Source organism: Tangfeifania sp. (assembly GCF_055108615.1).
The window spans coordinates 1-57671 of sequence record NZ_JBSQIC010000008.1 but is presented as its reverse complement, the minus strand read 5'-3'; the positions used below and the strand labels follow the sequence as shown (position 1 = coordinate 57671).

Here is a 57671-nt window from a genome sequence, read left to right as displayed (position 1 = left end):
CAATTCTTCAGTTTTTTCAATATAAAAATCCGGTTTATTGGGTAGAAAGTTTAAGTAAGTAAATGTACCATCCGTTGAAGTCATTGGTATTGACGGTTCAATCTGCGTTCCTTCATGCCATTCATTGTATGAAGTAATTCCAATAAATGGAGTACGAGAGCGTATAGCTGTTTTAAACATTCTTTCGTAATAGGTTCCATTTTCCCGATCTCTGGTATTTACTGCATTCCATGGCCTTATTCGGGTATCAATATATCCGGGGCCAACGCATGGAATAAATATCATATCATTAGTATTCGACCAGTCTTGTAAAGATTCCCAATTTGCAGGCGATGACCCTTCAGTAAATCCAACTGAAGCAAAATATGTGTAGAATCCGTCAAAACCAGCATCCTTTATGGTTTCTTTATCATTTACATTTACAAGAAGACCAATCATAATTGCATCGCTTTCAGTTTTCCTAATAGTATTCTTTCCTTTTGCAGTCAAAACTTCAGCCCAATCCTCTTTGTTGATTAAATATGAATCATATACGAAAAAGACAGGTTTATTCTTAAACCGATAAAAAGCTTTATGATTTCCATAACTATTCAGCAGACTCTTTATATCCTCTTTTACAGAAATGGCAGTCCGCCCAGGGTAGGGTTCAATATGAAAGCAAACTTTAATTCCAATACGAGATGCTTCATCTAATAGTATTGGGATACTTTTTGCTCCTGAATCATGATTTTTCCACCATGTTACAACTACAACACCAACACGAGCATTCGCAATCTCTTCCATATGCCTGCGTATTGTAACAGGATCATTGCTACTATATGTGCCTTCTTCAGGAAAAAAATTTGCTGCAATATTATTATTTGTGCCGGGAATGATTTCATTATTTGATTGCCCTAAAACCTGATGTTTCCAATGATGGATTTCACCATCAAACTCGAGATTTCCATACCAATTATAATAAAAACAGAATGTATTCATATCAGGATATGCTGCTTCTGTCTTTTCTTCTAAGGCCTTGTGATTGCAACCATTTAATAATAAAACGGTTAAAAACAAATAGTAAAAAATGGTACTTACCATTGAGTTTGATTTATTTAACAACTTCTTATTGAGCCTGAATTCTTCTTATAATACAATGTCAGGTATATTTTAACAGCCTGATTTAAAACCAATAAAAAAAATTGGTGAGTTTTTTAATCAATACTCTACATTGAAAAAGAAAGAAAAAAATCATCCCGACTAAACGCCGGGATGATAATCATAAAAAAATTCAAATTATTATCTAGGCATATCAACCCTGATTTCCTGATTATAATTGTGACGTTTTATGCCCTGTGTTGCATAATTTATACGTGCTGCAGCACGAATAAAAACAGTTTTACCAGGATCAATTACCCCATTTGTGGTAATTGTAATCGTTTGCCCCAACAAGTCATCAAAGTCATTACCATTATAATTTATTGTCTGTGAATATCTATTATCCCATTCGCGATATCCAACAAAAGGCATTTGGCTAACAAATAAACGAACGTCAGTTACATTAAGAAAATCATCATTGTAACCTCCCATTGGTTCAACTTTTGCCCTAAAATCTGCAGGGCTAACAGCTCTTGTCACTTTTACTTTAGCAGTTATCTGTCCATTGGATACAGTTGGATCTCCTACCCATTCCAATTTTAAGAAAGGTTGTACCTCAAACTCAACTTCTGTTACACCATTAATATCAATATTTATTGATTTATTTTCTATTGTATCTCCAGCTGCTGTTCTTCTAACTAAAGGAATAAAAGGACCATCAACCCTCACATTGTAGCGACCTCGAAAAATTTTTGTATTTTGAAATACACCTTCCTTCATACAATAAAAATCAAAATTACTTGCCACATCAGTTTCTGTCCAACTTAACTCATTCATTCTAATACGAATGCCTTCGCTACCTTGGTCAGTTAAAACTGGTTCTCCCGTGGCAATATCTATTACGCTTCCTTTCAATGTTTCTTGAGGAGGATCGTAGTTATCAATCTCACAAGAATTAAATGAGACAATAACGAGACTAATAAGTATGCTATAAAATATTTTTTTCATTTTGTTATAATTTTAGATTTAATTTGATTAACGGCCTGGCTGCTGATCTATAACCGGACTCTTTGAAACTTCACCTCCTGGTATTAAAAAGTAATACTCATTTTCTGTCAATCGAAAAACCCTTCTAAATTCAGCTATCCCGGCATCGAAAAAGTATTTATCTGCTTCAGTTGAATAAAACGGGTATAAACCTTTATAGTATGCACCATCAGATTGAGTTCTTCCATTTATATCCATAGAATGTTGGATTCTCCAACGCCTAATATCCCAAAGCGTTTTGTGTGCAAAAGCAAGCTCTTTCATACGCTCTTTACGGATAAGCTCAAGACCAGCCTGCCCGGTAATATCAGAAGTACCATCCATAGGATCAGCACCTGCTCTTTCTCGAATATCTTTGATTGCATCATATGCAATTTGCATATAATTATCACCTGATGGTGCATCATCTCCTGCAAGCATCAATTCAGATGCAGCCTCTGCAGCATTTAATAAAACTTCGGCATAACGCATCAAAATAAAACTTTGTTCGGATCTACCTTCAAGAACCAAAGATGTAGGCAAGTCCGGGACCAGCCATTTACGAACAGTGAATCCTGTCATAGCGCCTGTATTGTCAGCAGTAAAAGGGCCACTTTTGCCAGCTGCATTCATTACAGTTCCATCAGATAATGTAACTGTTTCATGATTGTTGCCATTTGGAGATAAAAAGAGTACTTTTTCTGTAAATGCACCTGTACCTTTGTAAGCATCTACCTGGTTATAATTACTTGGCCCTGAAACTCCATTATCAGGCGCACCACCATTGACAACTCTCAACGGATCAATCCCATTCGAAACATCACCTGTAAAAATACCTCTTCGAATTTCAATCTCTTCGCCTTTCATTACATCTCCCGGAAAAATTACATAAGCGCGTAAACGTGGTTCTGCATTTGCAAATATATCAGTCACATTATCAAACAAAAGGTATTTATTGTTCTCGTCAAGTACTTTAATTGTGCCATCATCATTTTTAGCAAAACCATCAAATAACTCAACAAAGTCAAGTGTAGGGCAGTTTCCTGCAGAATACCCATTACCCCCCATTAATTGGCGAGGAACATTATAGGAATCATATCCATGGGCCAAATCCGGCCAACTGTAATCTTTACTAACTATATTTTCGGGACTTGATTTATCGAAGAACATATCCACCATATTTTGGAATTGAGCTTCTTTATCGTTAGGTGCCCATGCTTTCTTATATAATGAATATCTACCTGATTTCATTACTTCTCTTGCGGCATTATATGCTTCTTTAAAGTATTTTTTTGAAGCTGCTTCTTTTGTGCCTGAATCAAAACCTATAACCCGCACACCTGTTTTCTGACCTAATCCAGTAATCGTATTATACTTGGCTACAGAACCTGCATAAAGCATAGCTTCAGATTTAAAAGCATAGGCGATATACTTATTTGCATAACCTCGCTTTAAACTTGTGGTAGAAAGATTGGCAATTGCTAAATCAAAATCAGCCAATACTTGATTCCAGGTTTCTTCTTCAGAAGATCTGGCTATCTCAAGTTCTTCAACAGGAGTTTCAGGATATTTCAATAGAGATGTGACCAAAGGTATTCCACCATAACGTTTTGCCAAAGCATAAAAAACCATAGCACGCGTATAATAACCTTCACCTAAAAAATGATTGTATTCATCTTCACTAAAATTCGCTTTGTATTCTGGTAAGACTTCTAACAAACGGTTTGCATCACGAAGTAACTCATATGCACGTGTCCAATATGCACCATTACGTGCCCAACCTTCACTAGTCATTGCTCCACCAGCATCACGTCCTAAAGATGCTCCATCATTAGCTCCCGGAGTTACCAGCCAGTCATCAAAAAATTGACGGGCAGGAGAATATTTAAAATCTTCATACGGCATTTGACTATACATTCGTGACAAATAAATAGCAACCGAATTTGCGTCTGAAAAAAGATCTTTGTCTTGCACAACGTTCTTGGGAGGTATATCCAAATAGTCTTTACAGGAAAATACCACGCTACCAAATACTATTATAGTAAGTAAAATATATTTTAATTTCATAATCTTATTATTATTAAAATTTAACATTCAATCCGACAGAAACCGTCTTATTCAGTGGATACAGGTAACCGTATGTAGAATCTGGGTGTTCCGGGTCAACATAGTCGACTTTTGTTATTGTAAATAAATTGTATGCATTCGTATAAATGCGAAAGTTTTTAATACCAATTTTATTAACCCATTTCGAAGATAATGTGTACCCAAGCTCTACACTCTTAAGGCGTAAATAAGCACTATTTTCAGTATTAAAAGTAGAAGTTGCAGGAGGCAAAGTTCCGGTGTAAGCGAAACGGCCTTCAACCCATTCAATTGAAGGATCATAAGGATCCACTTTGGGATCTACTGGATGCCATCTATCCATAAATTGTACCATTGCTCCTGATTCACCACTTCCCCATAGTGGTATCCGAAGCTGTTCTCCATATATTAACGAGCTCATAGCTGAACCTTGTAACAAAAAGTTTATATCGAAACTTTTATATGTGGCATTAAAAATGTAACTAAAGTTCATCCAGGGATATTGATTGTAGCGAGTTGGATGGTCATCATTACCATTAATTTCTCCATCACCATTCCAGTCTTCATATTTGTAGTCTCCAATGATAGTACCTCGGCCTATATAGTATGGAGATGAATAGATTTCTTCCCATGACTGAAACTGACCATCGCCTTGAAGTCCCCAATGCGCTCCTTGTAAACGATCATTCTGATTACTTTTCCAGTTATCCCAGGAGCTACCGAGTGGCGCCCGCTCTACATACAAGCGTTTAACTCGGGCAATGGAAAACAGACCTTTCATATTATAATAAAAATCTCTATTTATCCTGTTTCTATGATTCAGTTCAAGGTCGAAGCCGTAAGTTCGATCACTATTTAAGTTTTCCTGAGGAAGGCTTGCCCCAACCACAGTAGGAATACCTCCGGTTCGTCTATCTAAAAGTCCTTCACGTTTTCGGCTAAAATAATCACCAGAAAATCCCAGAAGACCATTCCATCCCTCAAAATCAACTCCAATATCAAATGTGGTAGATGTATACCATGTAATATTTGGATTGGGAATACCTTTATTATCAGCACTTGCAACAAAACTTCCATCAAATACATATCCCCCTACAAAATTTCGTCCGCGTGCATTTGTTGGATAGTTATAACCCGAAATAAACTGATAGCTTGAAGCCCTATCGTCTCCTGTTTTACCGTAAGAAGCACGAATTTTTAATTGTTCAACAAATGATAAAGCTGTTATACTTTCAAAGAAATTTTCTTCAGAAACCCTCCATCCTAACGATGCTGCAGGGAAGAAGCCCCATTGTGATCCCGTTCCAAATCTCGATGATCCGTCGTAGCGAAATAAAAATTCAGCTAAATATTTTTCGTCAAATGCATAATTAAATCTACCTGCCAATCCCATATTTGAATCTTCATAAAGGGCGTTAGGATCCATTGTTCCAATCTGCCCATCAGCACTACCTGCGAATAAATAGGGCAACTGCAGTACAAGGTCTCTTCGGGCAGCAAAGTTATCTCCTTGTCTTTTTTGCGCTTCCCAAATTACAGTACCTGCAACTTTATGCATGTCAAATGTTTCGTCGTAATTTAGCGACGCTTGTGCCAAAATTTGTTCATCAAAAACAACACTTCTGTTAATTCTGTTCGGACTCTGACGAGTGAATGTTGAAAAAGTTTCTGAAGCTTCATCATATCTATATTGGTTGTATTTTCTTTGATATTCATTATTATTTTCTACATAATAATCATAACTAAATAATCCTTTCAGAGATAATCCCTCAACACCGGGAATATCATATTCTAAGCTACCTGATGGTTGAATCCACTTCTTATTATACTTTCTTGAACCAGAAATATCTGCATCCATAAATGAGATTGGATTATCACCTTCGATCAAGCCATGAAATGGCTTAGTTTTGTCTCCGTTAGCATAGGCAGGAATTTGAGGACCTTGCCTCCAGAAACTTCGAATAATCCACCAAGAATCTACATAAGGCCGATTTTGCTCATCATTTATAAAACTCAAATTCAATTTTAGAGTAAGTCTGTCTGAAAGCTTACTGGTAACATTTGATCGTACATTGTATTTTGTATAACTCAAATCGCTTGAATTGAAAAAACCTTCCTGATATTGGTAACCAATACTAGCATAATAAGTAGTTTTCTCATTTCCTCCGGTTGCATTTAGGTTATGAACAGTTTGTGGAGCATAGTCACTAAATACTAAAGGATACCAATCTGTACTTTGTTTCTCACCAGTTCGGTATGCTTCAAATTGGTCATCGCCAAAAACACGAGAACCACCATTAACGTTGTGCATTGCTTGCTCATTCCTTAGAGTCATATATTGAATTGCGTCAACAGTAGATGGCAACCCTGAAGGAATTTGCCATGTAAAAGAACCGGAATAATTCATTTCAGTTTTATTTGCAGAACCTCTCTTAGTTGTAACTAAAACAACACCATTCGCAGAACGTACTCCATATATTGCCGCAGATGCATCTTTTAGTACAGACATATTGTCAATATCATTAGGATCCAATCGTTGGAAATCGCTAATAGAACGAGGAATACCATCAATAATAACCAAAGGAGTTCCCATTCCTCTGATATCAAAACGACTATCAAAAGAGCCGGGTTCTGAAGTTGTTTGAGTTACACGTACACCTGCAATTTTACCAGTAAGCATATTTTGTACATTCTCATTTTTAGTTGTTACAATATCCTCACCTTTTACCGCAGCAACGGAACCTGTCAATGTTGCTTTCTTCTGAATTCCATATCCAACTGCAACAACCTCCTCAAGCCCAATCGCATCTACCTCCATGGTAACATCAATTGTTGTTTGATTATTCACTTCCATTTCCTGTGTCCTCATCCCCACAAACGAAAATTGCAAGGTAGCATCTTCAGGAATGTTAGTTATAGTGTAATCCCCATCTGCATTGGTAACGGTTCCCCGGGTAGTACCTTTTACTACCACGGTTACGCCGGGCAGCGGTTGGCCAGATTCATCGGTAACGGTTCCGGAAACGGCGGGTTGTTGCTGCACCGTTATATTTTCCTGGCCGGTAATGCCGGTTTCCCCGTATTGATTGGAGAGGACAATTTGCCGGTCGATCAGGAAATACCGGATTTCTTTTCCTTCGAAAAGCTGGTCCAGGATTTCATTGATTTTTTTGTTTCGCATCTCCACATCCACTTTTTGCTCCACATCAATCAGGTCTTTGTTGTACAGAAAAAAGAACTCCGATTGATTTTCGATTTCTGCCAGAACCTCCTCGAGGTTGGCATTTTTAAAGTTCAGGTTTAAAGTGGTCGATTGCGCATAGGAACCGAGCGCGAAGGCCTGCCCCATTCCCAGTAAAATCAGTAAAGTAGTTAGTCGTGTCATTTTCCACAATTTTTTTAGGGCACGGCTCCGTATAACAAAACCGCGATCCCGTCTTAATTCTCGAAACTTTTTCATAAATTTACATTTTTGTAGAGTTCATAATTAAAAATTTAAAATTTGATTGCTCTGCAATTTCATGCAGGGAAGTGGTACCAGCACTTTCCTGCTTTGCATTTATTTCTTTTGTTCTATTATCACTTTCTTTTTCCTGTAAACATTCTCATCTCCTGTTTCTCTTTTTTCAATGGTATATTCCATTGGAGTAGTCATTGCCAAAAGTCGTAATACTTCTTCTAACGGTTCATCCTGAAAAGTGGCTTTAAACCGGTAATTCTTTAATTTTTCATCTTTAATTTCGATGTCCACGTTATACCAGCGTTCGATGCGTGCCGCGGCTGTTTCCAATGGCTCATCATCGAGCAGCAGGAACCCTTCTTTCCAAGCCGTGTAGGGTTTGGTATCCACTTGTTGTACCCTGAATCTATTCTCTTCCAATGAGTATTTCAGTTTTTCACCTGGAACCAGTATTTTCTCAAAATAGGCATCAGTTCCCTGCACTTCAACTTTTCCTTCCTCTAATACCACTTCTGCAAAATTTATATCTGGATAAGTCATCACATTGAATTGGGTGCCCATCACCCGGACATCCATATAGTCGGTGTTTACTGTAAAAATGGTTTCGTCGTGTTGTACATCGAACCAGGCTTCTCCCTGCAATTCTACATTTCTTGCTGCAAACTCAGGATTGTATTTTAGTTTTGAGCCGCTGTTGAGCCAGCCTGTTGAGCCATCGGGAAGTGAAAATTGGGTGCGGGTTCCTTCCGGCGCATTGATTTCCACCCATGCCTGGTTGTTATCGGTTGGTGGCGGTCCACTAAAATAATACCAGGCAGAAAACGCGAGGAGCGGAATTAAGAGGATGGCTGCCGTTTTTTGATAAAAACTGAGCCAACGTTTTTTTCTTGCTTTTTTGCGCTCTTCGGTGAAAATCTGGTGCTCAATTTCGTAATAAATGTGTTTCAGGGAATGCTCGTCGGGTTGTTCCTGTTCATTTATTTCGTTCCACTGTTCCGATAAATATTGTTTTGCTTCCTGGTAATCGTGAATACGGTTGAACCAGTTTTTTACTTTTTTATAATCGTTCCAGGAATATTTTCCTTCCGAAAATTTTTTAAGGGTTTTGTATGTCACGTCGTTCTTCATTTTTTGATTTAAAAGAAGGAGCGTTTTTTCACCACTCCTTCTAATTGCCTAACTAAACTAACCTAAACCTATGAAATATTATTTTTTTTTGTTTTATTCAATTGTTATATCCCGGATTTGTGAAAATCCCCAGTGAGAAAATGAATTATTTTCGTATTAGGCGTTCTATAAATATCATGCACCTTTTGTTTTATAATAGGCCTGATGCCAGAGGCATCAAATGTTTATAGAAAAAAATGGATGAATTGCAGTTCGACCCTGGCCAGGGTCGTATTATTTAATTGTCCTGAATGTTCTATAAACATTTAAATCCGCTGGATTTAAAACATAAATTTCAAATTATAATTCAATGGGTTTCTTATCCGTCAAGCGATTTTGATCCGCTGGGCGGGTAGGTGCATTGATAATTGATTCATTAATTATCAATAATTCAACCCACTCCGGGGTTGTTGTTTCCATCTTATCCTAGCCCCCGAGTTTCGCACGGGGCTATTATTATTAATGTCCTTTGGACATTTCTTTATCCGCCAAATGGTGGATTAAACAATAATAGCCACGGGTAAAACCCGTGGAGATAATGCAGATACAAAGAAGAACCCCGAAGTGGGTTCAACCCTTGATTCGCATTATTTATTTTTCAAAAACAGAAAAAAGAATATCATGCCTTTCATGCGGAGTTTGTCGAATTCCTTTTTTAGAAATTTCATGGATTCGGTGATGTGGTACTCCACTGTTTTGGTAGTGATGTTAAAAGTGTCGGCAATCTCTTTTTGCGATTTACCTTCCAGTTTTTTCATCCTGAAAATTTTACGGCGTCTTTTGGGCATTTGCTGAATTAATTCCTCCAGCTTATCAACCATATCCTGAAAATCATCCTTTTCATCGAAGGTTTCCTTGTTTTCAGCAAACGAAATCAGCAAATCGTGTTTCAGTTGGTTTGATTCGGTGAGTTTATTGAAGTGTTTACGAATGACATTCAGGGCGATGGTAAATAAATAGGATTGAAAGGATTTAGTGGTATCTATCTCTTTTCGTTTTCGCCAGATTTTCAGAAACACTTCCTGAACCACGTCTTCGGCAGCTTCGGTCGATTTCAGGTAGCTCAATGAAAACCGGTACAGCGGCTGACTGTATTTTGCAAAAAGATTTTGAAAACACTCGTGGTCGCCTCTTTTCAACCCTTTAAGCAAAGCTGTTTCAATATTTAGTTTTTTTCCGGTCAAAGTTTGATTGCTCGTTTAATTTCATTCAAAGTAAGTAAAATAATCTCAAAAAGGATAATCTTTGAAAAACACTATTTTAATTTGAACTATAAGATTATGAAACTTTTAATAATTTATTCTATTTTGTCAAATTAAATTCATGGGCTAAAGCCCCGGTATCCGGGGGAGATGACTAACCCCCGCATTAATGCGGGGGTTAGTGAAAAGCCAGCTATGATGGGGGCTTTAGCCCATCACCAAAAATTTTTACCGGACAATAGTGAAATTAAATGAAAAAACGAATCAAATGAGCGATAAAACACTAATTAAGAAAGCCTCCGGCGAAACGGAGCCATTTTCGGAAGAGAAGTTACAGGCTTCATTGCGGCGAACGGGTGCCGGCGACGAAACAATTGCATCGGTTGTAAACGATGTAAAATCGTGGTTGCAGGATGGTACAACAACCCGAAAAATTTATGCACGTTCTTTTTCGCTTCTCCGCAAAAAAAGAGGCGGGATGGCCGCCCGGTACAAGCTTAAAAAGGCAATTATCGAGCTTGGCCCATCGGGATTTCCGTTTGAGCATTTCGTGGGGCAAATTTTTAAGGAGCTGGGATTTGAGGTTGAAACCGGCCAGGTTATTCAGGGAAGTTGTGTGCAGCACGAAGTTGACGTGGTAGCCACCGGCAATGGCGAACAACACCTTATGGAATGCAAATTCCACAACAGCCAGGGAAAATTTTCGAGTGTACAGGTCCCGCTATATATCCGCTCACGAATGGACGACATCATCCAAAAACGAAAATCCATGCAGGAGTTCAGCGGCCTCTGTTTCGAGGGTTGGGTAGTTACCAATACCCGTTTTACGTCAGATGCCCTGCAATATGGGAAATGCAGCGGGCTAAACCTCTTGAGTTGGGATTACCCCAAAAACAACAGCCTGAAAGATTTAATTGAAAGGGAACGCATTTTCCCGGTAACAACACTTGCAAACCTAACCCGGAAGCAAAAAATTGTGCTTTCTCAAAAAGGAATTGTGCTTTGCCGCCAACTTTTGCAGCATCCTGAGGAGCTCGACCAACTTGGTCTTACTCACTCAAAACGAAAAAAGCTAATGGAAGAACTTGAAGCGCTAAACGGAAACCAATAAACCGGTGCTTGTTTTCGTATGTTATGATTAAAAAACAAGTGGACAAAAAAAAACCGGTCAGTTGCTGGCCGGTTTTTTTGAACTATCAAAATTCGATTATTCTTCTTTCTTTTTGTCTTCTTTTGAATCATCAGCTTTCTTCTCTTCATCAGAGTTTTCAGCTTTGGGTTCATCAGTGGAAGTATCTTCAGCTTTTTCTTCAGCTTTTGGCTTCTCGACCACCTCAGTTTTTTCTTCGGTTTCTTCAACCGGCTGAACATCTTCAACTACTTTAACTTCCTCGTCAGCTTCTTCGGCTGGCTTATCGGTTTTTTCGGCTGCCGGCTTTTGGGCTTCCGATTTTTTACCGCTTCCGCCACGACGTGAACGACGACGTTTTGGTTTTGCTGCTTCTTCTTTTGCTTCAAGCATGGCTTCGTTGTAGTCAACCAGCTCGATAATACACATTTCAGCATTGTCGCCCAATCGGCTTCCGGTTCTAAGGATACGTGTATATCCTCCCGGCCTATCGGCAACCTTTGCTGCTACTTCCCTGAACAGTTCAGAAACTGCTTCTTTGTTTTGCAGTTGGCTGAATACAATTCTCCTGGAGTGTGTAGTATCGTTTTTTGCCCTGGTAATAAGGGGTTCAACGTACATGCGCAGGGCTTTTGCTTTTGCAACAGTAGTTGAAATCCGCTTACTTTCAATCAGCGAGCTGGCCATGTTCGACAACATTGCCTTACGGTGCGCACTTGTGCGGCTTAAATGATTAAATTTCTTATTGTGTCTCATTGCCTTTTAATCCTTGTCAAGTTTATACTTACTAATATCCATCCCAAAACTCAATCCCATATTCTCGAGAAGGTCGTCAAGCTCGGTAAGCGATTTTTTCCCGAAATTTCTGAATTTCAACAGATCGTTCCGGTTGTAAGTTACCAGGTCGCCAAGAGTATCTACATCTGCTGCTTTCAGGCAATTCAATGCCCTTACTGAAAGGTCGAGATCAACCAGTTTTGTTTTCAGCAACTGGCGCATGTGCAGTACCTCTTCATCGAATTCTTCATTTGCAAATTTTTCGTCTGAATCGATTGTAATCTTCTCGTCAGAGAACAGCATGAAATGATAAATGAGGATTTTAGCCGCCTCTTTCAGTGCATCTTTAGGAAGCACAGAACCATCGGTCTGGATATCCAGAATTAACTTTTCGTAGTCGGTTTTTTGTTCCACACGGAAGTTTTCAACCGAAAACTTTACTTTTTTGATGGGGGTGTAAATTGAATCCACGGGAATTACTCCAAATTCCTCTTCCACCGGTTTATTTTCGGTAGCCGGAACGTATCCACGCCCTTTGCCAATAGTAAGTTCCACCTGGAGTTTCACATCAGGTTCCATCCTGCAAACGACCAGGTCGGGGTTCAACACCCTGAACCCGGTCATAAACTTGTTGATATCGCCGGCTGTAAATTCTTCCTGACCTGAAATTGTAACAGTAACTTTTTCACTGTCGAAATCTTCCACTTCATTTTTGAAGCGAATCTGTTTCAGATTAAGTATAATATCTGTAACATCTTCAATAACTCCTTTAATCGTAGAAAATTCATGATCGACACCCTCTATTTTAACCGTGGTAATTGCATACCCCTCGAGCGATGATAATAAGATGCGACGCAGGGCATTGCCAATGGTAATCCCGTAACCGGGCTCCAGCGGGCGGAACTCAAATTTTCCGAATCTGTCGTCAGATTCTAACATTATCACCTTATCGGGCTTCTGGAATGCTAATATTGCCATAATAACCTTAAGTAATTTATTATTTTGAATACAACTCTACGATAAGTTGTTCTTTGATGTTTTCAGGTATTTCTTCACGCTCGGGCATGTTAAGGAATTTACCGGCCAACTGGTCGTTATCCCATTCCAGCCATTCGTAGTTCGAACTGCGGCGCGAATGCAATGAGTCTGTAATTTCTTCCATCGATTTTGATTTTTCCCTGACACCAACTATGTCGCCGGGTTTTACCAAATACGACGGAATATTAACTACTTTTCCGTTTACTACAATATGTTTGTGTGTAACAAACTGACGGGCAGCGGCCCGTGTTTTTGCAATACCAAGGCGGAAAACAATATTATCGAGCCTCGATTCGAGCAGCTGCAACAATACTTCACCGGTTACCCCTTTAGCCGAAGTTGCTTTTTCGAAGAAGTTACGGAATTGTTTTTCTAAAATGCCGTAGGTATATTTTGCTTTTTGTTTTTCTTTTAACTGAAGCCCGTATTCCGAAACTTTTCTTCTCCGGGATGACATACCGTGCATTCCCGGTGGATAATTTTTATGCTCAAAAACTTTATCCGGCCCGAATATGGGCTCTCCGAATTTACGGGCAATTTTAGATTTTGGTCCTCTGTATCTAGCCATTTCCTTTTCGTTTTAAAATTATACACGACGTCTTTTAGCAGGCCTGCATCCATTATGGGGTAATGGGGTAACATCAATAATTTCGGTTACCTGCAAACCTACAGATGAAAGGGCCCTGATTGCTGATTCGCGCCCGTTCCCTGGTCCTTTAACATATACTTTTACTTTGCGTAGTCCAAGGTCGTATGCGGTTTTGCCACACTCTTCTGATGCCACCTGGGCAGCATAAGGAGTGTTCTTTTTTGAACCGCGGAACCCTTTTTTGCCTGCTGACGACCACGATATAACTTCACCGTTCGTATTTGTCAGCGTAACAATGATGTTATTGAAGGAAGAGTGAACATGGGCCATTCCGTTGGCTTCCACATTAACCACTCTTTTCTTGCTTGCTCCTGTTTTTTTTGCCATAACTTAAAATCCTTATTTAGTGGCCATTTTTTTGTTCGCAACAGTTTTCCGTTTTCCTTTACGGGTACGGGCATTGTTTTTGGTGCTTTGTCCTCGCGTGGGCAAACCAATACGATGACGAATTCCCCTGTAAGAACCAATGTCCATTAATCGTTTAATGTTCATTTGTACTTCAGATCTAAGTTGCCCTTCAACCTTGTAATTGTCGCCAATTACACGGCGAATAGCTCCAAACTGGTCATCGTTCCAATCCTGTACTTTGACGTTTGGATCAACGCCTGCTTCCTCAAGGATCATTTTAGCCCTGCTGCGGCCAATACCAAAAATATAGGTAAGAGCTACCTCACCTCTTTTATTATTAGGAATATCAACACCTACAATACGTGCCATATAAGTTACTTTTTTTCAAATTAAAATTACCCCTGCCGTTGTTTAAACTTCGGGTTCTTTTTATTAATCACATATAAGCGCCCTTTACGGCGAACGATTTTACATTCGGCACTGCGCTTTTTTACTGAAACTCGGGTTTTCATTCTAACTATTCTTTAGTTTTTATACCTAAATGTAATTCTTCCTTTGGTTAAATCATAAGGAGACATTTCGACTTTTACTTTATCTCCGGGCAAAATTTTAATATAATGCATTCTCATTTTACCTGAAATATGGGCCGTAATTACATGCCCGTTTTCCAACTCTACGCGAAACATCGCGTTTGATAATGCTTCGATAATTGTTCCATCTTGTTCTATGGAAGGCTGTTTTGCCATATTAAAATCTGTTTTTTTTAAAATTCGTCAATAAAATAGATTAGTAATTATAAACCACTGTTTGTTATCCAATTTTCTGCAAAGATAACAGAAGGTTTTTATATTACATAACAGAACTAAAATCTCCTTCCGGCTGATTATAACCAGATTAAAAACTCATTAAATTCCGCCACCGGCACGTCCTTTAATCCGGCCCGATTTTGTCAGGCCATCGTAATGGCGCATCAACAGGTGACTCTCAATTTGCTGCAGTGTATCTAACACAACCCCAACAAGAATAAGCAGTGATGTCCCGCCAAAAAACAGGGCAAACGACTGGTTAACTCCCATTAACATTGCAAAAGCAGGAAGAATTGTAATTAAACCGAGGAAAATGGAACCGGGAAGTGTAATTCTCGACATAATAGTATCGAGAAATTCAACCGTTCGTTTTCCGGGTTTAACGCCGGGAATAAACCCACCGTTTTTCTTCATGTCTTCTGCCATTTGGGTTGGGTTAATGGTAATTGCAGTATAAAAATAAGTAAATGCAACTACCAGCGTAAACTGCAAAAAGTTATACCAAAAACCAGTCATGTTTGATAATGCAGCCGCAACACCACTGAGGTTTTCAGAATTAGCAACTCCTACAATTGTAATAGGTACCATCATAATTGCCTGGGCAAAAATGATAGGCATTACACCTGCAGCATTAACTTTAAGCGGGATGTACTGACGTACCCCGCCATATTGTTTGTTACCCACAATACGTTTGGCATATTGCACCGGAATACGGCGCGTCCCCTGAACGAGCAGGATTGCTGCCATAAACACGACGAACAGGATAACAAACTCAACCAGGAACATTACCAGTCCTCCACCTTGCTGGTTGATCCGGGAAGCAAATTCCTGGGCAACTGCGCGAGGTAAACGGGAAATAATTCCAATCATAATGATTAGCGAAATACCGTTACCGATTCCTTTATCGGTAATGCGTTCGCCTAACCACATAACAAACATAGAACCTGCCGTAAGAATAACTACTGAAGAAACCGTAAACAAGGCTCCTTTCATTGCAAATGCCGATGCGGGCAATTGCATATGCAGGTTGGTTAAATATGCCGGCGACTGGAATATCAGAATAACAACGGTTAGATACCGTGTAATCTGATTAATTTTCCTTCTTCCTGACTCTCCCTCTTTCTGCAACCTCTGGAAATAGGGTACTGCAATTCCGAGTAACTGAATTACAATTGAGGCAGAAATGTACGGCATAATTCCTAAAGCGAAAATTGAAGCCTGCGAGAATGCACCTCCTGAAAACATGTCAATCAGCCCAAGCAACCCATCTGATGTTTGACTTTTTAAATTTTGCAATTGGGCCGGGTCAATGCCGGGAAGCGCTACAAACGATCCTAATCGGTAGATTAAGATAAAGAACAGTGTTGTTCCGATTCGCAACCTTAAGTCTTCAATTTTGTAAATATTCTTTAGGGTCTCTATAAATCGTTTCATACCAGTTTACAGTATTTCAGTGGTTCCGTCTAATTTTTCAATTGCTTCTTTGGCACTTTTGGAAAATGCATGGGCTTTAACATCGAGTTTGAGATTTAATGAGCCTCCACCCAAAATCTTAACTTTTTCGTTTTTTGAAGCCACGCCTGCATTTACCAGAGTATCCATGTCAATTGAGTTCTGATTTCTGCTTTCAGCGAGTTGTTGCAATACATCGAGGTTTATTGCTTTATATTCAACCCTGTTGAAATTTTTAAAACCTGATTTTGGGACAACGCGTTGCAACGGCATTTGACCACCTTCAAAACCTACTTTCCTGGAATAACCTGATCTCGATTTCTGACCTTTGTGGCCGCGGGTGGATGTTCCTCCCCTTCCTGAGCCCTGTCCTCTTCCTATACGTTTGTCTTTTCTGGTAGAACCCGAAGCAGGTTTTAACTTACTTAAATCCATAATTTTAAGCTATTTGAAATATTTTATACTTCTTCAACACTAATTAAATGCCCCAGTTTATTGGCCATGCCAATAATTTGGGGAGTAGCTTCATGTTCAATAGTCTGGTTTAACTTGCGTAACCCCAGCGCTTCAAGCGTTGCTTTCTGGCGTTTGGTTGAACCAATGCTACTTTTTACCTGTGTAATTTTTATTTTAGCCATAACTGTGTTATCCTTTAAAAACTTTTTCCAATGATACACCTCTTTGCTGGGCTACGGTATAAGCATCTCTCAGTTCGAGCAGCGCTTCCATAGTAGCTTTAACCATATTGTGCGGGTTGGAAGAGCCTTTGGATTTTGCCAGGATATCTGTAATTCCAACACTTTCGAGAACAGCACGCATTGCACCTCCGGCTACAACACCTGTACCAGGGGTGGCGGGCTTAATCAATACATCAGCTCCACCATAACGAGCAGCCTGTTCGTGTGGAATAGTACCGTTAATAACCGGCACTTTTACCAGGTTCTTTTTAGCGGCTTCAACGCCTTTGGCAATAGCGGTAGTAACTTCGCTTGCTTTACCAAGGCCCCAGCCTACAATTCCGTCTTCGTTACCTACAACTACAATGGCCGAGAAACTAAAAGTACGTCCACCTTTTGTAACTTTGGTAACACGGTTAATGGCTACTAACCTGTCTTTTAAATCAAGGTCGCTTGTTTTAACTCTTTTACTAATTTTCGCCATAATCTTATTAGAATTTAAGGCCGCCTTCACGGGCCGCGTCAGCTAATTGTTTAACTCTGCCGTGGTATAAATAACCACTCCTGTCGAATACAACTTTTTCGAAGCCGGCATCTTTTGCTTTTTTAGCAATGAGTTTACCAACCATTGCTGCTTTTTCGGATTTGTTGCCTTCTGCCGAAACAATTTCTTTTTCGGTAGAACCAGCAGCCACTAAAGTTGTTGCGTTAACATCGTCGACTAATTGAGCATATATTTGTTTATTGCTCCTGAATACACTTAAACGCGGACGTTCAGCTGTGCCGGATATTACTTTTTTCACCCGGCTTTTTATCCTGTTTCGCCTTTCTGTTTTTGTTAATGCCATAATAACTAATTTTTCAAAAAATTATTTAGATGCGGCTTTACCAGCTTTACGCCTTAACACTTCACCTACAAACTTAATCCCTTTTCCTTTGTATGGTTCTGGTTTACGGAACGATCTGATTTTAGCAGCTACCTGTCCAATCAATTGTTTATCAGCGCTCTTGAGCGTGACAATGGGGTTACTGCGTTTATCAGATTTTGCTTCAACCTGTACTTCGGGCGGGAGTTGCAGGTAGGTATGGTGTGCAAAACCCAGAACAAGGTCAAGGACATTATTCGGTAACAATTCGGCACGGTATCCTACGCCTACAAGTTCTAATTTTATTTCGTAACCTTTTGTAACGCCAACAACCATGTTGTTAACCAATGCACGATTTAAGCCGTGCAACGATTTGAGGCGTTTTGTTTCACCCGAACGGGTAAAATTGATGGTATTATTTTCAATTTCAACCTCAATTTCGGGATTTAGCTTTTGGTGCAACTCACCAAGAGGTCCTTTCACTGTAACGGAATGATCATCGTTCAGCTTTACTTCAACTCCTGACGGTATTTCAATGGGCCATTTACCTATTCTTGACATGATCTTTTCCTTTTTTTAATACACGTAACATAAAACTTCACCACCAACTTTCTGCTCACGAGCTTCTTTGTCGGTAATTACTCCTTTCGAGGTTGAAATAACAGCAATTCCTAAACCATTGAGTACACGCGGTACATTTTTACTGTGACAGTACTGGCGCAAACCTGGTTTACTAATTCTTTCTAAACCTTTTATTGCAGATATATTCGTTTCGGGGTGGTATTTCAGTGCAATTTTAATATTGCCCTGGTAGCCTTTATCGTCTTCAAACTTATAGTTTAAAATATACCCCTTTTCTTTCAGAATTTTGGTAATTTCTCTTTTTAAATTTGAAGCTGGGATATCTACTACGCGGTGTTTTGCAAGAATTGCATTACGCACCCTTGTAAGATAATCTGCTATCGGATCTGATACTTTACTCATTATTCAAGTCTTTAACAATTACCAACTAGCCTTTTTAACTCCCGGAATTAAACCTTCTGAAGCCATTTCGCGGAAATTGATTCTGCTGATTCCAAATTGCCTCATGTAACCTTTTGGCCTTCCGGTAAGTTTGCAACGGTTGTGCAAACGTACCCTGGAAGAATTTTTAGGCAACTTCTGCAAACCTTCCCAATCTCCTTCGGCTTTCAGCCTGGCCCTTTTCCCGGCATATTTTTCAACTAGCTTTGCCCTTTTTCTTTCGCGGGCTTTCATTGATTCCTTGGCCATAGCTTAGTTCTTTTTAATGTTTTTAAATGGTAAACCTAATTCTTTTAACAGAGCAAAACCTTCTTCGTCGGTTTTTGCAGAAGTAACAAAGGTAATATTCATACCATTAATTTTACTCACTTTATCCAGAACGATTTCGGGGAATACGATTTGTTCCGGCACACCGAGTGTGTAGTTTCCACTTCCGTCCATTTTACTTTCGATACCGCGAAAATCGCGAATACGTGGCAATGCTGCCGAAATAAGACGGTCGAGGAATTCATACATCCGGTCGTGGCGCAATGTAACGCGCACCCCGATTGGCATTTTCCTTCTCAGTTTAAAATTGGAAATGTCTTTTTTAGACATGGTTTGAACTGCTTTTTGTCCGGCAATCATTGTCATTTCCTGTTGGGCAATGTCAATAATTTTTTTGTCGGCAATAGCATCTCCCACGCCCTGGTTAAGGACAATTTTTTCCAATTTCGGAACCTGCATGACAGAGGAATAGTTGTACTCCTTCTTCAGTGCAGGAATTATTTCTTCCTGATATTTCTTTTTTAGAGTTGGTACGTAAGCCATTACTTAATCTCCTCTCCAGATTTTTTGGAATAACGTATTAATTTACCTTTATCATTTTCTCTGCGCCCAATACGGGTTCTTTCTCCGCTTTTCGGATCAACCAGCATCAGGTTTGAGATATGAATCGGTGCTTCCTGTTCGATAATACCACCCTGCGGATTATCTGCATTGGGTTTGGTATGTTTTTTTACCAGGTTCACACCTTCCACAATTGCTCTGTCGTTATTTCTGATTACTTCAAGTACGCGGCCTTTCTGGCCTTTGTAGTTTCCGGTAATCACAACCACAGTGTCACCTTTCTTTATGTGTAACTTTTTCTGCATTTCTTGAGCTTTTTCAAATTACAGTACTTCTGGTGCAAGAGAAATAATTTTCATATTTTTATCTCTTAACTCGCGTGCAACGGGCCCGAAAATACGGGTTCCGCGCATTTCTCCCAGATTGTTTAACAGTACAACGGCATTATCGTCGAACCGGATGTACGAACCGTCTGTACGGCGTACTTCTTTATTGGTGCGCACTACAATTGCCCTGGATACTGAACCTTTTTTCACTTCACTGCCCGGTATGGCACTTTTTACCGAAACAACAACAGTATCGCCAAGCGAAGCATAACGTTTCCTCGTACCTCCAAGAACACGTACACAGAGTACATCTTTGGCCCCACTGTTATCGGCAACCGAACATCTTGTTTCTTGTTGTATCATGATTACTTCGCTCTTTCAATTATTTCAACTAATCTCCAACGTTTGCTTTTACTCAGCGGACGAGTTTCCATAATCCGCACTTTATCGCCAATGTTGCAGTCATTTTTCTCATCGTGGGCATGAAATTTTGTTGTTTTATTCACGAACTTCCCGTACATGGCATGCTTCATTTTCTTTTTTTCAGCAACCACAATGGTTTTGTCCATTTTATCGCTAACAACAACCCCGATTCGCTCTTTTCTGAGATTTCTCACTTTATTTTCTTCCATCGTTGAATTAATTCTGGTTTTCACTTAATTCCCTTTGACGAAGAACAGTTTTGAGCCTTGCAATATTCTTCTTGGTTTCCTTTAATTTCAAAGGGTTATCAAGTGGCGAAACTGCATGGTTCAAGCGAAGGCGAACAAGATTTTCCTTTTCGGTATCAATTCTCTCGACGATTTCTTTTGTCGTCAATTCTTTAATTTCTGAAGTTTTCATATTCATTCACCTTTTTATTCTTCAACAAAATCTCTCCTAACCACAAACTTTGTTGTTACCGGCAACTTTTGGGCTGCAAGGCGCAATGCCTCTTTGGCCATTTCGTGCGATACGCCGTCGGCTTCAATAATAATCCGCCCTGGCGATACCGGTGCAACAAATGCTTCCGGAGCTCCTTTACCTTTCCCCATGCGCACTTCGGCGGGTTTTTTGGTAATTGGCTTATCGGGAAATATTCGTATCCATATTTGTCCTTGTCGTTGCATGTGACGGGTTACCGCAACCCTGGCAGCTTCAATCTGCCTTCCGGTAATCCACGATTCTTCCAACGATTTTATTCCAAACGAACCGAAAGCGAGCTGGTTCCCGCGTTGGGAATTGCCTTTCATCCGGCCCTTTTGTACTCTTCTGAATTTTACCTTTTTTGGCTGTAACATTCTTTTATAACTTAATGAGTGTTATTAACCACTATTTTCTTCTTCTGTTACGTGCTCCGCCGCCAACTCCTTTGCCTCCGCGGCCTTGTTTCTGGCCAACGTTTGGTGAGAGGTCGCGGTTACCGTAAACCATTCCTTTGCATATCCAGACTTTTACTCCGATAAGCCCGGTTTTGGTCAGCGCTTCTGCCAGTGCATAATCGATATCGGCCCGGAGCGTGTGCAACGGAGTACGGCCATCTTTGTACATTTCTGCACGTGCCATTTCTGCTCCGTTCAACCTGCCTGAAACCAATACTTTAATACCTTCAGCTCCCATTCTCATGGTTGAAGCGATAGCCATTTTAACTGCCCTGCGGTAAGCAATTTTACCCTCGATTTGCCGTGCAATGTTGTTGGCAACAATTTTGGCATCGAGTTCAGGACGTTTGATCTCGAAAATGTTGATCTGAACTTCTTTACTGGTAATCTTCTTCAGCTCTTCTTTCAGTTTATCGACTTCCTGTCCACCTTTACCAATAATAATACCTGGGCGTGAAGTGTGTACGGTAATGGTTATGAGCTTCAATGTGCGCTCAATCACGATTCTGGATATACTGGCTTTGGCCAAACGGGCATTCAAATATTCCCTTATTTTTTGATCTTCGGCCAGCTTGTCGCCGTAATCGTCACCACCGAACCAATTCGAGTCCCATCCTTTGATGAACCCTAAACGATTTGAAACTGGATTTACTTTTTGTCCCATGTACTACTGATTAAGATTTTCTTCAACAACATTTTCTTTTCGGTCTACGTAAAGTGTCACGTGATTGGAACGTTTTCTGATTCGGTGAGCCCGACCCTGGGGAGCCGGGCGTAACCTTTTCAGAATTCGGCCTGAATCTACCATGATATTTTTTACGTATAATTCACTTTCCTCTAAACGTTCTCCTTCGTTTTTAGCCTGCCAGTTGGCAATGGCTGATAAAAGGAGTTTTTCTACCCTGCGCGATGCTTCTTTCGAGGAATATTTCAAGACATCTAACGCGTGATTCACCTCCATGCCGCGGATCAAATCGGCTACAAGCCTCATTTTTCGTGGAGATGTAGGGCAATTTTTTAAAACAGCATAATATTGTTGCTTTCTTTCTTCTTTACGTTTTTCAGCTGCTAATCTTTTTCTGGCACCCATTCTTTCTTCTTTTTAAAATTAAAATATGCCTATCTTCTGTTACCAGCATGTCCCCTGTATGTGCGTGTGGGTGCAAATTCACCCAAACGATGACCTACCATATTCTCGGTAATGTAAACCGGAATAAATTTGTTTCCGTTGTGTACGGCTATGGTATGGCCTACAAAATCAGGAGAAATTACTGAAGCCCTGGCCCAGGTTTTTACAACCGATTTTTTCCCTGCATCATTCATCGTGCTAATTTTCTTGTCAAGATTAACATCGATAAACGGGCCTTTTTTTAACGAACGACTCATAATTACTTTCCTTTAATTATTTTTTCTTACGTTCTACAATGTACCTGTTGGACGCTTTTTTCTTCGAACGGGTTTTGTACCCTTTCGCCAGAACACCTTTACGTGATCTTGGGTGTCCGCCTGAAGCACGGCCTTCTCCACCACCCATTGGGTGATCGACCGGGTTCATAACAACACCACGTACTCTTGGCCTTCTTCCTAACCAACGTGAGCGACCGGCTTTACCGGATTCTTCGAGGTTATGTTCTGCATTTCCAACAGTTCCAACAGTTGCCCTGCAGGTTGTTAGTACCATACGAGATTCGCCTGAAGGTAATTTCAGTATTGCATATTTACCTTCACGAGAGGTCAATTGCGCAAATGCGCCTGCACTACGTGCCATCACACCACCCTGACCAGGATGGAGCTCAATGTTGTGAACCAAAGTACCGAGAGGTATTTCGGACAGGGGAAGGGAATTTCCAACTTCAGGAGCGACACCTGAACCGCTTTTAATTGTTTGCCCAACTTGCAACCCGTTTGGCGCAACAACGTACCTTTTCTCGCCATCTTCGTATTTCACGAGGGCGATTCGGGCAGAACGGTTTGGATCGTACTGAATTGAATCGACAACAGCTGCAACACCGTCTTTATCGCGTTTAAAGTCGATAACACGGTATTTGCGTTTGTGTCCCCCACCTCTATACCTCATCGTCATGCGGCCCTGGTTATTCCTGCCACCAGTTTTCCGCAGGGGCTCCAACAATGATTTTTCAGGTGTAGATGCAGTAATGGTATCAAAAGCACCAATTATTTTGTGCCTCTGACCCGGAGTTACTGGTTTTAATTTTCTTACTGCCATTTTATTAATTAAATATTACTGTAAAAATCTATACTGTCTCCTTCTGCCAATGTAACGATTGCTTTTTTGTAAGCATTGGTTTTTCCGGTGATAACGCCTGATTTGGTGTATCTGGACTTCATTTTACCACCGTAAACCACTGTATTGACAGAATCTACTTTTACATTATACATGTTTTCAACCGCTTTTCTAATTTGCGGTTTGGTTGCATTGCGATCAACAATAAAGCCGTAACGGGTGAACCGTTCTGACAGCTCGTTCATTTTCTCGGTAACCAATGGTTTTATTAAAATTTCCATCTTATTAATCGCCTTTTAGTTTAAAAGCCTCTTCTATTTTCTTCACCGAACCTTCGAGAAGAACAACAGACTTTGCGTTTAAAATATTATAAGTATTTAGTTCAGAAGCTAATACAACCGAAACATCGCGCAAATTTCTGGACGACAAATATATGTTATTATTTTCGGCTGGTAAAACGAAAAGTGACTTTTTATCAGCAATTTGCAAATTGCTTTTCATATTCACAATTTCTTTCGTTTTGGGTGCTTCCATATTAAAATCTTCAACTACAACAATACCGTTTTCACGGGCTTTGTATGAGAGTGCCGATTTACGTGCCAGTTGTTTAACTTTTTTGTTAAGTTTAAAACTGTAGCTTTTCGGACGCGGGCCAAATGCGGTACCCCCTCCGCGGAAAATTGGCGATTTAATATCGCCGGCACGTGCTGTACCGGTTCCTTTTTGTCTTTTTATCTTACGGGTACTTCCGGTTACTTCTGAGCGCTCTTTGGATTTGTGGGTTCCCTGTCGTTTGTTTGCCAAATATTGTTTTACATCTAAGTAAATAGCATGGTCGCTGGGTTCGATTCCAAAAATCTGGTCGCTTAACGTAACCTTTCTTCCCGTATCTTTTCCTTCTTTATTCAGTACACTTAGTTCCATTGTTTCCTAATAATTAAGTATGAACCTTTGGCGCCAGGCACCGAACCTTTCACCACTAATAAATTCTTCTCAGGAATCACTTTTAATACCATCAGGTTTTCGATGGTTATGGTTTCGTTACCGTCTCGTCCGGCCATACGCATACCTTTAAAAACGCGGCTAGGCCACGATGATGCACCAATTGAACCCGGTGCTCTCAGTCGGTTATGCTGACCGTGGGTAGCATCGTTAACACCATGGAAATTATGGCGTTTTACTACTCCCTGGAATCCTTTTCCTTTGGAAGTTCCCACAACATCGACATAATCCAGTTCGTGAAAAATGTCAACAGTTACAGGGTCACCAAGATTAAATTCTCCCCGGTAGGTGTTCCTAAACTCTACTACTTTGCGCTTTGGTGTAACACCAGCCTTTTTAAAGTGCCCAAACTCTGCTTTGGTGGCTTTGTTTTCTTTTTTGTCACCGTAAGCAAGTTGCAGCGCATCGTAGCCTTCTTTTTCTTTGGTCTTAACCTGCGTAACTACACAGGGACCGGCTTCAATCACAGTGCATGGGACATTTTTCCCCTCAACACTGAATACGGATGTCATTCCGATTTTTTTTCCAATAAGTCCAGCCATTTCGACTACTTTTTTAAATTATCAAACTTTAATTTCTACTTCAACGCCACTGGGTAATTCCAGCTTCATTAAGGCGTCAATTGTTTTTGCAGTTGAGCTGTAGATGTCAATCAACCTTTTGTAAGATGACAATTGAAACTGCTCCCTTGATTTTTTATTTACAAAGGTTGAACGCAAAACAGTAAACACCCTTTTGTGTGTTGGCAGTGGAATTGGACCACTTACAACAGCTCCAGTTGTTTTTACTGTTTTTACGATCTTCTCAGCCGACTTGTCAACCAAATTGTGATCGTACGATTTCAGCTTAATCCTGATCTTTTGGCTCATGATGAGAACTCAATTAAATATTTATAATAAATCAACTCTACCTTGTACATTTTCAAGTACCTTTTCCGCCAGGTTGCGCGGCACTTCCTGATAATGGCTGAATTCCATTGAAGAAGTGGCTCTTCCTGACGATAATGTCCGCAACACGGTAACATAACCGAACTGCTCGGCCAACGGAACGTTGGCTTCAATAACTTTCGCGTTTCCTTTGGTTTCCATACCGGCAACTTCACCTCTTCTGCGGTTCAGGTCGGCAATAATATCGCCCATGTATTCTTCCGGAGTTACAATTTCCAGGTTCATAATGGGTTCGAGCAATTTAGGGCCTGCTTTTGATGCAGCGTTCCTGAATGCCTGCTTTGCACAAATTTCGAACGACAACTGGTCTGAATCCACAGGGTGGAACGAGCCGTCGAGCAAAGTAACTTTAAGCCCATCAACGGGAAATCCGGCAAGCGGCCCGTTAGACATTGCCTCTTCGAAACCTTTTTGTACTGAAGGAATGTATTCACGCGGAATATTTCCTCCTTTAACTTTATCGATGAATTCGAGGCCTTGTTTGGCATCTTCGGCAGGTTCAATTTTTACCTGTATATCGGCAAATTTACCACGGCCCCCGGTTTGTTTCTTGAATACTTCGCGGAACTCAACGGGATTGCTGATTGCTTCTTTGTATGCAACCTGTGGTGTCCCCTGGTTACATTCAACCTTGAATTCTCTTCTTAACCTGTCGATAATAATTTCGAGGTGCAGTTCACCCATCCCACGGATAATTGTCTGACCTGAATCGTGATCGGTTTGAACCTGGAATGTAGGGTCTTCTTCTGCCAGTTTTGACAGCCCATTCCCCAAACGGTCGAGGTCTTTCTGCGATTTGGGCTCAACAGCGATACCTATCACCGGTTCCGGAAATTCCATGCTTTCCAGCTCAATGTGATGCTTTAAATCGCAAAGGGTATCACCGGTACGAATATCTTTAAAGCCTACAGCGGCGCAAATATCACCTGCTTCAATTACATCTTTGGGATTTTGTTTGTTGGAGTGCATCTGGTAAAGGCGCGAAATGCGTTCTTTTTTCCCGGTACGAATATTCAATACCTGGCTTCCGGCCTCAATTTTACCGGAATAAACGCGCATATATGCCAGCCGGCCAACAAACGGGTCAGTAGCAATTTTAAATGCGAGAGCCGCCATTGGCTCATCAACGTTGGCAGTACGGATTTCTTCTTTTTGAGTTGACGGGTTAACACCGGTAATATCGCCTTTATCGAGCGGGCTGGGAAGGAAAGCACAAACAGCATCGAGCAGGCGTTGAACGCCTTTGTTTTTAAATGCAGAACCGCACATTAACGGTACGATTATGCCATCGATGGTTGCCTTGCGGATAACTGCGAGCATTTCTTCTTTGGTAATCGAATCCGGATCTTCGAAATAGCGTTCCAAAAGATCATCATCAATTTCGGCAACTGATTCAACCAGTTTTCCGCGCCATTCCTCCGCTTGTTCTTTAAGATCTTCCGGAATTTCTTCCAAACTGTAGTTGGTTCCCATGGTTTCGTCGTCGAACCAGCGAACCGCTTTCATTTCAATTAAGTCGATTACTCCTGAGAAGCTTTGTTCAGAACCAATAGGAATCTGAAGTGGAATAGGATTAGCCCCCAGTTTTTCTTTAATTTCATTATAAACATTAAAGAAATCGGCTCCCTGGCGATCCATTTTATTCACAAAAGCAATGCGCGGCACACCGTATTTTTCGGCCTGGCGCCACACCGTTTCAGATTGTGCCTCAACACCACCTACGGCACAAAAGAGTGCCACAGTTCCGTCGAGTATCCTGAGTGAACGTTCAACTTCAACAGTAAAATCGACATGTCCGGGAGTATCGATTATATTAATTTTGTGTTCCTGGTCTTTATATTTCCAGAAGGTAGTAGTAGCAGCCGAAGTAATTGTAATACCCCGTTCCTGCTCCTGCTCCATCCAGTCCATAGTGGCAGAGCCATCATGTGTTTCACCCAGCCGGTGAGTTAACCCGGTATAGAACAGTATTCGTTCTGTAACGGTTGTTTTGCCGGCATCGATGTGGGCCATGATGCCAATGTTTCTTGTATTTTTCAGATCTTGCTTAGCCATATTTTAATACCAATTTTCTAATCCTGATTATTTTACTATGCCATTAATAACCACTAAACTAAAATCTGAAATGTGCGAAAGCGCGGTTGGCTTCGGCCATGCGGTGGGTATCTTCTTTACGTTTAAAGGCACCGCCTTCACCGTTGTATGCAGCAACTACTTCTGCCGCCAGTTTATCGGCCATTGATTTACCCGAACGTTTGCGGGCAAATAAAATCATGTTTTTAATACTGATAGCCATTTTCCGCTCCTGCCTGATTTCCATAGGAACCTGAAAGGTAGCACCACCTACACGGCGGCTTTTAACCTCAACAGCAGGGGCAACATTTTCCAACGCTTTTTTCCAGATTTCAAGGGGTGTCAGTTCAGTATCTTTAACACGCTGTTCAACCAGTTTTAACGTATCGTAAAAAATAGCATAAGCTACTGATTTTTTCCCGTCTTGCATCAGGTCGTTGACAAACCGGGTTACCAATACATCATTAAAAATCGGGTCCGGTAAAATAATCCGCTTCTTCGGTTTTGTCTTTCTCATTTTGTACTCTTTAAGTGTTATTTAAATCGGCTGCCCTTCGGCGGTCTTCAGCTTGTCCCCGGAAGACTTGAGAGACTTACTTACTCAACCAAACCACTAAATAACCAGTTTGTTATTAAAAAAAATTAAATTATTTCTTGGGTCTTTTAGCTCCGTATTTCGAACGGCGCTGCAAACGGCCTTCAACACCTGCGGTATCGAGGGCTCCGCGAATAAGGTGATAACGCACACCAGGCAAGTCTTTTACCCTGCCACCACGCACCAAAACAATGGAGTGTTCCTGCAGGTTATGTCCTTCGCCCGGAATGTAAGCATTCACTTCTTTTCCATTTGTTAACCTTACCCTTGCCACTTTACGCATGGCCGAATTCGGTTTTTTGGGTGTTGTTGTGTAAACACGTACACAAACGCCACGACGTTGCGGGCATGAGTCAAGGGCCGGGGATTTACTTTTCTCCACCCGGGTTTGTCTTCCTTTCCTAACTAATTGTTGAATAGTTGGCATAAATACCTGTTTTTTATTTAGTTAATAATCCTTAAAAATGGACTGCAAAAGTATGTTAAATTTCAATAAAAACAATGTTTTCCCGGCTCTATTTTATCTTTTCACCCTGAAAAACGGCACGCAAAAGTACTAATTTTGAGCAAAGAACAAACTTTTTCCTACTTTTTTTTCAAAAAATTAAAGTTGATAAGTCAATGTGGGGGGCTGTTTTTTGCGGTTCTACAATCTTTCTTTTGCCACAGAAATAATAGGATCAACAAGTCGTTGGATTAAGCGCCGGTCTTTGGTAACAATTTCGGCAGTTCCCTGCATTTCCTGGCTGAATGGCAGCTCCCTGTTGTAGTTGGTTACCAGATTGTTAACAAGCGAAACTTCAACCGTATAAAATGCGCCTCCTTCAGTTGTGACCGGAACTTTCGATATGTTGGTTATTTTGCCTTCCACTATTCCGAATTCCATGTGCGGATAATTATCGAGCTTAATATTAACCCGTTGCCCGGGTTTAATTTTCCCGGCACCGGCAATTGGAACTTGCGCCCTGCCGATAATGTTCTGCTCCTGATTGGGGACTACTGTAAATACAACATCCCCTGTGGTAACATATTGATTGGCGCTCCACACATTCGTGAAAGTAACTTGTCCTTCAATTGGTGTTTTCAAAATAAATGCCTGCTCCCAGCTGATGAGTTGATTTTTCAGATTGTCGTATCTTTCTTTTAAAACAGACAGCAACTGATTTTCGGCCTCGGCTTTTAAAACCTGCTGTTCCCTGATTTGCTGCTGCAGGTTGTTCATTGTCATTTGAATATTGGCCAGTTCTGTCATTGCCTGCTGGTAGGCTAATTTTTGTTTCAGCATAGCAGCTTTCGATTTTTCATAATCCGATTCGGAAATAAGCTGCTGACGATAAAGTGTTGAGTCACGGACAAACTGACCAAAAGCCAGTTCATAATCCTGCCTCAAAACGTTTATCTCCTCCCGCGATTTATTAAAGTAAACCCTGTAGTCGGTTACCTGCTCTTCAAGCGATTCAATCCGCTGGTCGTAAGGATTGAACGTTAAAAATGTATGGTAACTTCGAAGCTGGCTAATAAAGGATGAAAAGTAGGAATGGTATTGCCCGAGACTGTAATTTTCATCAAAAGAGACAAACCTGAACATTTCTTGTTTGGCAAAAACTTCATTAATGGAATCAAGTTTAGCGAGCAGCCGGTAAGCATCGTTATAATTCGCTGTATTTTCAATAACAGCCAACAAATCGCCCTGATTCACCTGCTGGTTGTTAGAGACAAAAAGTTTATCTATTTTACCATCAGATTTGGCTACAATTTGCACGGGTGGATTTTCTGAAAGAATGGTTATGCGGGAAGAAATTAAATCGGGGTATTTATAAAAGTAACTACCGGCCAGCAAAACAGCGACCACAAGTAACATAATGGTTATGCCCCAACGCACAATCCAACGCGGTGGCGTACCCAAAATCTCCTGTACTTCGTCGGATCGAATTTCTATGTTATTATTTGTATTCAAATTGTAAAATGGTTGAACTATGAAATTGTAAAACTGTGAAACTGAAAAATTGTGACATTGTGAAATTGCAAAATTGAGACATTGTGAAATTGCAAAACTGTAAAATTATGAAATTGCAAAATGGCTTGACTTAATATTTTAATTTTTCGTTTGTGAATTTAATCAAATGAAATATTTCTGAACGAATATCATTTATTGCATCGATAAATTTAGAACTAATTTCGAATGTTATCAATTCTCTTCTTTGAGCTTTTCGAATCCAGTCTCCGGTTTCCTCTAAAGAACCTAAACTAATTCTGTAAAATCTAACTTTATCTTTTTTTGAATACCTTCCAAAACCTTCTGCAATATTTGTTGAAATTGAATCAGCTGACCTCACTAATTGTTTACCAACTGTATCTTTTGCAAAATAATCCCATTTTATAACTGTATCCCAAACTTCATTGGAAAAATCAAAAGACTTATTGTAAGCACTTATTTTTTTTATAGTCAGATAATTCTTTTCCATAATAATTCATTTTAAATGTTTTCAATTTCCCAGTTCTACAATTTGTCAATTTCTCATTTTTCAATCTATCAGCTTCCAATTTATCAGTTTCTCAATTTGTCAGTTTCTCAATTTGTCAATTTCTCAATTTTTCAATTTGTCAATTTGTCAACTCCCTAATTCAAGTTGATTTCTCACCAGCTCGTAATACGCTCCTTTTTTTGCTGCCAGGTCTTCGTGGGTGCCTGTTTCCACAATCCGGCCTTTCTCCAGCACCACAATTTTATCAGCGCTTTTTACCGTGCTTAACCGGTGTGCAACAGTAACCACTGTTCTTCCCTCGAAAAATCCGGAAAGTTTTCCCATAATGACTTTTTCATTATTGGCATCGAGGGCGTTGGTCGCTTCATCGAAAAAGAGGTACTTCGGATCTTTATAAACCGCGCGCGCAATTAATATGCGCTGTTTCTGTCCCTGGCTCAGGCCGGTTCCCTCCTGGCCTATTTTTGTGTTATAACGCAACGGCAGACTCTCGATGTAATCGCCGATATTGGCAATTTCCACGGCGCGTTTCAGTTTTTCCTTATCCGGATAATCATCGGCCACGGCAATGTTGTTTGCAATGGTATCCGAAAAGATAAAACCATCCTGCATTACCACACCGCAGTTGCTGCGCCACATTTCCATATTGAACTGCTGCAGGCCAATTCCCCCGATTTCAATTTTCCCTTCGTTTGGCGGATAAAAACCCAGCATCATTTTAATGAGTGTGGTTTTACCGCTTCCGCTGGCACCAACAATGGCAGTAACTTTGTTTTCGGGTATTTCCAAATTAATTTTATCGAGCACCCGCGGTGATTTAGGCCCTTCGTAATGAAATGACAAATCTGAGATGGCTATCTCTTTTCTTTCGGGCAGTTCATTATTTTTCTGCACCTCAACCTGCTCTTCATCGTCACGCTGATGGATTTCTCCCAGGCGTTCCAAACTGATTTTAGCATCCTGTCCGGCGCGGATAAAACCGATAAATTCGTTGATGGGACTATTAAGCTGGCCAATAATATAGATAATGGCCATCATCATACCCAGTGTCATGTCGCCTTCAATTACCGATTTGGCGGCAATAAACGATATGAGAATATTTTTTACCTGGTTAATGAAAATAGAGCCGGCTTCCTGGTTTTGGTTCAGCATCAGTCCGCGTACACTTACCCGGAACAGTTTGGCCTGGATACGTTCCCACTCCCAGCGTTTCTGTTTTTCACAATTATTCAGCTTGATTTCCTGCATTCCGGTTATCAGCTGGTAAACATTGCTTTGGTTGGCCGAAGCCACGTTGAAACGTTTGTAATCGATTTCTTTTCGTTTTTTCAGGAATAGTAAAATCCATAATACATACAATGTGCTTCCGGCGTAAAAAATGAACAGAATGGTCCAGTCGTAATACGCCATTACAAAACTGTAGATGATAAACATAAAAATTCCGAACGACATGCTCACCAGGTTGCGGGTAAGGAAGTTTTGAATCCGCTGGTTGTCTTCAATCCGCTGGCGGAGATCGCCGATGAGTTTGGTATCGAAAAAACGGATGGGCAGTTTCATCAGTTTTATCAAAAAATCGGAAATAAGCGAGATACTTACCCGCACACTGGTGTGGAGCATAATCCAGCTCCGAATAAAACCAACTGCAGTTTGACTGATGGTTAACACGAGCTGCGCCACCAGCACCAGCACAATAAAATTGAGATTATTAGTGGAGATACCTACATCAACGATGGCCTGCGTGAGGAACGGAAAAATGAGACTGATAACACTGCCAACCAGGAATCCGAGAAGTAACTGAACAATAAGTTTCCGGTAGGGACGCAGGTACGAAAAAAGGTAGCCAAATCCCGTTTTCTTTACTTTTTCACCTTCTTCCACATAAAAATCGGAAGTGGGTTCAAGTATCAGGGCAATGCCGGCAGGTTCGCTTTCCTGCTGTGTCGATGCCCAAAATTTTACAAATTCTTCCTCGCTGTATTTTAACAACCCGTGCGCAGGATCAGAAACATGAAATTCCAGCTTCTTGCCCCGCTTTTTAATTTTGTAGAGAACTACAAAGTGGTTTTGCGTCCAGTGGATAATGGCCGGCAACGGGATGTCGGTAATTTTATCGAAAGTTATCCGCACTCCCTGCGAACGAAACCCGATTTTTTCGGCAGCATCGCTGATGGTGAGCAGTGACACCCCTTCGCGTGTTTTCCAGGTGAGATCCCGCAATGTTTCCAGGTTGTAGTGCTTCCCAAAATATTTGGCCACGATCCGCAAACAGGTCGGACCACAGTCCATGGCATCGGGTTGCAGGTAATGCGGGAATTTTGGCATAGTTCCGTTTTGAAGGCGAAAGATAGTAATTTCAAATTATTTTTGATAGTCCCATTCAATATTCCATGTTTTCAAATATTCCTCAATTGAATTTAGACTCATCTTCGCCCTTCTTTTGTCGATTCGTGCAGGATTTTTTATATTCTCGTTATTAACTTTTCCATGTTTCTGAATTATTCTTTTCAAAATTAGAAAAATTTTTGAAACCAAAGTTGATTTTGAAGATAAGGTTTTTATCAAGTTTAGCCTTGATAGCGGAGGTGCAAAAGGGAACCGTTCTTTTTGGAGAGAACGGTTCCGTATAAAACTTTAACGCTTTTCAATCAAAATATCCTTTGAATCATATGACCAGGCTGAAAAATAGCCCAGCGCGCCGTTGGAAAAATTTGAAATTGGATTGGCCGGTGACGGCGACCCGGGATTCGTGTTGGCCAGTTCCCGTAGTGATGAAAAATATTCATAAACCGGTTTATCGAGCGTGAGAAATTCTACACGGGCAGTATCGCCCTCATCGAAACGCTGGCCACGCAGGGTTACTTCAATGTATTTGCCGTTAATTCCGGTATCATCGAAAACAATTAAATCGTTTACTTCATTTTGTAATGTATCGTTCTTATACACTTTAACCCGGTAAAAATTTTCAACATCGGGAGGGTCGGAAAAATAAAGCAGCAGGCGGTAACCGCGGTCAAAAAAAGCAATTCTGTCGTAAAGCTGGTAACTGAGTGAATCTATAGGAATTTCTTTATTCAAAAACGAGCGGGCAGTGTATTCCACTCCTTCCACCTCAACTAAAAGGCGGTATTCATTTCCGGGCTGAACCAATAAATTATTTTTTTTGTACACACCATCCGCTGTTTCGTCAACCGGGAAAACAGCGCCGCTTTGATGTTCGAAAAAAACCGTGGCATCATTCACTTTCTGCAATTCATCGTTGCCGAAATAGCTCCCGGTTTTTGAAATTTTCACTTCCAGCTCCCCGCTCCGTGCGTTCAGGTTCCCTTCAATTACAATTTCAGGGCTGGCTTCATTCAGGTCCACATCGATGACTTTTTCGCAACCTGCAAGAAACAACAAAAATAGTATGTAGTAAAATTTATTCATTTGTCACTGGTCATTGGTCATTGGTCATTTGTCACTTGTCATTTGTCATTTGTCATTGCCTGCCCGGCTGTATTCTCAGACGGGGTCACTGGTTAAAATTTAAATTTATAGCTAACCGAAGGAATTGCCCTGAACAGCGACACCTGAACTGCTTCGGTCACTCCCGGGTTGTCTTCTTTTTCCCTGAACTGAATAAAGTAGGCATTTTCGCGCGCATACGCATTGTACACCGAAAAATTCCAGCTCGATTCAAATTTGTCGGTTTTTTTAGTTTGCCAAACCAAACCCAAATCCAGCCGGTGGTAACCGGGCATCCGGTAACCGTTTCGTTCGGTGTAGTAGCCAATTGTTTTTCCGTCAATTTCGTACCTTCCGCTGGGGAAAGTAACGGCATTTCCTGTGTAATAAATCCAGGTAGCCGATATTTTCAGTTTGTCGTTGATATCGTACATGCCCACCACCGACACATCGTGTGTGCGATCGTGGCGCGCAGGAAACGCTTTTCCGTTATTTATGGCATCAAACTGGCGCATGGTTTTGGACCAGGTGTAGCTCAGCCAGCCATTCAACCGCCCGAAATTACGTTTCACCATCAGTTCGGCACCATAAGCCCAACCACGACCAAAAACAAGTTCGGCTTCCACGGTGGAGTTAAAAATCAGTTCAGCACCATTTTTATAATCAATCTGATTGTGCAGTTTTTTGTAGTAAACTTCCAGGGAAGTTTCAATTTCGTTATCGTAAAAATTCCTGAAATACCCGGCGGAAAGCTGATCGGAGATTTTGGGCTTTACATTGTTACTGCTGGGCAACCACAAATCGGTTGGTGTGGTAGTAGTGGTGTTCGACAATAAATGCAGAAACTGGTACATCCGGTTGTACGACAGCTTCACGGAACTCCGGCTGTTAATCAGGTAATTGATTCCCAAACGCGGACTCACTCCTCCCTGCGTTTTAAAGAATTCCGTTTTTTCCAGGGTAATGGTATCCGACAATTCTCCCTGTTCATTAAACTGGTAAAATTCGCCCGGCCCAATATTGCTGAACAGCTCCATGCGAAGCCCGTAATACAATTGAAGTTTCTCAGAAACACGCTGATTATTGGAAACATAGGCTGCCCACTCAATGGCTTTTCGTTCTGAGATATCGGCAGGTAGCGTGTAGCGGGAATTTTCATTCACAGTAATTTCGCCCGGCAAAACCGAATGCAAAATTGCATTTCCGCCAAATTTCAACGTATTATTTGAATTGGCATAATATGAAAAATCCTGTTTCAGGTTGAAATCTTCGATTTTGGAGCGGATTGCCACATCGAAGTCACGCATAATTGAAATGTCGTATGAATAGTTGCTGAAAATTAACGAGGTATTCGAAAACAGTTTCTCGCTAAAAATATGGTTCCACCTGAACGTTCCGGTAATGCTGCCCCAATCGAAACCAAACTCATTTTTATAGCCGAAATTGTCGCGGCCGGCAAAAGCCGAAAAATAAATTCTGTTGTTCTGGTTGAGCTTGTAGTTGGTTTTAATGTTCAGGTCGTAAAAATAGAGGTGCGTTTCGCGAATATCTTCTTCGCCGCTAAGATTCAGGAACAAATCGGCATAAGTGCGGCGGCCGCTGACAATAAAGGAGCTTTTCTCTTTTACCAGCGGACCTTCCACGGTAACATTCGACGAGATAAGCCCCAGGTTCCCGGTGATACCGAAATTTTTCAGGTTGCCTTCTTTCATCTGCACATCGAGTACCGACGAGGTGCGCCCGCCAAACGCTGCGGGTATTGAACCTTTCAAAAGGTTGGCATTTTTCAACGCTTCGGAATTAAAAACCGAAAAGAAGCCCAGCAGGTGCGATGCGTTGTAAACAGGAGCCTCATCGAGCAAAATCAAATTCTGGTCGATTCCCCCGCCGCGCACATGAAACCCCGAACTCCCCTCACCTGCCGGCTTCACGCCCGGAGTAAGCTGAAGCGTTTTCAACATATCGGGTTCGCCAAAAATTACAGGGATACTCTCAATTTGTTTGGGAGCCATTTGCACCTTGCCCATATCAACCGAAGTCACATTTTTATCGGCCCGTTCTCCTGTTACTACAATATTTCCAATTTCATAATTCTTTTCGCTGAGCTCAATATCCAGTTTTTTATTACTGTCCATTTTCAGCAAAACAGATTTTGTATCGTAGCCCAGAAACCTGAAATGCAATTTATATTTGCCCTCCGGCACACTAAGTGAATAAAAACCATAACTGTTGGAAACAGCTCCTGTGTTGGGCCATTTATCTAATTCAACAGTAGCGCCGGTTAGGCTTTCTCCTGTAGCTGCATCGCTGATAATTCCGCTTATCGTAAATTTTTGCTGCGCCTGTGCTGCTGCTGAAATAAGGAGAAAGCCCAGGAAATATATGATTTGTTTTCGGAACATTCCAGATTTTTTCGAGGCTCAAAAATAGCAATAAATAAGTGCAAACTTTTTTTCGGAGAATTATTATCCGGAATTTCTGTGAGTTGTGAATACCAGAAAAACTAACTGGGTTGGCCACTTCCCAAAAATAAGAAATCCCCAAAAAGTCTGTAATTCTTAAAAAAACAAAAAAACAGAAAGTGTTTGAAAACATGAAAAAATTCAAAAAACTAATTTACAATCACTTAATAAAAGCATCCCCTATTATTACATTCATACAAATTTCGATGTTTCGTACATACTCTTGATTGCTAACAAATTATTACTAATTTTGGTGACCTTTTTCCAGGGAAATATGAATAAGGTATTGACAATAAATCAAAAAACTAAAATAAAATGAAAGTTTACAAGACGAAACAAATTCGAAACATTTCTCTAATTGGAAATGCCGGCAGTGGAAAAACCACCCTTGCAGAGGCCATGCTGTTCGAGGGTGGAGTAATTCAACGCAGAGGGGAAGTCACTTCTCAAAATACAGTTTCAGACTATACCCCTATTGAGCAGGAATATGGCAACTCTGTTTACTCAACTCCGTTATATACTGAATATAATAATGTTAAAGTAAACATTGTGGATACACCCGGAATGGACGATTTGGCCGGCGGTGTTGTATCATCACTCAACGTAACCGACCTCGCATTAATGACTATCAATGCTACAAACGGGGTTGAATCAGGCACAGCTGCTGCCGGGCGTTATGCTGAAAATACAAACACACCTTTGCTGTTTGTTTTCAATCAGCTCGACCACGACAATTCAAACTTCGACACTACATTTGAGCAATGCAAAAATACTTTTGGAAATAAAGTTACCATCGTACAATACCCGCTCGATGCAGGCCCTGAGTTTTCTACCATTATCGATGTACTGAAAATGAAAATGTACAAGTACCCGAAAGACGGTGGGAAACCTGAAGTTCTCGACATACCGGATTCAGAAAAAAAGCGGGCAGAAGGTCTGCACAACGAACTGGTTGAAATGGCTGCCGAAAATGAAGAAGCATTAATGGAGCTTTACTTCGATAAGGGTACTTTAACCGAAGATGAAATGCGCAAAGGAATGAAAATGGGAATGCTTCAGCGCGATTTATACCCGGTATTCTGCACCTGCGCCAAGAAAGATATTGGCATTGCCCGCTTGCTCGAATTCATAGTTAACATTGCCCCTTCGCCCGACGAACGAGGCATAAGAAATGTTGTTGCAGGCCAGGAACCCAAAATGGACGAATCGGAACCGCCCAGCCTGTTTGTTTTTAAAACTGCAGTAGAATCGCATGTGGGCGAGATTACACATTTTAAAGTAATGTCGGGTACCATTAAAGAAGGTCTCGATTTATACAACTCACAAACTGAAAATAAAGAACGCCTTTCGCAGGTTTTTGCTTCAGCAGGAAAAAACCGCGAAAAAGTTAGCGAACTGGTTGCAGGTGACATTGGCTGCACTGTAAAACTTAAAGAAACAAGATTTAACCAAACCCTGGCTACAAAAGAGGCAGGCACAAAATATGAACCCATCAAATTCCCGGCATCGAAACACACTGTGGCTGTTAAAGCCGAGAATGAATCGGATGACGAGAAAGTGGGCGAAGTATTGAGTAAAGTAAAATACGAAGACCCTACTTATGTTATTGAATACTCCAAAGAGCTGAAACAGTTGCTTGTTCATGGTATGGGCGAGTACCACTTAAATGTGTTGAAATGGTTCTTCGACAATGTGCATAAAATTGGCGTAAATTACGTTCAACCCAAAGTGCCCTACCGCGAAACCATTACCAAACCGGCACAGGCCGATTACCGCCATAAAAAACAATCGGGCGGAGCAGGTCAGTTTGGCGAGGTGCACCTGATTATAGAGCCTTACGAAGAAGGCTCGGAACCTAAAACCATGTTCAAGTTTGGCGACAAAGAACAGAAAATTGCGGTTCGCGACGTACAGGAACACCAGCTGGCATGGGGAGGTAAACTTATTTTTGTAAACTCTATTGTGGGAGGTTCAATCGATGCCCGTTTTATGCCTGCCATCCTGAAGGGAATCATGGAAAAAATGGAAGAAGGACCGCTTACGGGTTCTTACGCACGCGATATCAGGGTTTATATTTACGACGGTAAAATGCACCCCGTTGATTCAAACGAAATTTCATTTAAACTGGCCGGGCGAAATGCATTCAGCACAGCCTTTAAAAATGCCGGACCGAAAATTCTCGAGCCCATTTATAACCTCGAAGTTTGGGTGCCAAGCGACCGCATGGGAGACGTGATGAGCGACCTGCAGGGACGCCGTGCCATGATTATGGGTATGGGCTCTGAAAAAGGAATGGAAAAAATTACAGCCAAAGTGCCGCAAAAAGAGATGTATCGCTATGCTACATCGCTTAGTTCACTTACCGGTGGCCGTGGAGTTTTCAACATAGAATTCGACAGTTACGAAAAAGTTCCGGGCGATGTCCAGGACGAACTGCTGAAAGCTTACGAAGCCGAGCAGGAAGAAGAATAGACCATTTTCTAATCCATTTTACTATAACCAAAAGCCCCGGTCCAATTGGATCGGGGCTTTGTTTTGTGTCTTTTTAATTTGAGTGAATATGCAATGATTAGCGTTGCATTTGGGAGGCTGGTATTAGATTAACCCAACTTGTTATCTTACTATCATAAAATCCTGTATTCCAGTCGGATGGGTTTAAGATATTCATATTTCGGGTAACACAGGTTTTTTCATATAGTATGGTACGGTTTTATACCCCAGGGCTTCATAAATTTGTTTTGCCCCTACAGAAGGAACACTGCATTTTTTTATCCTGATGGTTTTCCCTTTTTTGTTTTTCAGGGTTGTTACCACCTCTTTTTGTGTGTTCATTATCCGCACCCTTGCTGGTGACCGGGGAAATAAACGGACAAAAATTTCTGGTTGAAGAAGAACGGGCAAGGAAATTTGAGGACGGAATTTTCTTTGATCGGAAAGGAGGCACGATGAAGTTGTACAGTATCACCTATTCCGTGCTGGATATAAATTTTTTCTTAAATCCAAACAAAATGAAAACATCACTCCCCGATTTTCATTCTTTCTTTTTATTTTTGCCTGAAATTTTCAGGGAAATTTGGAGCCTGTAACATTTCTGAAATACTTTAAGGGGCAAAAACATTTTGCCGGTGTGGCAAAAAAACTGGCTGCCCCCCCGGGTGAGAAAATTCACCTGCACGGGATTATTGGCTCTGCCAAAACCATCTGGACAGCCAATCTTTTTCAGGAACTGCGCCAAAACATGGTGCTCCTGCTCAACGACCGCGAAGAAGCCGCCTATTTTTACGACGATTTAAACAACCTCGGACTTGGGGAAATCGCCCTGTTTTTTCCGTCGTCGTACAAACGCTCCATCCATTATGGGCAGCCAGAGCAGGAAAATATTGTGCAACGGACAGAAACGCTGAACAAGTTGCGCGACACAGAAACCACCAACATTGTAATAACCTACCCCGAGGCACTGATTGAAACCGTAATTTCGCAGCCTAACCTCGAACAAAACACGTTGCAGGTGTCCAAAGGCGATAAAATTTCAACCGATTTCATTAACGAGTTTCTGTATGAATACGGGTTCGAACGGGTGGATTTTGTATATGAACCCGGTCAGTTTGCGGTGCGCGGAAGCATCGTGGATGTATTTTCCTATTCAAATGAAGACCCCTACCGGCTCGATTTTTTTGGCGACGAGGTGGAGTCCATCCGCAGTTTCAACATTGACAACCAGATTTCAAAAGAAACCTTCAAAAGAATAACCATTGTCCCCAACATTCAAAACGAAAAATTGGAAGGCAACCGGGTTTCATTATTTGAATTTCTTCCGGAAAATACATTGTATTTTGGCGACAGCATGAATCAGTGCTTTCACCAGGTAAATGACATTCACCGGCAAACTATCCTGGCCAAAGCCGAAGAGGAAAATTTGCCGGAGCGGATTGTTACGGGCGACGCACTGAAAAAACAACTGCAAAACAAAACCGTTTGCGACTGGGGCACCAACCATTGTTTTGAACCAGATACAGTTTTTAATTTTTCCAATGCCCGCCAGCCGGTTTTCAACAAAAATTTCAATTTGCTAAGTGAAAATCTGGAGGAACACCAAAACAACGGATACTCAGTTTTTATCCTTTCGAACCAGGAAAAACAAATTGAACGGTTGCAGGCCATTTTCCGCGACATCAAAGCCAACGTACATTTCACGCCGGTGAATTTCACGTTGCACGAAGGGTTTGTCGATAACGACCTGAAAATCTGCTGCTACACCGACCATCAGATTTTTGAACGTTACCACCGGTTTAAACTAAAAACCCGGAAAGCGCAGCGCGAGGCCATTTCCATGAAGGAGCTGAACATGCTGCATCCGGGCGATTACGTGGTGCATATCGACCACGGCATCGGAAAATTTGCCGGGCTGGTACGCACCGAAATCAATGGGAAAATGCAGGAGGCCATCCGGCTGACCTATAAAAACAACGATTCGCTACTGGTGAACATTCACTCGCTGCACCGCATTTCGAAATACAAAGGCAAAGACGGCACTGAACCCAACCTAAACAAGCTGGGTACCGGTGCCTGGCAGAAAATGAAAAACCGTACCAAGGCGAAGGTGAAAGACATTGCCAAAGAGTTGATTGCCCTGTATGCCGAACGCCTCGCCGAAAAAGGGTTTGCTTTCACCCCCGATTCGTACCTGCAAACCGAACTGGAAGCCTCGTTCATTTACGAAGACACGCCCGACCAGGAAAAAGCCACCGCCGCTGTGAAAGAAGACATGGAAAAACTAATTCCCATGGACCGGCTGGTTTGCGGCGATGTGGGGTTCGGCAAAACCGAGGTGGCCATCCGGGCGGCTTTTAAAGCGGTAACCGACAGCAAGCAGGTGGCCGTGCTGGTTCCCACCACCATTCTGGCATTGCAGCATTACAAAACATTTTCCGACCGGCTTTCCGATTTCCCGGTGCGCGTGGAATACATCAGCCGGTTTAAGTCTTCAGTCCAAATCAAACAAACACTAAAAGATTTAGCAGAGGGAAAAGTGGATATCCTCATCGGTACGCACCGTTTGGTAAGCAAAGACGTAAAATTTAAAGACCTGGGGCTGCTCATCATCGACGAGGAACAAAAATTCGGGGTGTCGGTAAAAGAAAAGCTGAAAAGATTGAAGGTGAACGTAGATACACTGACACTGACCGCCACACCCATCCCACGCACCTTGCAATTTTCGCTAATGGGTGCCCGCGATTTATCCATCATTCAAACGCCACCTCCCAACCGGTATCCCATCATTACCGAAGTGCACGGATTTAACGAGCAACTCATTCGCGAAGCTATTTTATACGAAGTGGCCCGAAACGGCCAGGTATTTTTCCTGCACAACCGTGTACAGAATATTTACGAAGTGGAGGCCACCATCAAACGCATTGTGCCGGAGGTCACTACTTCTGTGGGGCATGGCCAGATGGAAGGACACCAACTTGAAAAAGTGATGCTGGGGTTCATCAACGGTGATTTCGATGTACTGGTAGCCACAACAATTATCGAGTCGGGGCTGGATATCCCCAATGCCAACACCATGATTATCAACCATGCTGAAAATTACGGACTGAGCGATTTGCACCAATTGCGCGGTCGCGTGGGCCGGTCGAACAAAAAGGCATTTTGTTACCTGATTACCCCGCCACAGGCTACCTTAAGCGCAGAGGCCCGTCGCCGCCTAAAAGCCATCGAAGAATTTTCGGATTTGGGCAGTGGCTTTAATATTGCCATGCAGGATCTCGACATCCGCGGGGCCGGAAACCTGCTGGGTGCCGAGCAGAGCGGGTTTATTGCCGACATCGGGTTTGAAACGTATCACCGCATTCTTAATGAAGCCGTTCAGGAACTGCGACAGGAAGAGTTTCAAGGTGTATTCAAGGAAGGAGACCAGAAACAGGCGGAAGCGTTTATGAAAATTAACTTCGCGCAGGATTGCCAAATCGATACCGACATGGAACTGCTGTTCCCTCAGGATTACATTCCGGGGAGTTCGGAGCGCATGCTGCTGTACCGCGAACTGGATAACATTGAAAATAAACAACAACTGGAGCAGTTCCGCCGCGGACTGGAAGACCGGTTTGGGGAACTGCCTTCAGAAACCCGTGAACTGCTCGAAGTGGTGAAACTCCGCTGGAAAGCCATTGAGCTGGGCATGGAAAAAATCATTCTGAAAGAAGGAAAAATGATTTGCTATTTCATTTCCGACCAGCAATCGCCATTTTACCAGTCAGCGCTGTTCATGAAAATTGTGCAATACGTGCAAAAAGGCAAAACCAAAGGCCGCATGAAGGAGAAAAACCATAAACTTACGCTCACTTTTTCAAATGTGCCAAATGTGGAAACTGCCGGGTATATTCTGGAGGAGATGATTGGAGAGGGTACTCTAAATTCTGAATAAAGGCCAAAACATTTTTCTTAAATTTGCGCTTTCTCTGATTTAACCTTTTTGTATTTCGTTAGTCAAACCTGCTTAAAAAAGAAATAAACCAATTAAATATTCATAAAATAAATTAATAACGTGGCAACAAAAAACATTTTCAGAATTTCCATTACCATAATCCTGGTGCTGGTATTGGCAGGGATTATTTTTTATCCAAAATTAAAACCAATGTTTAGCTCCGGGCAGGGAGAAGGCCCGCCCCCGGGCATGCGCGGAAGAGGTGCAGGCCAGCCGCTTTATGCCAGTGGTTATGTCCTTGTTCCAACAAAAATGAACGAAATGGTTAACAGTACCGGTTCGCTGTTACCCGACGAAGAAGTGGATTTGGCGTTTGAAACGTCGGGAAAAGTAGTAGGTTTATATTTTGAAGAAGGCCGGAAAGTAAAAAAAGGCGAACTGCTGGCAAAAATAAACGACAGACCTTTACAGGCGCAGTTATTGAAGCTCCAGGCACAAAAGAAGCTTGTTGAAGAAAGAGAGTACCGCCAGCGCCAGTTGCTCGATCGCGATGCCATCAGCCGCGAAAGTTACGACCAGGTAGCCACCGAACTGCAGTCGATAGAAGCCGACATGATGTTGATTGAAGCGCGCATTGCCGAAACCGAACTGCGTGCCCCGTTTGATGGAAGCGTAGGACTAAGGATGATTTCAGAAGGTGCTTATGCCACCACTCAAACCAAAATTATCCGGCTGGTAAAAACCCGCCCGCTGAAAATTGAGTTTTCCATCCCTGAGCGATATTCAGGCGAAGTGACTCCCGGTTTTCCTATCACATTTGTTGTAGATGGTTTTCCCGAACCATTCGAAGCCAACGTTTACGCCATCGACCCGAAAGTAGATGTCAACACCCGCACCATATCAGTGAGGGCACTTTACCCAAACACAAACGAAGAATTAAAGCCCGGACGTTTTGCCAGTATCAGAGCACGTCTTTCAGAAATTGAAAACGCCGTGTCGATACCTACTGAAGCACTGATTGCCGAAATGTCGGGTGAAAAAGTTTTCATTTACAAAAACGGCAAGGCAAAAGAAGTTAAAGTGAAAACCGGGCTGCGCACCGAGTCGCACATTCAAATCCGCGAAGGCCTAAATTTTGGTGACACGCTGCTCACCACGGCAATCCTGCAGCTCAGGGAAGATATCCCGATTCAACTCGATACTTTGGTAACCAATCAACATTTAGTAAACGAAGAAATACAATGAGCCTTTCATCACTCAGCATAGAACGTCCTGTACTGGCAACAGTTTTCTCCCTTGTCATTTTATTATTTGGTGGAATCGGGATGACATTTTTGGGTGTCAGGGAATTTCCCAGTGTCGATCCGCCGATTATCTCGGTGAGCGTTTCATACCCCGGAGCCAACTCCGATGTAATTGAATCGCAGATTACCGAGCCGCTGGAGCAATCGATTAACGGGATTCCCGGGATTCGTACGCTTACCAGTAGCAGCAGCCAGGGAAGAAGCCGGATTACCGTTGAATTTGAATTGTCGGTTGACCTGGAAACAGCTGCCAACGACGTGCGCGACAAAGTTTCGCAGGCACAGCGATTTTTGCCACGCGACTGCGACCCGCCAACTGTTTCGAAAGCCGATGCCGATGCCAGTCCCATCCTGATGGTAGCGGTAAAAAGCCCGAAACGTTCGTTGCTCGAGCTTTCAGAAATTGCCGAACTGACATTTAAAGAACAACTTCAAACTGTTTCCGGGGTAAGTTCTGTAGGCATTTGGGGAGAAAAACGCTATGCCATGCGCATTTGGCTTGATCCGGCCAAACTCGCTGGTTACCAAATGACACCGCTCGATGTGCGCAATGCCCTGCAACGCGAAAACGTGGAACTTCCTGCCGGAAGTATCGAGGGGAACACCACCGAACTGACCATCCGCACCCTGGGTTTGATGACCACACCCGAAGAATTCAACGACCTGATTTTAAAACAGGAAGGGGGCCAAATAATCAGGGTTCGCGACATTGGCCGCGCCGAACTCGGGCCTGAAGACCTCCGCGGAATAATGAAAATGAACGACATACCGATGGTAGCTACGGTAATTATTCCGCAACCGGGCGCGAACCATATCGATATTGTTGACGATGTTTACGAGCGACTGGAATTCATAAAAAAAGACCTTCCCGATGATGTGGAAATAGAAATCGGGTTCGACAATACCGACTATATCCGTTCGTCCATCCGTGAAGTACAAACCACTATTTATGTGGCTTTCTTCCTTGTGGTTATAATTATTTTCTTTTTCCTGCGCGACTGGCGGACCACCATTATTCCCATGCTCGTAATTCCGATTGCACTGGTAGGGTCTTTTTTCATCATGTACCTCGCCGGGTTTACCATAAATGTGCTCACGCTTTTGGCAATCGTGCTCTCCATCGGGCTGGTGGTTGACGATGCCATTGTGATGATGGAAAATATTTATGTAAAAATTGAGCGGGGCATGTCGCCCAAACAGGCAGGACTCGAAGGTGCCAACGAAATATTTTTCGCCATTATTGCCACCACCATTACGCTGGTTGCGGTTTTCTTCCCCATTGTTTTCCTGGAGGGAATGACAGGTAGGTTATTCCGCGAATTCAGTATTGTAATTGCCGGTGCCGTTGCCATTTCATCGTTTGTTGCCCTGACTTTTACCCCAATGCTTTCTACCAAACTGCTAAAATCGAGGCAAAAACACAACAGGTTTTATAACTGGAGTGAAAAATACTTTGTACGGCTCAACAATTATTACCAGCGTGGGCTCGCGAAATTTTTGCGACGCAAATACTTATCGCTTGTAATTCTAATATTTTCAGGAATATTAATAGCCGTTTTATGGAGTGTAATTCCGGCCGAAATGGCTCCCCTCGAGGACCGTTCGCAATTCAATGTAAACGTAAGTACACCCGAGGGTTCAACCTACGAATTCAACTACGATTATGTGGAAGACATTACTGAACTGGTGAAAGACGAAGTGCCCGAAGCCAGAAATATTGTTACAATGGTTAGGGGCAGCTGGGCTTTTGTACGCACCGCTTTGGTCAAGCCCTCAGAACGCGAACGCGCGCAGCAGGAGATTGTAAGTGACCTTTCTGCTGAACTTAGTAAAAAAACAAAGGCAAGGGCCGGAATTGTTCAGCAATCCACATTTGGAGGAAGGCGCGCACGTCAGCCCATTCAGTATGTATTACAGGCACCTACCATCGACAAGTTGCGCGAAGTATTGCCCGAATTTATGGCACAGGTACAAAACAACCCGATGTTTATCCAGGCCGATGTAAACCTGAAATTTACCAAACCCGAACTCCAGATTGAAATTAACCGCGATAAGGCCAACCTGCTGGGCATTTCAACTCAAAATATCGGGCAAACATTGCAACTCGCGCTTAGCGGACAACGCTTCGGTTATTTTATAATGAACGGCAAACAATACGAAATTCTGGGTGAGCTGCCACGCCAGGAGCGCAACAAACCACTCGATCTGAAATCGCTTTATGTACGTAATAATTCAGGAGAAATGATTCAGCTCGACAATTTTGTGACACTCCGCGAAACCACAGCCCCACCGCAGCTTTATCGTTACAACCGTTTTGTTTCGGCCACCATCTCATCGAACCTGGCAAACGGTTACACAATTAGTGACGGGATTGAAGAAATGGACAGAATTGCCAGTGAAGTACTCGATGATTCTTTTCGCACGGCACTCGACGGCGACTCGAAAGACTTTATGGAAAGTTCATCGAGCCTGATGTTTGCATTTGTACTTGCAATTGTACTTATTTTCCTGGTGCTCTCGGCACAGTTCGAAAGTTTTAAAGACCCGATTATTGTAATGATGACCGTCCCGCTGGCACTTACAGGCGCACTCATTTTTATGTGGTATTTTAACATTACCATGAATATTTTCAGCCAGATTGGAATTATCATGCTCATTGGACTGGTTTCCAAAAACGGGATTTTAATTGTAGAATTTGCCAACCAGCGAAAAGCTGCCGGAATGAACAAATACGAAGCGATAAAATTTGCTTCGTCAGCTCGTTTCCGCCCGATTTTAATGACCAGCCTGTCAACAATTCTGGGTATTTTACCACTTGCCATGGGACTGGGAGAGGGTGCCCAAAGCCGCGTTGCAATGGGTACTGCCGTAGTTGGTGGATTGCTGATTGCAACTTTCCTCACCTTGTTTGTGGTGCCCGGGATTTACCTGCTTGTATCCAGCGAATCAAAAAATAGTTCTGAAAATTCAAACAGCATCAATAAAAATGAACATACTGAATAAAATACTACCGGTCCTACTGATTTTAATTTTACCCGGCACCATTTTTTCCCAGGAAATTTATGACCTCAGCCGTTGCGTAAATACGGGGCTCGAACAAAACTTTTCGGTGAAAGTGGCACGAAATCAGGAAGAAATTGCCGGGAACAATGTCACCCGCGGAAATGCAGGCTATTTGCCAACAGTTACAACGACCAACCGAATTGGAGGAGATTTAAATTCCACCACCCAAAATATGAATGACGGTACACAAAATATTTCATCGGGTGTACACAACACAACAGGTTCGGCCGGCATTAACCTGAACATGACTATTTTCAATGGGTTCAACGTACAAACTACCTATCAGAAACTGGAAGAACTGAAACAAATGGGCGAACTCAACACGCAAATGTCAATGGAAAACCTGATGGCGCAGATTGTGGCTGAATACTATTATTATATCCAGCAGCTCAACTACCAGAGAAACATGGAATACGCGGTTTCGCTTTCGCGCGAAAGGGTTCGCATCGACGAGGAGCGCTACCTGCTGGGAGCCTCATCGAAGCTCGAGTTATTGCAGTCGATTGTTTACCTGAATGAAGACAGCTCGCGGCTGGCACGCCAAAACGAAGCTATCCTCGAATCAGAAGTTCGGCTGAAAAAACTGATGGCCCTCGAAAACCTGGAACAAGATATTCAGGTGGCAGACACTTCAATAGTTTTTAATTCCGATTTAACGTATGCCAACCTATTGGAATCTACACTCGATTTTAATACCGGCCTGCAGATAGCTCAAAAAAACAAGGCGATTTCGGAGCTCGATTACAAATTAATTGCTTCAAGGGCTTATCCCTACCTGAATTTTTCATCAGGATACAGTTACTCATACCGGGGTTATGGCACGGGAACAATAAGCGACTACGGTGAGTTAGCATTAAGTAATCAGCAAAACCGTTCGCTCAATTACGGGGTAACCCTCGGGTTAGATATTTTTGACGGATTCAACAGGCACCGCGAAAAAACAAATGCCCACATTGAAGTGGAGAACCGCATGTACCGGTTTCAGGAAGTTGAACAGGAGATTAAAGCCGAGCTACTTACCGTTTATTATGCGTACGAAAATAACCTGCGACTGGTAAAAATGGAAGAAGAAAACCTGGATGTGGCACGCGAAAACCTGGATATTGCCCTGGAGCGCTATAAACTTGGTGCATTGTCCGGGCTTGAACTGCGCGAAGTACAGAAAAGCCTGCTGGATGCCGAAGAACGACTCATCTCCGTTAAGTACCAGACAAAGCTGGCCGAAATATCGCTGCTCCAGATTGCAGGAAGAATTATGGAATATGTATAATTGAAATGCAATTTCAGACAAATGGTATTTTGCTGCACCCGAAAATGCCCGGAGCATTCCGGAAAACGTGGAGCATGAAGTGGAAATTCCTGAATACGCTGTTGTTCTGGAAGTTTTCGCTCCTGTTCTACCCGACTATTTACCCGGATAAAAAAAGGTTTTGAAAAAAAGCGATTTTACCTGAAAGAAATAGTAACTTTGCAGCGCATTTACGAGAAATATTTTTCATGCAATTTTTTGAATTTGACACAGTTATAATCGGAAGTGGATTGGCAGGCCTTACTGCGGCATACTATTCGGCGGGTTACGGCTCTGTAGCAATTGTTACAAAATCGGAACTCGATACCAGTAACTCTTATTACGCACAGGGAGGAATTGCCGCGGCAATTAACAGCGAAGATTCACCCGATAAACACCTTGAAGATACGATTTTGGCTGGCCGGGGACTTTGCGATAAAGATGCGGTTAACATTTTGGTGAATGAAGGGAAAGAAAGGGTGCTCGGGTTAATTGAAATGGGAATGCCGTTCGACAAACAAAACGGTGAATTCGTTTTAGGACTTGAAGGCGGCCACACCAAACGTCGTATTTTGCATGCCGGCGGCGATGCTACCGGAAAAGAACTAACCTGTTTTTTTCTCGATAAAGTAAAAGAGCAGCCCTCAGTTGTACCCTTTGAATTTACTACAGTAGTAAAACTTTTGAAAAACGACGACCAGATTATTGGTGTTCAGGCCATCGATTTTAAAACCGGCGAAAATGTCATCATAAAAACTAAAACTGTAATTCTTGCCACAGGCGGACTTTCGCGTGTTTTTGAACGCTCAACCAACCCGCATACTGCTACCGGCGACGGAATTGCACTTGCCTGGGAAGCCGGGGCCCGAATTGCCGATATTGAATTTATCCAGTTTCACCCCTCGGCTTTGTATGTCCCCGGGAAAGAGGCCTATCTCATCAGTGAAGCTGTGCGGGGCGAGGGAGCCTGGTTGCTCGACCAGGACGGGAAGCGGTTCATGAAGGACATACATCCGCTGGCCGAACTGGCACCGCGCGATGTGGTTGCCTACAATATTTTCAAAAAGATAAACGATTCGGGCAGCGATTTTATTTATCTTTCGCTGAAACACCTCGATGCAGAAAAAATAAAGTCCCGTTTCTCAAATATTTACAAGCACTTAAAAGAGATGGGATTCGACTTCACCAAAGATTTGCTGCCTGTTTCGCCTGCAGCACATTACATGGTTGGAGGAATAAGAACCAACTTGAACGGAGAAACCAACATTAAAGGATTATTTGCGTGCGGAGAAGCAGCTTCAACAGGCGTAATGGGTGCCAACAGGTTGGCCAGCAATTCGTTGCTCGAATGCCTGGTTTTTGGCAAACGCGCCAGCGACCGGGCAGCCAAACTCAGCAAATCCGGTAAAGATTTGCCTGAAATTAAGCCAATGAAATTGGATATGCAAAATGAAGACACGTTCCTGTCGTACAAAAATGAAATTGCAACTTCCATGTCGAAAAACCTTGGGATTGTCAGAAATGCAGATGACCTTGAAAAAGCCATAGATAAATTTACCGCTATTGCCCGTGAATTTACCAATTTTGACAACGAATACAATTTAATGAAAATACATAACAGTGCCACCATTTGCCGGCTGATAGCTACAGCCGCTTTGAAAAGAGAAGAAAGCAGAGGTGGACATATACGAAGTGATTTCCCAAAAGAAAATCCGGATTTAAAAATCCATATTATTCAGCAAAAAAATAATAACATTCAGTTTGAACCCGTAAGAAATTAAAATACGATGGACGAAAAAACATTAAAATCAGCAGAAGTGTTGTTTGACCTTGCCTTTGCCGAGGATATTGGTGACGGCGACATCACCACCAACAACCTTGTTGCCCCCGATACCTGTAAAACAGCTATTCTGGTAGCCAAAGCCGAAGGAATAATAGCCGGCCTGCCCGTTGCCGAAATGGTATTTAAAAAATTTGACAAGGACATTGAATGGAATGTAAAAATACCCGACGGGAGCAAAGTTAACCCGGGCGATATTTTGGTAGAATTCAGGGGTAACTACCGGGCACTTTTAACCGGCGAACGTAAAGCATTGAATTTTTTGCAGCGGCTTTCGGGAATTGCAACTTTTGCCGATATATGCATGAAAGAAGTTGAGGGACAAAACGTTGAAATTCTGGACACCCGCAAAACTTTACCCGGCTACCGGTACCTCGACAAATATGCCGTGAGAATGGGCGGTGGTTCCAACCACCGATACGGCCTTTACGATATGGTTATGATTAAAGATAACCACATTCAGGTGGCAGGAGGCATAAAAGAAGCCGTGGAAGCCATTCGGACTAAAATTCCCAAAAGCATAAAAATTGAAGTGGAAACAACTAACCTGGAACAGGTAAAGGAAGCACTCGATGCCGACGTGGATATCATTATGCTCGATAACATGAGCTCTAAAATGATGAAGGAAGCCGTTGTCCTCATTAACGGAAGGACCAAAATTGAAGCTTCGGGGAATATGACACTGAAACGCATAAGAAAAGTAGCATCAACAGGAGTTAATTACATTTCAATTGGTGCACTCACCCATTCGGTACGGGCACTGGATATCAGCCAACGAATTATTGACTGAAATGAACCTTGTAATTGACATCGGGAACACACGAACCAAAATATCGCTTTTTAACAGGGGCGAAATGGTAATTACAGTTCTCTTGGATGATTTGCGAACCGAAGATATCAATCGCCTGAAAAATGAATATCCCTCACTGAACAAGGCGATTATTTCTGCAGTTACGGATGTTCCGCAGGATTTGAAAACCGCTCTTCAGCAAAATTTTGAAACGCTTATTGAATTGGATGCCAATACACCTTTGCCCATTGAAAACTGCTACCAAACAAAACAAACACTTGGGAAAGACAGGATAGCCGCAGTGGTTGGTGCATTTAAGGTGTACCCCAATTCCAACATTCTGGTTATCGATGCCGGAACGGCAATTACCTACGATTTCATCAACGATATGGGGCAGTACCTGGGCGGTAATATTTCACCCGGACTGGAAATGCGCTTTAAAGCATTGCACCAGTTCACCGGAAAACTTCCATTAGTCCGGCAATCTGACTTCACTAATCTCTTCGGCAGGTCCACCGAAGAAGCAATCAGGGCAGGAGTTCAGCATGGTATTGTACATGAAGCTGATAAAGTCATTGATTCTTTTAAGGAATTTTATAAAAATTTAAACGTTATTATTACCGGTGGAGATGCCAATTTTTTTGATTTGAAATTAAAAAATTCTTTCTTTGTACATTTCAATTTAACAGCCTTAGGGTTAAACCACATATTAGAATATAATGGGGAGATTTAGAAGCGTAAGTTTACTGACCGGGTTACTTTTATTTCCGTTTTTTTTGTTTGCACAATTTAATAATAACACAACTTCGCCATACTCGCGTTTTGGGTTGGGCGACCTTCAGCCATACAGTTTCGGACGAACAACAGCGATGGGAGGTGCATCGCTTGCAAGCAGAAACAACCAGCAAATAAACACCTCAAATCCCGCATCCTATACTGCTGTTGATTCCCTCTCATTTTTATTTGAGTTTGGAGTTTATGGCAAATTCTCGAAGTACAGCAACGACATAAACGAGATGGAGGCCAACGATGTCAACTTCAGGTACTTTGCAATGAACTTCCAGATTACCAACTGGTTGGCAACCAGTTTAGGGCTCACCCCCTACTCCGATGTTGGATACAATGTGCAGGTAACCGAAAATGTTGAAAATGCAGGCGATGTGCTCTTCTCCTATTATGGTGAAGGTTCACTCTCAAAAGCTTACTTGGGGTTGGCAGTGGAACCCATTAAAAATGTATCAGTGGGTGCCAATTTTAACTACATGTTTGGCACGTTAAACCGCAATGCCGAGGTGAATTTCCTCGATGAACGCGATTTTTACAACATACAGAAATACGAAGCTGTCAGAATGCGCGATTTCAACCTGAATTTTGGGGCACAGGCCACCATTCCTTTAAAAGAGGAACAGCACCTTGTTTTGGCGGCTGTTCTCGAAACCCAGCCTAAATTAACCAGCTTCTATTCCGACCTTAGCAGCAAATATTTAACCTATACAATTGGCACGAGCACCAACACCGACCAGGATACGTTAAATTATCAAAGTGAAGATGAAAGCACCATTCAGCTACCGCTAAGTTACGGGTTCGGAGTTTCGTATGTGAAAGACAATATGCTCGAAGTCAATCTCGATTATTACCATCAAGCATGGTCGAAAGCAAAATTTTTCGGTTCAGTTGATCCGGTTTTAACAGATTTAGATAAATTTGCGCTCGGAGCTGAATGGATTCCCGACCGTTTTTCAATAAGAAGTTATTTGAACAGAGTTGCATACCGTGCCGGGGTTAAATACGAAAAATCGTACCTCATGCTTAACAATCAACAGATTAACGATTTTGGCATAAGTTTTGGAATAGGATTACCAATATATCGTTCCAATTCAACCATAAATATTTCAGCTGAATTAGGAAAAAGAGGAACGAAACAACACAATTTAGTTCTTGAAAATTATGCAAAAGTTAATTTAAGCGTAAATTTATATGACTTGTGGTTTATACAACAGAGATTTGATTAAAATTAAAAACAAATAATAATATAAAACTATGAAAGCTTTATTTCGCATAGCACTCTTAATTGCCGCAGTTGCATTCTCGTCCGCAACTACATTGCAGGCACAAAGAGTAATTAAAGGTACAGTTTACCGTGACGGAGAACCTGCCGCAGGAATTACAGTAGAAGTACACAGAGGTGGAACTATGCTTACCGGCTTCGACGGAAAGTACGAATTAGAAGCCCACGAAAAATCGAAATGGATAAAATTCACCTATATCGACGAAACCAAAAAGCTGGACATCGATGATAAACAAGGCGATGTTTTCGACTTTGCCTGGAGCGGGGAAATTCCTTCGGGTGACGAAGAAGAAGAAACCGGCGAGGTAGTTTTAAAAACCGCCGAGGAACTCATTAACGAACAGAACAGGGATTTCATGAATACATATTCGCTTTACAACGAATATTATAAACAAGGAAATTACGAATCGGCATTGCCGCATTGGAAAAAAGTATTCAATAAATACCCGAAATCAATAAAAAATGTGTACATCCAGGGTGCCAAAATGTATGACCATTTTATTGAAAATGCAGAAACACCAGAAGAAAGGGAAAAATACATTGATCAGCTGATGAAAATTTACGACAAGCGAATCAAGTATTTTGGTGAAAAAGGTTATGTACTGGGCCGGAAAGCAACAGATTTCCTTGATTATAAGCTGAATACTGACACCCCACCAGAAGGTGAGGCACTCAAGGAAACCATGAAAAAAGGGTACGAATGGCTCAACCAGTCAATTGAAGAACAACAAACAGAAACAGAATTACCCATATTTGTTTTAATGATGCAAACCACACGCTCGTTATTCAAACTGGGCGAAATTCCAAAAGAAACGGTTGTGCGAAATTTCGATAAATGCAACAACCTGCTCAATACCATAAAATCAGAAACCGAAGAAGAAAAGAAACTGGAAGATATTTCAAAAGTTCAGGCATACATCGAAGAAATATTTGGTTCTTCAGGAGCTGCCGACTGCGAAGCACTCATTAGTATTTTCCAGCCACAATACGAAGAAAATAAAGAAGATGCTGAATTCATAAAAGGAATGCTCCGCCGCCTGGGAGATGCCAACTGCGACGAAAGCCAGTTGTTTGCCCAGGCAACCGAAAGGCTTTATGAGCTGGAACCGTCGGCTGAGGCAGCATTTAACATGGCACGCCGGTACGTGCAAAGAAACGAAACCGAAAGGGCAAAAAAATACTACCAGGAAGCCATGGATCAGGAAACCGATGACGACCTCCTGGCAAAATATTACTACGAATACGCCTATTTTGTATTTGCCAAAGAAAACGCGCTGTCGGAAGCACGCAGTTATGCACGAAAAGCACTGGACATTAACCCCGATTATTGTGAGGCCTTAATGCTTATTGGCGACATTTACGTAGCAGCAAGCAAGTCATTTGGCGATGATGCCTTTGATAAAGCAAGTGTTTTCTGGTTAGCCGTCGATTATTTCGAACGCGCCCGCAGGGCAGGCCAGGACTGCGCAGTTGATGCATCCCAAAAAGTATCCACCTACCGGAAATATTTCCCGAACAAGGAAGAAGCCTTCTTCAGGGATGTTCAGGAAGGAGAAAGTTATAAAGTTGGAGGCTGGATTAATGAAACAACTACAGCAAGATTTTAAAAACAAAATAGTAAGATTTAAAGGAATTGCAGCTCTTCTTGCAGGGGCTGCATTTCTTTTCTTTGGGTGCGAGAAAAACAACATCGAAAAAATTCAGGCTTTCACGTCGCCCGAAAACCTCCCCCAGCAGGAAGCAACTAATATTGAAACACTTATTACCGACAGCGGTGAAGTTCGCTTTTACTTATTTGCACCCAAACTTCTCCGGTTTGAAACCGAAGGGGATGCGTATGTGGAATTCCCTCAAGGAATTGAACTAATCAGGTACGATTCTGCCCAAAATGTAGTTTCGAGCATAACAGCCGATTATGCAAAACAATACGAAAAAGAAGATAAATGGGAAGCCAAAAATAATGTGGTTGCGACCAATTTAGATGGTGATACCCTAAAAACCGAACACCTTATTTGGGAAGAAAAAAATGAAAAAATATATTCAGATGAATATGTAAAAATCATTCGGCCCGACCAGATAATTACCGGCATTGGGTTTGAATCTGACCAGGCGATGGAAAACTGGAAAATCAAAAATCCCAAAGGAACTATTTTTGTTGAAGTAAACGAAAATGAACAAACACCTGCCGACTCAACCACGTTGCAGCCGGAAGAAAAACAGGAAATTACTCCCGAACCAGGGACTCTTCAGTTCCGAAATTGAAACTTTCAATCCAGCTTCTTCTGCATTTTTTTAATCTCATCTGCTTCAATCTACACATTTGCTCTTTTCAATTATAATATTAAAAGGATGCAAAGTTGAAACAAAATTTTTTACCTGCAAATACCAAAATAAACAATTGTTAATCAAAACACTACGCCACAAAAGAGGTTGTTCCTCAAAAAAAAATAAATATTCATGGTTTCTTTCGAAAATTGTTATCTTCGTAGCTCGAAAAAATAAAAGTAAAATCTGCAATAAAAGAACTGTAAATCAATGGCAACGTTACAAACAATTAGGACAAGGGCAGGATTATTGGTTGCAATCGTAATTGGTATTTCGCTTGCAGCATTCATCCTTGGAGACATGCTCCGGGGAGGAAGCTCACTTTTTCAGGGCGACAGGCTCGAAATTGGTGAAGTAGAAGGACAATCAATTCAATACCCTGAATTTCAGCAACAAGTAGAAAAATTAGGTGAAATATACAGGATGAACACCCAGGAAAGCCAGTTGGACGAAGACACCTGGGTTCAGGTTCGCGAACAAGCATGGCAAAACACCGTCCGCAGAATTATTATGAACGATGTTTATGAAAACCTGGGAGTGTCAGTAAGTTCTGAAGAACTTTTCGATATGCTGCAGGGAACCAACCTGCACCCCATAGTTCAGCAACTGTTCCAGAACCCGAATACCGGGCAGGTTGACCGCAGTGCTGTAGTCCGCTTTCTGCAAAACCTCGAATCAGGAGCTGTTGCACCCGAACAACGTGAATACTGGTTGTATCTCGAAGATCAGATTGTGGAACAGCGCATTCAAACCAAATACAATAACCTTGTAGGCAAAGGACTTTTTGTTACAACCGAAGAGGCAAAAAAAAGCCTCGAAGCAAAAAACAAGCAGGTTAATTTTGACTACATTGTCTTGTCGCGCAACACAGTAGCCGACAGCCAGGTGGTAGTTACCGAAAAAGACTTAAAGGATTACTACAACTCCAATCAGGAAAATTACCGCCAGGAAAAAAACCGCAGGATTGAATACATTACTTTCCCGGTCACCCCATCGGATGCCGATTATCAGGACGCACAACAATGGGTTACCGATGCCGTTTCTGATTTTGCCTCGGCTGAAGATAACGTTGCATTTGTAAATTCAAATTCCGACGTAAGCTTTGACAATACCTGGTATAAACAAAACGAATTACCTGCCGATATTGCAACATGGATTTTTGAAGAAGGTGCTGAAGTGGGTGATATTTTCGGTCCGTATTTCGAAAATGAAGCATACAAACTGGCCAAACTTCATGCCTCCGAAATGATGCCCGATTCGGTTGAGGCAAGGCACATCCTTTTACAGGTTAACACGAATACCCAGGAAGAGCTCATCGCTCAGCAGGAACTGGCCGACAGCCTGAAAACAGCTATCGAAAACGGTAGTGACTTTGGTGAACTGGCCCGGGAATTTTCTGCCGACCAGGGCTCGGCAATTCAGGGAGGCGAATTAGGATGGTTCGGAAGAGGACAAATGGTTGAGCCATTCGAGGAAGCAGCCTTCAATAACGATATTAACGAAGTGACAGTTGTTCCTTCGCAGTTCGGAATTCATGTTATCCAAACAACCGACCGCGGAGATTTATCACCTCAGGTGCAGGTGGCTTACCTCGTAAGAAAAGTAGTGCCAAGCACCCAGACTTACCAGAATGTTTATGCCAGGGCCAGCGAGTTTGCCGGCGATGTCACAAACAAAGAAGAGTTTGATGCCGCGGTTGAAGAACAGAATTTAAACAAAAAAGCAGCCTCACTTGGTGAAAACGACAGAAATATTGCAGGGCTCGAAAATGCCCGTCCACTCGTCCGGGCCGCCTACGAATCAAAAGAAGGAAGACTTCTTCAGGATACACAGGGATCAACAATTTTTGATTTGGGTGATAACTTTGTAATCGCCACACTTGCTTCTGCAACCGAAGAGGGAATTGCCGACTTCGAAAGTGTAAGAGACCGGGTTGAACTGGCTGTTATGAGAGAGAAGAAAGCCGAATTCTTAATTGAAAAAGCCAATGCTGCCATGGAAGGAAAAACTGA

57 protein-coding genes (1 of these 57 running past the window's edge) are annotated in these 57671 nt (G+C 41.9%); 13 read left to right on the top strand and 44 right to left on the bottom strand.

Annotated features, from left to right (window positions below):
* From ACTCNA_RS03380 to ACTCNA_RS03355, 6 genes are all read right to left on the bottom strand, one after another.
* Positions 1 to 1080, bottom strand: partial view of a glycoside hydrolase family 99 protein gene (locus ACTCNA_RS03380; RefSeq protein ID WP_462946484.1) — the 5' portion only. Its footprint begins 30 nt before the window's first position; only the first 1080 of its 1110 coding nucleotides appear in the window; its start codon is at positions 1078 to 1080; the stop codon falls past the left edge of the window.
* Positions 1081 to 1278: 198 nt separating this feature from the next.
* On the bottom strand, positions 1279 to 2085 hold the full coding sequence (locus tag ACTCNA_RS03375; protein WP_462946483.1) for a DUF3823 domain-containing protein: 807 nt from the start codon (positions 2083 to 2085) through the stop codon (positions 1279 to 1281).
* A gap of 27 nt (positions 2086 to 2112) precedes the next feature.
* On the bottom strand, positions 2113 to 4170 hold the full coding sequence (locus ACTCNA_RS03370; RefSeq protein WP_462946482.1) for a RagB/SusD family nutrient uptake outer membrane protein: 2058 nt from the start codon (positions 4168 to 4170) through the stop codon (positions 2113 to 2115).
* Between the two features lie 13 nt (positions 4171 to 4183).
* Positions 4184 to 7648 carry a TonB-dependent receptor gene (locus ACTCNA_RS03365; RefSeq protein ID WP_462946481.1) on the bottom strand — a complete coding sequence of 1155 codons (3465 nt, stop codon included), beginning with the start codon at positions 7646 to 7648 and terminating at the stop codon, positions 4184 to 4186.
* Between the two features lie 99 nt (positions 7649 to 7747).
* Positions 7748 to 8776 (bottom strand): FecR family protein, encoded by a 1029-nt coding sequence (locus tag ACTCNA_RS03360; protein WP_462946480.1) that lies wholly within the window; start codon positions 8774 to 8776, stop codon positions 7748 to 7750.
* 626 nt (positions 8777 to 9402) lie between these two features.
* Positions 9403 to 9999, bottom strand: coding sequence for an RNA polymerase sigma factor (locus ACTCNA_RS03355; protein ID WP_462946479.1), 597 nt, complete (start codon positions 9997 to 9999; stop codon positions 9403 to 9405).
* 286 nt (positions 10000 to 10285) lie between these two features.
* Here ACTCNA_RS03355 and ACTCNA_RS03350 point away from each other — a divergent pair, with 286 nt between their 5' ends.
* Entirely contained in the window at positions 10286 to 11128 is an 843-nt protein-coding gene (locus ACTCNA_RS03350) for a restriction endonuclease (RefSeq protein WP_462946478.1), read from the top strand.
* 96 nt (positions 11129 to 11224) lie between these two features.
* Here ACTCNA_RS03350 and rplQ read toward each other — a convergent pair whose 3' ends face one another.
* From rplQ to ACTCNA_RS03165, 37 genes are all read right to left on the bottom strand, one after another.
* On the bottom strand, positions 11225 to 11902 hold the full coding sequence (gene rplQ / locus ACTCNA_RS03345; RefSeq protein ID WP_462946477.1) for a 50S ribosomal protein L17: 678 nt from the start codon (positions 11900 to 11902) through the stop codon (positions 11225 to 11227).
* Positions 11903 to 11908: 6 nt separating this feature from the next.
* The gene (locus ACTCNA_RS03340; RefSeq protein ID WP_462946476.1) at positions 11909 to 12901 is read right to left on the bottom strand and encodes a DNA-directed RNA polymerase subunit alpha; all 993 of its coding nucleotides are present in this window, start codon (positions 12899 to 12901) and stop codon (positions 11909 to 11911) included.
* A gap of 19 nt (positions 12902 to 12920) precedes the next feature.
* On the bottom strand, positions 12921 to 13529 hold the full coding sequence (rpsD, locus tag ACTCNA_RS03335; RefSeq protein ID WP_462946475.1) for a 30S ribosomal protein S4: 609 nt from the start codon (positions 13527 to 13529) through the stop codon (positions 12921 to 12923).
* Positions 13530 to 13547: 18 nt separating this feature from the next.
* Positions 13548 to 13937 carry a 30S ribosomal protein S11 gene (rpsK, locus tag ACTCNA_RS03330; RefSeq protein WP_462946474.1) on the bottom strand — a complete coding sequence of 130 codons (390 nt, stop codon included), beginning with the start codon at positions 13935 to 13937 and terminating at the stop codon, positions 13548 to 13550.
* Positions 13938 to 13949: 12 nt separating this feature from the next.
* Positions 13950 to 14327 (bottom strand): 30S ribosomal protein S13, encoded by a 378-nt coding sequence (gene rpsM, locus ACTCNA_RS03325; protein WP_073173492.1) that lies wholly within the window; start codon positions 14325 to 14327, stop codon positions 13950 to 13952.
* Between the two features lie 26 nt (positions 14328 to 14353).
* Positions 14354 to 14470 carry a 50S ribosomal protein L36 gene (gene rpmJ, locus ACTCNA_RS03320; RefSeq protein ID WP_072998287.1) on the bottom strand — a complete coding sequence of 39 codons (117 nt, stop codon included), beginning with the start codon at positions 14468 to 14470 and terminating at the stop codon, positions 14354 to 14356.
* 12 nt (positions 14471 to 14482) lie between these two features.
* Positions 14483 to 14704, bottom strand: a complete 222-nt coding sequence (gene infA, locus ACTCNA_RS03315; protein ID WP_053187509.1) for a translation initiation factor IF-1 — start codon at positions 14702 to 14704, stop codon at positions 14483 to 14485.
* Between the two features lie 159 nt (positions 14705 to 14863).
* A complete protein-coding gene (gene secY / locus ACTCNA_RS03310) occupies positions 14864 to 16198 on the bottom strand; it encodes a preprotein translocase subunit SecY (RefSeq protein WP_462946473.1) in 1335 nt (444 codons plus the stop codon).
* Positions 16199 to 16204: 6 nt separating this feature from the next.
* The gene (gene rplO, locus ACTCNA_RS03305) at positions 16205 to 16651 is read right to left on the bottom strand and encodes a 50S ribosomal protein L15 (protein ID WP_462946472.1); all 447 of its coding nucleotides are present in this window, start codon (positions 16649 to 16651) and stop codon (positions 16205 to 16207) included.
* A gap of 23 nt (positions 16652 to 16674) precedes the next feature.
* The gene (gene rpmD, locus ACTCNA_RS03300) at positions 16675 to 16854 is read right to left on the bottom strand and encodes a 50S ribosomal protein L30 (RefSeq protein ID WP_462946471.1); all 180 of its coding nucleotides are present in this window, start codon (positions 16852 to 16854) and stop codon (positions 16675 to 16677) included.
* Between the two features lie 7 nt (positions 16855 to 16861).
* Positions 16862 to 17377, bottom strand: a complete 516-nt coding sequence (gene rpsE / locus ACTCNA_RS03295) for a 30S ribosomal protein S5 (RefSeq protein WP_462946470.1) — start codon at positions 17375 to 17377, stop codon at positions 16862 to 16864.
* A gap of 7 nt (positions 17378 to 17384) precedes the next feature.
* A complete protein-coding gene (gene rplR, locus ACTCNA_RS03290; protein ID WP_462946469.1) occupies positions 17385 to 17741 on the bottom strand; it encodes a 50S ribosomal protein L18 in 357 nt (118 codons plus the stop codon).
* A gap of 21 nt (positions 17742 to 17762) precedes the next feature.
* Positions 17763 to 18320, bottom strand: coding sequence for a 50S ribosomal protein L6 (gene rplF, locus ACTCNA_RS03285; protein ID WP_462946468.1), 558 nt, complete (start codon positions 18318 to 18320; stop codon positions 17763 to 17765).
* A gap of 15 nt (positions 18321 to 18335) precedes the next feature.
* Positions 18336 to 18743 (bottom strand): 30S ribosomal protein S8, encoded by a 408-nt coding sequence (gene rpsH, locus ACTCNA_RS03280; protein ID WP_462946467.1) that lies wholly within the window; start codon positions 18741 to 18743, stop codon positions 18336 to 18338.
* A gap of 18 nt (positions 18744 to 18761) precedes the next feature.
* Entirely contained in the window at positions 18762 to 19031 is a 270-nt protein-coding gene (gene rpsN / locus ACTCNA_RS03275) for a 30S ribosomal protein S14 (RefSeq protein WP_462946466.1), read from the bottom strand.
* A gap of 3 nt (positions 19032 to 19034) precedes the next feature.
* Positions 19035 to 19592 (bottom strand): 50S ribosomal protein L5, encoded by a 558-nt coding sequence (gene rplE / locus ACTCNA_RS03270; RefSeq protein ID WP_073173463.1) that lies wholly within the window; start codon positions 19590 to 19592, stop codon positions 19035 to 19037.
* Entirely contained in the window at positions 19592 to 19915 is a 324-nt protein-coding gene (gene rplX / locus ACTCNA_RS03265) for a 50S ribosomal protein L24 (protein WP_073173460.1), read from the bottom strand. Before rplX ends, rplE begins: the two co-directional genes overlap by 1 nt.
* A gap of 18 nt (positions 19916 to 19933) precedes the next feature.
* The gene (rplN, locus tag ACTCNA_RS03260; RefSeq protein WP_073173456.1) at positions 19934 to 20299 is read right to left on the bottom strand and encodes a 50S ribosomal protein L14; all 366 of its coding nucleotides are present in this window, start codon (positions 20297 to 20299) and stop codon (positions 19934 to 19936) included.
* Positions 20300 to 20301: 2 nt separating this feature from the next.
* On the bottom strand, positions 20302 to 20592 hold the full coding sequence (gene rpsQ / locus ACTCNA_RS03255) for a 30S ribosomal protein S17 (RefSeq protein ID WP_462946463.1): 291 nt from the start codon (positions 20590 to 20592) through the stop codon (positions 20302 to 20304).
* Positions 20576 to 20779, bottom strand: coding sequence for a 50S ribosomal protein L29 (gene rpmC / locus ACTCNA_RS03250; RefSeq protein ID WP_462946462.1), 204 nt, complete (start codon positions 20777 to 20779; stop codon positions 20576 to 20578). The genes rpsQ and rpmC overlap by 17 nt, the downstream gene beginning before the upstream one ends.
* Before the next feature lie 14 nt (positions 20780 to 20793).
* Complete coding sequence (rplP, locus tag ACTCNA_RS03245) at positions 20794 to 21216, bottom strand: 50S ribosomal protein L16 (protein WP_073173453.1); 423 nt, start codon at positions 21214 to 21216, stop codon at positions 20794 to 20796.
* Positions 21217 to 21247: 31 nt separating this feature from the next.
* Complete coding sequence (gene rpsC, locus ACTCNA_RS03240; RefSeq protein WP_073173450.1) at positions 21248 to 21961, bottom strand: 30S ribosomal protein S3; 714 nt, start codon at positions 21959 to 21961, stop codon at positions 21248 to 21250.
* 3 nt (positions 21962 to 21964) lie between these two features.
* A complete protein-coding gene (rplV, locus tag ACTCNA_RS03235; protein ID WP_462946461.1) occupies positions 21965 to 22387 on the bottom strand; it encodes a 50S ribosomal protein L22 in 423 nt (140 codons plus the stop codon).
* 29 nt (positions 22388 to 22416) lie between these two features.
* Entirely contained in the window at positions 22417 to 22683 is a 267-nt protein-coding gene (gene rpsS / locus ACTCNA_RS03230) for a 30S ribosomal protein S19 (RefSeq protein ID WP_462946460.1), read from the bottom strand.
* Positions 22684 to 22699: 16 nt separating this feature from the next.
* Positions 22700 to 23524, bottom strand: coding sequence for a 50S ribosomal protein L2 (gene rplB, locus ACTCNA_RS03225; RefSeq protein WP_462946459.1), 825 nt, complete (start codon positions 23522 to 23524; stop codon positions 22700 to 22702).
* An 8-nt stretch (positions 23525 to 23532) separates the two neighbouring features.
* Positions 23533 to 23823 (bottom strand): 50S ribosomal protein L23, encoded by a 291-nt coding sequence (gene rplW, locus ACTCNA_RS03220; protein ID WP_462946458.1) that lies wholly within the window; start codon positions 23821 to 23823, stop codon positions 23533 to 23535.
* A gap of 4 nt (positions 23824 to 23827) precedes the next feature.
* Positions 23828 to 24466 (bottom strand): 50S ribosomal protein L4, encoded by a 639-nt coding sequence (gene rplD / locus ACTCNA_RS03215; protein ID WP_462946457.1) that lies wholly within the window; start codon positions 24464 to 24466, stop codon positions 23828 to 23830.
* Complete coding sequence (rplC, locus tag ACTCNA_RS03210; RefSeq protein ID WP_462946456.1) at positions 24457 to 25086, bottom strand: 50S ribosomal protein L3; 630 nt, start codon at positions 25084 to 25086, stop codon at positions 24457 to 24459. Before rplC ends, rplD begins: the two co-directional genes overlap by 10 nt.
* Before the next feature lie 21 nt (positions 25087 to 25107).
* The gene (gene rpsJ, locus ACTCNA_RS03205) at positions 25108 to 25413 is read right to left on the bottom strand and encodes a 30S ribosomal protein S10 (protein WP_027472457.1); all 306 of its coding nucleotides are present in this window, start codon (positions 25411 to 25413) and stop codon (positions 25108 to 25110) included.
* Positions 25414 to 25434: 21 nt separating this feature from the next.
* Positions 25435 to 27546 carry an elongation factor G gene (gene fusA, locus ACTCNA_RS03200; protein ID WP_462946455.1) on the bottom strand — a complete coding sequence of 704 codons (2112 nt, stop codon included), beginning with the start codon at positions 27544 to 27546 and terminating at the stop codon, positions 25435 to 25437.
* Positions 27547 to 27604: 58 nt separating this feature from the next.
* Positions 27605 to 28081, bottom strand: coding sequence for a 30S ribosomal protein S7 (gene rpsG / locus ACTCNA_RS03195; protein ID WP_462946454.1), 477 nt, complete (start codon positions 28079 to 28081; stop codon positions 27605 to 27607).
* A gap of 130 nt (positions 28082 to 28211) precedes the next feature.
* Positions 28212 to 28586: a 30S ribosomal protein S12 gene (gene rpsL, locus ACTCNA_RS03190; protein WP_073173421.1), complete on the bottom strand. Its 375-nt coding sequence runs from the start codon at positions 28584 to 28586 to the stop codon at positions 28212 to 28214.
* A gap of 219 nt (positions 28587 to 28805) precedes the next feature.
* Positions 28806 to 30116, bottom strand: coding sequence for an HlyD family secretion protein (locus ACTCNA_RS03185; RefSeq protein WP_462946453.1), 1311 nt, complete (start codon positions 30114 to 30116; stop codon positions 28806 to 28808).
* A gap of 130 nt (positions 30117 to 30246) precedes the next feature.
* Positions 30247 to 30624, bottom strand: a complete 378-nt coding sequence (locus ACTCNA_RS03180) for a four helix bundle protein (RefSeq protein ID WP_462946452.1) — start codon at positions 30622 to 30624, stop codon at positions 30247 to 30249.
* Positions 30625 to 30771: 147 nt separating this feature from the next.
* Positions 30772 to 32970, bottom strand: coding sequence for a peptidase domain-containing ABC transporter (locus ACTCNA_RS03175; RefSeq protein WP_462946451.1), 2199 nt, complete (start codon positions 32968 to 32970; stop codon positions 30772 to 30774).
* Between the two features lie 309 nt (positions 32971 to 33279).
* Positions 33280 to 34074, bottom strand: a complete 795-nt coding sequence (locus tag ACTCNA_RS03170; protein WP_462946450.1) for a DUF4249 domain-containing protein — start codon at positions 34072 to 34074, stop codon at positions 33280 to 33282.
* 92 nt (positions 34075 to 34166) lie between these two features.
* Positions 34167 to 36494 carry a TonB-dependent receptor gene (locus tag ACTCNA_RS03165; RefSeq protein ID WP_462946449.1) on the bottom strand — a complete coding sequence of 776 codons (2328 nt, stop codon included), beginning with the start codon at positions 36492 to 36494 and terminating at the stop codon, positions 34167 to 34169.
* Between the two features lie 375 nt (positions 36495 to 36869).
* Here ACTCNA_RS03165 and ACTCNA_RS03160 point away from each other — a divergent pair, with 375 nt between their 5' ends.
* Complete coding sequence (locus ACTCNA_RS03160) at positions 36870 to 39026, top strand: elongation factor G (protein WP_462946448.1); 2157 nt, start codon at positions 36870 to 36872, stop codon at positions 39024 to 39026.
* A gap of 192 nt (positions 39027 to 39218) precedes the next feature.
* Here the strand turns inward: ACTCNA_RS03160 and ACTCNA_RS03155 are convergent, their stop codons facing one another.
* Positions 39219 to 39386, bottom strand: a complete 168-nt coding sequence (locus ACTCNA_RS03155; protein WP_462946447.1) for a hypothetical protein — start codon at positions 39384 to 39386, stop codon at positions 39219 to 39221.
* Between the two features lie 295 nt (positions 39387 to 39681).
* Here ACTCNA_RS03155 and mfd point away from each other — a divergent pair, with 295 nt between their 5' ends.
* The 11 genes from mfd to ACTCNA_RS03100 form a co-directional block, all read left to right on the top strand.
* Positions 39682 to 42981 carry a transcription-repair coupling factor gene (gene mfd / locus ACTCNA_RS03150; protein ID WP_462946446.1) on the top strand — a complete coding sequence of 1100 codons (3300 nt, stop codon included), beginning with the start codon at positions 39682 to 39684 and terminating at the stop codon, positions 42979 to 42981.
* Positions 42982 to 43101: 120 nt separating this feature from the next.
* A complete protein-coding gene (locus ACTCNA_RS03145) occupies positions 43102 to 44226 on the top strand; it encodes an efflux RND transporter periplasmic adaptor subunit (protein WP_462946445.1) in 1125 nt (374 codons plus the stop codon).
* Positions 44223 to 47288, top strand: a complete 3066-nt coding sequence (locus tag ACTCNA_RS03140; protein WP_462946444.1) for an efflux RND transporter permease subunit — start codon at positions 44223 to 44225, stop codon at positions 47286 to 47288. The genes ACTCNA_RS03145 and ACTCNA_RS03140 overlap by 4 nt, the downstream gene beginning before the upstream one ends.
* The gene (locus ACTCNA_RS03135) at positions 47272 to 48618 is read left to right on the top strand and encodes a TolC family protein (RefSeq protein ID WP_462946443.1); all 1347 of its coding nucleotides are present in this window, start codon (positions 47272 to 47274) and stop codon (positions 48616 to 48618) included. Before ACTCNA_RS03140 ends, ACTCNA_RS03135 begins: the two co-directional genes overlap by 17 nt.
* Positions 48619 to 48845: 227 nt before the next feature.
* Positions 48846 to 50417, top strand: coding sequence for an L-aspartate oxidase (nadB, locus tag ACTCNA_RS03130; protein ID WP_462946442.1), 1572 nt, complete (start codon positions 48846 to 48848; stop codon positions 50415 to 50417).
* A 6-nt stretch (positions 50418 to 50423) separates the two neighbouring features.
* The gene (nadC, locus tag ACTCNA_RS03125; RefSeq protein ID WP_462946441.1) at positions 50424 to 51266 is read left to right on the top strand and encodes a carboxylating nicotinate-nucleotide diphosphorylase; all 843 of its coding nucleotides are present in this window, start codon (positions 50424 to 50426) and stop codon (positions 51264 to 51266) included.
* A gap of 1 nt (position 51267) precedes the next feature.
* Positions 51268 to 51999 carry a type III pantothenate kinase gene (locus ACTCNA_RS03120; protein WP_462946440.1) on the top strand — a complete coding sequence of 244 codons (732 nt, stop codon included), beginning with the start codon at positions 51268 to 51270 and terminating at the stop codon, positions 51997 to 51999.
* The gene (locus ACTCNA_RS03115; RefSeq protein WP_462946439.1) at positions 51986 to 53278 is read left to right on the top strand and encodes a hypothetical protein; all 1293 of its coding nucleotides are present in this window, start codon (positions 51986 to 51988) and stop codon (positions 53276 to 53278) included. The genes ACTCNA_RS03120 and ACTCNA_RS03115 overlap by 14 nt, the downstream gene beginning before the upstream one ends.
* Before the next feature lie 28 nt (positions 53279 to 53306).
* The gene (locus ACTCNA_RS03110; protein ID WP_462946438.1) at positions 53307 to 54941 is read left to right on the top strand and encodes a tetratricopeptide repeat protein; all 1635 of its coding nucleotides are present in this window, start codon (positions 53307 to 53309) and stop codon (positions 54939 to 54941) included.
* Positions 54916 to 55596: an LPS export ABC transporter periplasmic protein LptC gene (gene lptC / locus ACTCNA_RS03105; protein WP_462946437.1), complete on the top strand. Its 681-nt coding sequence runs from the start codon at positions 54916 to 54918 to the stop codon at positions 55594 to 55596. Before ACTCNA_RS03110 ends, lptC begins: the two co-directional genes overlap by 26 nt.
* A gap of 273 nt (positions 55597 to 55869) precedes the next feature.
* On the top strand, positions 55870 to 57671 hold a 1802-nt coding region (locus ACTCNA_RS03100), incomplete at its 3' end, for a peptidylprolyl isomerase (protein WP_462946436.1).

Coding starts and splice junctions, on each gene's coding strand:
- ACTCNA_RS03375 (WP_462946483.1), bottom strand. CDS start 2,085: ATGAAAAAAATATTTTATAGCATACTTATTAGTCTCGTTATTGTCTCA.
- ACTCNA_RS03370 (WP_462946482.1), bottom strand. CDS start 4,170: ATGAAATTAAAATATATTTTACTTACTATAATAGTATTTGGTAGCGTG.
- ACTCNA_RS03365 (WP_462946481.1), bottom strand. CDS start 7,648: ATGAAAAAGTTTCGAGAATTAAGACGGGATCGCGGTTTTGTTATACGG.
- ACTCNA_RS03360 (WP_462946480.1), bottom strand. CDS start 8,776: ATGAAGAACGACGTGACATACAAAACCCTTAAAAAATTTTCGGAAGGA.
- ACTCNA_RS03350 (WP_462946478.1), top strand. CDS start 10,286: ATGAGCGATAAAACACTAATTAAGAAAGCCTCCGGCGAAACGGAGCCA.
- rplQ (WP_462946477.1), bottom strand. CDS start 11,902: ATGAGACACAATAAGAAATTTAATCATTTAAGCCGCACAAGTGCGCAC.
- ACTCNA_RS03340 (WP_462946476.1), bottom strand. CDS start 12,901: ATGGCAATATTAGCATTCCAGAAGCCCGATAAGGTGATAATGTTAGAA.
- rpsD (WP_462946475.1), bottom strand. CDS start 13,529: ATGGCTAGATACAGAGGACCAAAATCTAAAATTGCCCGTAAATTCGGA.
- rpsK (WP_462946474.1), bottom strand. CDS start 13,937: ATGGCAAAAAAAACAGGAGCAAGCAAGAAAAGAGTGGTTAATGTGGAA.
- rpsM (WP_073173492.1), bottom strand. CDS start 14,327: ATGGCACGTATTGTAGGTGTTGATATTCCTAATAATAAAAGAGGTGAG.
- rpmJ (WP_072998287.1), bottom strand. CDS start 14,470: ATGAAAACCCGAGTTTCAGTAAAAAAGCGCAGTGCCGAATGTAAAATC.
- infA (WP_053187509.1), bottom strand. CDS start 14,704: ATGGCAAAACAGCCTTCCATAGAACAAGATGGAACAATTATCGAAGCA.
- secY (WP_462946473.1), bottom strand. CDS start 16,198: ATGAAACGATTTATAGAGACCCTAAAGAATATTTACAAAATTGAAGAC.
- rplO (WP_462946472.1), bottom strand. CDS start 16,651: ATGGATTTAAGTAAGTTAAAACCTGCTTCGGGTTCTACCAGAAAAGAC.
- rpmD (WP_462946471.1), bottom strand. CDS start 16,854: ATGGCTAAAATAAAAATTACACAGGTAAAAAGTAGCATTGGTTCAACC.
- rpsE (WP_462946470.1), bottom strand. CDS start 17,377: ATGGCGAAAATTAGTAAAAGAGTTAAAACAAGCGACCTTGATTTAAAA.
- rplR (WP_462946469.1), bottom strand. CDS start 17,741: ATGGCATTAACAAAAACAGAAAGGCGAAACAGGATAAAAAGCCGGGTG.
- rplF (WP_462946468.1), bottom strand. CDS start 18,320: ATGTCAAGAATAGGTAAATGGCCCATTGAAATACCGTCAGGAGTTGAA.
- rpsH (WP_462946467.1), bottom strand. CDS start 18,743: ATGAGTAAAGTATCAGATCCGATAGCAGATTATCTTACAAGGGTGCGT.
- rpsN (WP_462946466.1), bottom strand. CDS start 19,031: ATGGCCAAGGAATCAATGAAAGCCCGCGAAAGAAAAAGGGCAAAGCTA.
- rplE (WP_073173463.1), bottom strand. CDS start 19,592: ATGGCTTACGTACCAACTCTAAAAAAGAAATATCAGGAAGAAATAATT.
- rplX (WP_073173460.1), bottom strand. CDS start 19,915: ATGCAGAAAAAGTTACACATAAAGAAAGGTGACACTGTGGTTGTGATT.
- rplN (WP_073173456.1), bottom strand. CDS start 20,299: ATGATACAACAAGAAACAAGATGTTCGGTTGCCGATAACAGTGGGGCC.
- rpmC (WP_462946462.1), bottom strand. CDS start 20,779: ATGAAAACTTCAGAAATTAAAGAATTGACGACAAAAGAAATCGTCGAG.
- rplP (WP_073173453.1), bottom strand. CDS start 21,216: ATGTTACAGCCAAAAAAGGTAAAATTCAGAAGAGTACAAAAGGGCCGG.
- rpsC (WP_073173450.1), bottom strand. CDS start 21,961: ATGGGACAAAAAGTAAATCCAGTTTCAAATCGTTTAGGGTTCATCAAA.
- rplV (WP_462946461.1), bottom strand. CDS start 22,387: ATGGGTGCCAGAAAAAGATTAGCAGCTGAAAAACGTAAAGAAGAAAGA.
- rpsS (WP_462946460.1), bottom strand. CDS start 22,683: ATGAGTCGTTCGTTAAAAAAAGGCCCGTTTATCGATGTTAATCTTGAC.
- rplB (WP_462946459.1), bottom strand. CDS start 23,524: ATGGCAGTAAGAAAATTAAAACCAGTAACTCCGGGTCAGAGGCACAAA.
- rplW (WP_462946458.1), bottom strand. CDS start 23,823: ATGGAAATTTTAATAAAACCATTGGTTACCGAGAAAATGAACGAGCTG.
- rplD (WP_462946457.1), bottom strand. CDS start 24,466: ATGGAACTAAGTGTACTGAATAAAGAAGGAAAAGATACGGGAAGAAAG.
- rplC (WP_462946456.1), bottom strand. CDS start 25,086: ATGGCTGGACTTATTGGAAAAAAAATCGGAATGACATCCGTATTCAGT.
- rpsJ (WP_027472457.1), bottom strand. CDS start 25,413: ATGAGCCAAAAGATCAGGATTAAGCTGAAATCGTACGATCACAATTTG.
- fusA (WP_462946455.1), bottom strand. CDS start 27,546: ATGGCTAAGCAAGATCTGAAAAATACAAGAAACATTGGCATCATGGCC.
- rpsG (WP_462946454.1), bottom strand. CDS start 28,081: ATGAGAAAGACAAAACCGAAGAAGCGGATTATTTTACCGGACCCGATT.
- rpsL (WP_073173421.1), bottom strand. CDS start 28,586: ATGCCAACTATTCAACAATTAGTTAGGAAAGGAAGACAAACCCGGGTG.
- ACTCNA_RS03180 (WP_462946452.1), bottom strand. CDS start 30,624: ATGGAAAAGAATTATCTGACTATAAAAAAAATAAGTGCTTACAATAAG.
- ACTCNA_RS03175 (WP_462946451.1), bottom strand. CDS start 32,970: ATGCCAAAATTCCCGCATTACCTGCAACCCGATGCCATGGACTGTGGT.
- ACTCNA_RS03170 (WP_462946450.1), bottom strand. CDS start 34,074: ATGAATAAATTTTACTACATACTATTTTTGTTGTTTCTTGCAGGTTGC.
- ACTCNA_RS03165 (WP_462946449.1), bottom strand. CDS start 36,494: ATGTTCCGAAAACAAATCATATATTTCCTGGGCTTTCTCCTTATTTCA.
- ACTCNA_RS03160 (WP_462946448.1), top strand. CDS start 36,870: ATGAAAGTTTACAAGACGAAACAAATTCGAAACATTTCTCTAATTGGA.
- ACTCNA_RS03155 (WP_462946447.1), bottom strand. CDS start 39,386: ATGAACACACAAAAAGAGGTGGTAACAACCCTGAAAAACAAAAAAGGG.
- ACTCNA_RS03140 (WP_462946444.1), top strand. CDS start 44,223: ATGAGCCTTTCATCACTCAGCATAGAACGTCCTGTACTGGCAACAGTT.
- ACTCNA_RS03135 (WP_462946443.1), top strand. CDS start 47,272: ATGAACATACTGAATAAAATACTACCGGTCCTACTGATTTTAATTTTA.
- nadB (WP_462946442.1), top strand. CDS start 48,846: ATGCAATTTTTTGAATTTGACACAGTTATAATCGGAAGTGGATTGGCA.
- nadC (WP_462946441.1), top strand. CDS start 50,424: ATGGACGAAAAAACATTAAAATCAGCAGAAGTGTTGTTTGACCTTGCC.
- ACTCNA_RS03120 (WP_462946440.1), top strand. CDS start 51,268: ATGAACCTTGTAATTGACATCGGGAACACACGAACCAAAATATCGCTT.
- ACTCNA_RS03115 (WP_462946439.1), top strand. CDS start 51,986: ATGGGGAGATTTAGAAGCGTAAGTTTACTGACCGGGTTACTTTTATTT.
- ACTCNA_RS03110 (WP_462946438.1), top strand. CDS start 53,307: ATGAAAGCTTTATTTCGCATAGCACTCTTAATTGCCGCAGTTGCATTC.
- lptC (WP_462946437.1), top strand. CDS start 54,916: ATGAAACAACTACAGCAAGATTTTAAAAACAAAATAGTAAGATTTAAA.